The sequence below is a fragment of the Streptomyces sp. NPDC001851 genome (assembly GCF_040297165.1).
Classification (GTDB): Bacteria; Actinomycetota; Actinomycetes; order Streptomycetales; family Streptomycetaceae; genus Streptomyces.
In genome coordinates, this window is record NZ_JBEOYR010000002.1 from 225,176 (window position 1) to 280,146 (window position 54,971).

At 72.9% G+C, this 54,971-nt stretch carries 54 protein-coding genes and 1 riboswitch (2 of these 55 running past the window's edge); of the genes, 31 read left to right on the forward strand and 23 right to left on the reverse strand.

From position 1 onward, the window contains the following. The 3 genes from ABT171_RS04020 to ABT171_RS04030 all read right to left on the reverse strand — a co-directional run. On the reverse strand, window positions 1-2,170 hold the 5' portion of the coding sequence (locus tag ABT171_RS04020; protein WP_351239536.1) for a sacsin N-terminal ATP-binding-like domain-containing protein. The gene continues 983 nt to the left of window position 1, outside the view; the window shows 2,170 of its 3,153 coding nt (coding positions 1-2,170); the start codon lies at window positions 2,168-2,170; its stop codon lies off the left edge, out of view. Between the two features lie 94 nt (window positions 2,171-2,264). Continuing rightward, on the reverse strand, window positions 2,265-3,266 hold the full coding sequence (locus tag ABT171_RS04025; RefSeq protein ID WP_351239538.1) for an esterase/lipase family protein: 1,002 nt from the start codon (window positions 3,264-3,266) through the stop codon (window positions 2,265-2,267). 169 nt (window positions 3,267-3,435) lie between these two features. Next, entirely contained in the window at window positions 3,436-4,362 is a 927-nt protein-coding gene (locus tag ABT171_RS04030; RefSeq protein WP_351239540.1) for a DUF3027 domain-containing protein, read from the reverse strand. A gap of 341 nt (window positions 4,363-4,703) precedes the next feature. Here ABT171_RS04030 and ABT171_RS04035 point away from each other — a divergent pair, with 341 nt between their 5' ends. From ABT171_RS04035 to ABT171_RS04050, 4 genes are all read left to right on the forward strand, one after another. Then, window positions 4,704-6,110, forward strand: a complete 1,407-nt coding sequence (locus ABT171_RS04035; protein WP_351239542.1) for an MFS transporter — start codon at window positions 4,704-4,706, stop codon at window positions 6,108-6,110. 133 nt (window positions 6,111-6,243) lie between these two features. Continuing rightward, window positions 6,244-6,741, forward strand: a complete 498-nt coding sequence (locus tag ABT171_RS04040; protein WP_351239544.1) for a DUF2771 domain-containing protein — start codon at window positions 6,244-6,246, stop codon at window positions 6,739-6,741. Beyond that, on the forward strand, window positions 6,714-7,460 hold the full coding sequence (locus ABT171_RS04045; protein WP_351239546.1) for a futalosine hydrolase: 747 nt from the start codon (window positions 6,714-6,716) through the stop codon (window positions 7,458-7,460). The genes ABT171_RS04040 and ABT171_RS04045 overlap by 28 nt, the downstream gene beginning before the upstream one ends. Next, window positions 7,450-8,301 carry a 1,4-dihydroxy-6-naphtoate synthase gene (locus ABT171_RS04050; protein WP_351239548.1) on the forward strand — a complete coding sequence of 284 codons (852 nt, stop codon included), beginning with the start codon at window positions 7,450-7,452 and terminating at the stop codon, window positions 8,299-8,301. The genes ABT171_RS04045 and ABT171_RS04050 overlap by 11 nt, the downstream gene beginning before the upstream one ends. Before the next feature lie 7 nt (window positions 8,302-8,308). Here ABT171_RS04050 and ABT171_RS04055 read toward each other — a convergent pair whose 3' ends face one another. Beyond that, window positions 8,309-8,692 carry a cold-shock protein gene (locus ABT171_RS04055; protein ID WP_351239550.1) on the reverse strand — a complete coding sequence of 128 codons (384 nt, stop codon included), beginning with the start codon at window positions 8,690-8,692 and terminating at the stop codon, window positions 8,309-8,311. Between the two features lie 175 nt (window positions 8,693-8,867). Between ABT171_RS04055 and ABT171_RS04060 the strand changes: the two genes are divergently transcribed. Continuing rightward, window positions 8,868-9,137, forward strand: a complete 270-nt coding sequence (locus tag ABT171_RS04060) for a hypothetical protein (RefSeq protein WP_351239552.1) — start codon at window positions 8,868-8,870, stop codon at window positions 9,135-9,137. On the opposite strand, the gene ABT171_RS04065 is transcribed toward ABT171_RS04060, so the two are convergent. Together ABT171_RS04065 and ABT171_RS04070 are read right to left on the reverse strand one after the other, a co-directional pair. Continuing rightward, window positions 9,095-9,730 (reverse strand): HAD family hydrolase, encoded by a 636-nt coding sequence (locus ABT171_RS04065; protein ID WP_351239554.1) that lies wholly within the window; start codon window positions 9,728-9,730, stop codon window positions 9,095-9,097. The genes ABT171_RS04060 and ABT171_RS04065 overlap by 43 nt on opposite strands. 232 nt (window positions 9,731-9,962) lie before the next feature. After that, window positions 9,963-11,042: a hypothetical protein gene (locus ABT171_RS04070; RefSeq protein ID WP_351239556.1), complete on the reverse strand. Its 1,080-nt coding sequence runs from the start codon at window positions 11,040-11,042 to the stop codon at window positions 9,963-9,965. A gap of 123 nt (window positions 11,043-11,165) precedes the next feature. Between ABT171_RS04070 and ABT171_RS04075 the strand changes: the two genes are divergently transcribed. Together ABT171_RS04075 and ABT171_RS04080 are read left to right on the forward strand one after the other, a co-directional pair. Next, window positions 11,166-13,865, forward strand: coding sequence for a helicase-associated domain-containing protein (locus tag ABT171_RS04075; protein ID WP_351239558.1), 2,700 nt, complete (start codon window positions 11,166-11,168; stop codon window positions 13,863-13,865). Window positions 13,866-13,927: 62 nt separating this feature from the next. Then, window positions 13,928-15,580: a DNA repair helicase XPB gene (locus ABT171_RS04080; protein ID WP_351239560.1), complete on the forward strand. Its 1,653-nt coding sequence runs from the start codon at window positions 13,928-13,930 to the stop codon at window positions 15,578-15,580. On the opposite strand, the gene ABT171_RS04085 is transcribed toward ABT171_RS04080, so the two are convergent. Further along, complete coding sequence (locus tag ABT171_RS04085) at window positions 15,529-15,858, reverse strand: hypothetical protein (RefSeq protein WP_351239562.1); 330 nt, start codon at window positions 15,856-15,858, stop codon at window positions 15,529-15,531. The two genes, ABT171_RS04080 and ABT171_RS04085, sit on opposite strands and share 52 nt — an antisense overlap. A gap of 93 nt (window positions 15,859-15,951) precedes the next feature. After that, window positions 15,952-16,134 carry a hypothetical protein gene (locus tag ABT171_RS04090; RefSeq protein ID WP_351239564.1) on the reverse strand — a complete coding sequence of 61 codons (183 nt, stop codon included), beginning with the start codon at window positions 16,132-16,134 and terminating at the stop codon, window positions 15,952-15,954. A gap of 437 nt (window positions 16,135-16,571) precedes the next feature. Here ABT171_RS04090 and ABT171_RS04095 point away from each other — a divergent pair, with 437 nt between their 5' ends. The 7 genes from ABT171_RS04095 (at window position 16,572) to ABT171_RS04125 (ending at window position 23,981) form a co-directional block, all read left to right on the forward strand. After that, window positions 16,572-16,682, forward strand: coding sequence for a keywimysin-related RiPP (locus ABT171_RS04095; RefSeq protein ID WP_184966700.1), 111 nt, complete (start codon window positions 16,572-16,574; stop codon window positions 16,680-16,682). A 35-nt stretch (window positions 16,683-16,717) separates the two neighbouring features. Beyond that, entirely contained in the window at window positions 16,718-18,565 is a 1,848-nt protein-coding gene (locus tag ABT171_RS04100) for a lasso peptide isopeptide bond-forming cyclase (RefSeq protein WP_351239566.1), read from the forward strand. Between the two features lie 23 nt (window positions 18,566-18,588). Then, a complete protein-coding gene (locus ABT171_RS04105) occupies window positions 18,589-18,843 on the forward strand; it encodes a lasso peptide biosynthesis PqqD family chaperone (RefSeq protein ID WP_351239568.1) in 255 nt (84 codons plus the stop codon). After that, entirely contained in the window at window positions 18,840-19,265 is a 426-nt protein-coding gene (locus tag ABT171_RS04110) for a lasso peptide biosynthesis B2 protein (RefSeq protein WP_351239570.1), read from the forward strand. The genes ABT171_RS04105 and ABT171_RS04110 overlap by 4 nt, the downstream gene beginning before the upstream one ends. Next, window positions 19,262-21,109: an ABC transporter ATP-binding protein gene (locus tag ABT171_RS04115; protein ID WP_351239572.1), complete on the forward strand. Its 1,848-nt coding sequence runs from the start codon at window positions 19,262-19,264 to the stop codon at window positions 21,107-21,109. The genes ABT171_RS04110 and ABT171_RS04115 overlap by 4 nt, the downstream gene beginning before the upstream one ends. Before the next feature lie 141 nt (window positions 21,110-21,250). Further along, window positions 21,251-23,302: a HelD family protein gene (locus ABT171_RS04120; RefSeq protein WP_351239574.1), complete on the forward strand. Its 2,052-nt coding sequence runs from the start codon at window positions 21,251-21,253 to the stop codon at window positions 23,300-23,302. A gap of 49 nt (window positions 23,303-23,351) precedes the next feature. Next, the gene (locus ABT171_RS04125; protein WP_351239576.1) at window positions 23,352-23,981 is read left to right on the forward strand and encodes a hypothetical protein; all 630 of its coding nucleotides are present in this window, start codon (window positions 23,352-23,354) and stop codon (window positions 23,979-23,981) included. A 13-nt stretch (window positions 23,982-23,994) separates the two neighbouring features. On the opposite strand, the gene ABT171_RS04130 is transcribed toward ABT171_RS04125, so the two are convergent. Then, window positions 23,995-24,696, reverse strand: coding sequence for a copper homeostasis protein CutC (locus ABT171_RS04130; RefSeq protein WP_351239578.1), 702 nt, complete (start codon window positions 24,694-24,696; stop codon window positions 23,995-23,997). A 184-nt stretch (window positions 24,697-24,880) separates the two neighbouring features. On the opposite strand from ABT171_RS04130, the gene ABT171_RS04135 reads away from it, so the two are divergent. Next, window positions 24,881-25,525, forward strand: a complete 645-nt coding sequence (locus tag ABT171_RS04135) for an HD domain-containing protein (protein ID WP_351239580.1) — start codon at window positions 24,881-24,883, stop codon at window positions 25,523-25,525. 27 nt (window positions 25,526-25,552) lie between these two features. After that, window positions 25,553-26,620 (forward strand): GNAT family N-acetyltransferase, encoded by a 1,068-nt coding sequence (locus ABT171_RS04140; RefSeq protein WP_351239582.1) that lies wholly within the window; start codon window positions 25,553-25,555, stop codon window positions 26,618-26,620. Here ABT171_RS04140 and ABT171_RS04145 read toward each other — a convergent pair. Together ABT171_RS04145 and ABT171_RS04150 are read right to left on the reverse strand one after the other, a co-directional pair. Then, complete coding sequence (locus tag ABT171_RS04145) at window positions 26,602-26,880, reverse strand: DUF4031 domain-containing protein (protein WP_351239584.1); 279 nt, start codon at window positions 26,878-26,880, stop codon at window positions 26,602-26,604. The two genes, ABT171_RS04140 and ABT171_RS04145, sit on opposite strands and share 19 nt — an antisense overlap. Further along, window positions 26,877-27,260 carry a DUF8819 family protein gene (locus ABT171_RS04150; RefSeq protein WP_351239586.1) on the reverse strand — a complete coding sequence of 128 codons (384 nt, stop codon included), beginning with the start codon at window positions 27,258-27,260 and terminating at the stop codon, window positions 26,877-26,879. The genes ABT171_RS04145 and ABT171_RS04150 overlap by 4 nt, the downstream gene beginning before the upstream one ends. Window positions 27,261-27,316: 56 nt before the next feature. Between ABT171_RS04150 and ABT171_RS04155 the strand changes: the two genes are divergently transcribed. The 4 genes from ABT171_RS04155 (at window position 27,317) to ABT171_RS04170 (ending at window position 31,269) form a co-directional block, all read left to right on the forward strand. Next, window positions 27,317-28,222 carry a MurR/RpiR family transcriptional regulator gene (locus ABT171_RS04155; protein ID WP_351239588.1) on the forward strand — a complete coding sequence of 302 codons (906 nt, stop codon included), beginning with the start codon at window positions 27,317-27,319 and terminating at the stop codon, window positions 28,220-28,222. A 71-nt stretch (window positions 28,223-28,293) separates the two neighbouring features. Then, window positions 28,294-29,217, forward strand: coding sequence for an N-acetylmuramic acid 6-phosphate etherase (gene murQ / locus ABT171_RS04160; protein ID WP_351239590.1), 924 nt, complete (start codon window positions 28,294-28,296; stop codon window positions 29,215-29,217). A gap of 16 nt (window positions 29,218-29,233) precedes the next feature. Next, a complete protein-coding gene (locus ABT171_RS04165; protein ID WP_351239592.1) occupies window positions 29,234-30,622 on the forward strand; it encodes a PTS transporter subunit EIIC in 1,389 nt (462 codons plus the stop codon). 77 nt (window positions 30,623-30,699) lie between these two features. Then, window positions 30,700-31,269 carry a hypothetical protein gene (locus ABT171_RS04170; RefSeq protein ID WP_351239594.1) on the forward strand — a complete coding sequence of 190 codons (570 nt, stop codon included), beginning with the start codon at window positions 30,700-30,702 and terminating at the stop codon, window positions 31,267-31,269. 10 nt (window positions 31,270-31,279) lie between these two features. Here ABT171_RS04170 and ABT171_RS04175 read toward each other — a convergent pair whose 3' ends face one another. The 3 genes from ABT171_RS04175 to ABT171_RS04185 all read right to left on the reverse strand — a co-directional run bounded on the left by ABT171_RS04175 (window position 31,280) and on the right by ABT171_RS04185 (window position 34,563). Beyond that, window positions 31,280-32,809, reverse strand: a complete 1,530-nt coding sequence (locus ABT171_RS04175; protein WP_351239596.1) for a carboxylesterase/lipase family protein — start codon at window positions 32,807-32,809, stop codon at window positions 31,280-31,282. A gap of 94 nt (window positions 32,810-32,903) precedes the next feature. Continuing rightward, a complete protein-coding gene (locus ABT171_RS04180; RefSeq protein ID WP_351239598.1) occupies window positions 32,904-34,028 on the reverse strand; it encodes an NADH:flavin oxidoreductase in 1,125 nt (374 codons plus the stop codon). A 115-nt stretch (window positions 34,029-34,143) separates the two neighbouring features. Continuing rightward, the gene (locus ABT171_RS04185) at window positions 34,144-34,563 is read right to left on the reverse strand and encodes a hypothetical protein (RefSeq protein WP_351239600.1); all 420 of its coding nucleotides are present in this window, start codon (window positions 34,561-34,563) and stop codon (window positions 34,144-34,146) included. A 115-nt stretch (window positions 34,564-34,678) separates the two neighbouring features. Between ABT171_RS04185 and ABT171_RS04190 the strand changes: the two genes are divergently transcribed. From ABT171_RS04190 to ABT171_RS04210, 5 genes are all read left to right on the forward strand, one after another. Further along, the gene (locus ABT171_RS04190) at window positions 34,679-35,518 is read left to right on the forward strand and encodes a helix-turn-helix domain-containing protein (RefSeq protein ID WP_351239602.1); all 840 of its coding nucleotides are present in this window, start codon (window positions 34,679-34,681) and stop codon (window positions 35,516-35,518) included. Further along, complete coding sequence (locus tag ABT171_RS04195; RefSeq protein WP_351239604.1) at window positions 35,502-35,702, forward strand: DUF397 domain-containing protein; 201 nt, start codon at window positions 35,502-35,504, stop codon at window positions 35,700-35,702. Before ABT171_RS04190 ends, ABT171_RS04195 begins: the two co-directional genes overlap by 17 nt. A gap of 247 nt (window positions 35,703-35,949) precedes the next feature. Beyond that, window positions 35,950-36,780: a hypothetical protein gene (locus tag ABT171_RS04200; protein ID WP_351239918.1), complete on the forward strand. Its 831-nt coding sequence runs from the start codon at window positions 35,950-35,952 to the stop codon at window positions 36,778-36,780. Continuing rightward, complete coding sequence (locus ABT171_RS04205) at window positions 36,777-37,421, forward strand: Uma2 family endonuclease (protein WP_351239606.1); 645 nt, start codon at window positions 36,777-36,779, stop codon at window positions 37,419-37,421. Before ABT171_RS04200 ends, ABT171_RS04205 begins: the two co-directional genes overlap by 4 nt. A gap of 86 nt (window positions 37,422-37,507) precedes the next feature. After that, window positions 37,508-38,863 (forward strand): MFS transporter, encoded by a 1,356-nt coding sequence (locus ABT171_RS04210; RefSeq protein WP_351239608.1) that lies wholly within the window; start codon window positions 37,508-37,510, stop codon window positions 38,861-38,863. A 38-nt stretch (window positions 38,864-38,901) separates the two neighbouring features. Here ABT171_RS04210 and groL read toward each other — a convergent pair whose 3' ends face one another. From groL to thrC, 4 genes are all read right to left on the reverse strand, one after another. Next, window positions 38,902-40,524: a chaperonin GroEL gene (gene groL / locus ABT171_RS04215; RefSeq protein WP_351239610.1), complete on the reverse strand. Its 1,623-nt coding sequence runs from the start codon at window positions 40,522-40,524 to the stop codon at window positions 38,902-38,904. Between the two features lie 286 nt (window positions 40,525-40,810). Next, window positions 40,811-41,014 (reverse strand): cold-shock protein, encoded by a 204-nt coding sequence (locus ABT171_RS04220; RefSeq protein WP_004929928.1) that lies wholly within the window; start codon window positions 41,012-41,014, stop codon window positions 40,811-40,813. 432 nt (window positions 41,015-41,446) lie between these two features. After that, a complete protein-coding gene (locus ABT171_RS04225; RefSeq protein ID WP_351239612.1) occupies window positions 41,447-41,722 on the reverse strand; it encodes a MoaD/ThiS family protein in 276 nt (91 codons plus the stop codon). Continuing rightward, complete coding sequence (gene thrC, locus ABT171_RS04230) at window positions 41,719-43,002, reverse strand: threonine synthase (RefSeq protein ID WP_351239614.1); 1,284 nt, start codon at window positions 43,000-43,002, stop codon at window positions 41,719-41,721. The genes ABT171_RS04225 and thrC overlap by 4 nt, the downstream gene beginning before the upstream one ends. 17 nt (window positions 43,003-43,019) lie before the next feature. Then, window positions 43,020-43,167, reverse strand: a riboswitch (SAM riboswitch). 130 nt (window positions 43,168-43,297) lie between these two features. On the opposite strand from thrC, the gene ABT171_RS04235 reads away from it, so the two are divergent. Together ABT171_RS04235 and ABT171_RS04240 are read left to right on the forward strand one after the other, a co-directional pair. Continuing rightward, window positions 43,298-44,242 (forward strand): glucosyl-3-phosphoglycerate synthase, encoded by a 945-nt coding sequence (locus tag ABT171_RS04235; protein WP_351239616.1) that lies wholly within the window; start codon window positions 43,298-43,300, stop codon window positions 44,240-44,242. Window positions 44,243-44,316: 74 nt separating this feature from the next. Beyond that, complete coding sequence (locus tag ABT171_RS04240; protein ID WP_351239618.1) at window positions 44,317-45,756, forward strand: alpha,alpha-trehalose-phosphate synthase (UDP-forming); 1,440 nt, start codon at window positions 44,317-44,319, stop codon at window positions 45,754-45,756. Here the strand turns inward: ABT171_RS04240 and otsB are convergent. From otsB to ABT171_RS04255, 3 genes are all read right to left on the reverse strand, one after another. Then, window positions 45,744-46,577: a trehalose-phosphatase gene (gene otsB, locus ABT171_RS04245; RefSeq protein WP_351239620.1), complete on the reverse strand. Its 834-nt coding sequence runs from the start codon at window positions 46,575-46,577 to the stop codon at window positions 45,744-45,746. The genes ABT171_RS04240 and otsB overlap by 13 nt on opposite strands. A gap of 70 nt (window positions 46,578-46,647) precedes the next feature. Next, window positions 46,648-46,872, reverse strand: coding sequence for a DUF3263 domain-containing protein (locus ABT171_RS04250; protein ID WP_351239622.1), 225 nt, complete (start codon window positions 46,870-46,872; stop codon window positions 46,648-46,650). Window positions 46,873-46,907: 35 nt separating this feature from the next. Beyond that, complete coding sequence (locus ABT171_RS04255; protein ID WP_351239624.1) at window positions 46,908-48,143, reverse strand: extracellular solute-binding protein; 1,236 nt, start codon at window positions 48,141-48,143, stop codon at window positions 46,908-46,910. Between the two features lie 159 nt (window positions 48,144-48,302). Between ABT171_RS04255 and ABT171_RS04260 the strand changes: the two genes are divergently transcribed. From ABT171_RS04260 to ABT171_RS04270, 3 genes are all read left to right on the forward strand, one after another. After that, a complete protein-coding gene (locus ABT171_RS04260) occupies window positions 48,303-49,256 on the forward strand; it encodes an ROK family protein (protein ID WP_351239920.1) in 954 nt (317 codons plus the stop codon). Next, window positions 49,256-50,401: an N-acetylglucosamine-6-phosphate deacetylase gene (nagA, locus tag ABT171_RS04265; protein WP_351239626.1), complete on the forward strand. Its 1,146-nt coding sequence runs from the start codon at window positions 49,256-49,258 to the stop codon at window positions 50,399-50,401. Before ABT171_RS04260 ends, nagA begins: the two co-directional genes overlap by 1 nt. Window positions 50,402-50,520: 119 nt before the next feature. Next, window positions 50,521-51,450: a 1-phosphofructokinase family hexose kinase gene (locus ABT171_RS04270; protein WP_351239628.1), complete on the forward strand. Its 930-nt coding sequence runs from the start codon at window positions 50,521-50,523 to the stop codon at window positions 51,448-51,450. A 33-nt stretch (window positions 51,451-51,483) separates the two neighbouring features. Here the strand turns inward: ABT171_RS04270 and ABT171_RS04275 are convergent, their stop codons facing one another. Both ABT171_RS04275 and cdgB read right to left on the reverse strand, forming a co-directional pair. Further along, window positions 51,484-52,413, reverse strand: a complete 930-nt coding sequence (locus tag ABT171_RS04275; RefSeq protein WP_351239630.1) for a carbohydrate-binding protein — start codon at window positions 52,411-52,413, stop codon at window positions 51,484-51,486. Window positions 52,414-52,531: 118 nt separating this feature from the next. Then, on the reverse strand, window positions 52,532-54,193 hold the full coding sequence (gene cdgB, locus ABT171_RS04280; RefSeq protein WP_351239632.1) for a diguanylate cyclase CdgB: 1,662 nt from the start codon (window positions 54,191-54,193) through the stop codon (window positions 52,532-52,534). A gap of 382 nt (window positions 54,194-54,575) precedes the next feature. On the opposite strand from cdgB, the gene ABT171_RS04285 reads away from it, so the two are divergent. Next, on the forward strand, window positions 54,576-54,971 hold the 5' portion of the coding sequence (locus tag ABT171_RS04285; RefSeq protein ID WP_503073730.1) for a flavin reductase family protein. The gene runs 96 nt beyond the window's last position; 396 of the gene's 492 nt are visible here — the first part of the coding sequence; its start codon is at window positions 54,576-54,578; its stop codon lies off the right edge, out of view.

Here is a 54,971-nt window from a genome sequence, read left to right on the forward strand (position 1 = left end):
CGCACCACACGTCCACGGCGTCCAGCAGCCCGGCGTCGTCGGGCTCGGCGAAGTCGCTTTCCCGGGGCTCAAGTTCGTCCGGGTCGAGGACGACGTCGGCGGCGCGGACCAGCGCGAAGTTCGCGAGCACCCCACAGGCGGCCAGCGGCTGCTCGCCCCACTTCCGCGCCAGGTCGTGGTCCACGGCGGCCAGTTCGCCCTCGCGGATCACCCGGGCGAACGGGCTGCCGGGGAGGACCAGTTCACCGGCGGGGGCGAGCTCCCCGTCCTCGTCGGGCAGGGCCAGCGCACCCAGCCAGGGCTCGTCCCCGGGCTCCAGGCCCGCCTCGCGCACCAGCCCGAGCACGGTGTCGGCCAGTTCCTCGGCATCGGGAGCGTCCTCCTCCCAGCCCCCGATCCCGCCCTCGTCGTCCAGCGAGGCGGCGACGGCGGCCCGCACCTGCGGGGTGGTGAGCACCGCGCGCGGAGTGGCGGGCAGCGCGCCCAGCTTCTCCAGCAGCGGGTGCACCGCGTCCTCGTGGGCGACCTTCAGCCCGAGCCGCCCGAGGACGTCCGCGTCGATCCGGGCGCCGTCCGGGGTGGGCAGCAGCACCTGCCGGGGCCCGATCGTCGTCCTGCCGTCGGCGAGCGGCACGGGCAGCCCGGACAGCCGGTCGGGGTCGACCCCGGCGAGGCTGTCGTAGAGCCGCCACCACCAGTCGGGGTCCTTCTCCAGCCCGGCGAGCCGGTCGACGGCGTCGGCGAGCGGCAGCCGGGCGACGCCCAGGGTGCGCAGCTCGGCCCGCCGCTCAAGACCGGCGGGCAGCAGGGTGGGCAGCACCTCGGCGAGCACCCGCACGGTGTCCGCCCCGCCGCCTTCGACGAGCTCCGCGTCGCGGGGCCGCAGCGCCTCCGGAAGCTCGTCGCCCTCCTCCTTCGGCCGCGCGGCGGGCGGGAGGAAGGCGGTGCGCGGCAGCCGTTCCAGGACGGCCTGGCGGAGCGCCCCGTCCAGCGCGCCCTTGCCGAGCGGTCCGGGTACGAGGTCGATGATCCCGTCCGTCACCGGCCGCCAGGCGGCGAGCAGTTCGGCGTAGACGTCGGCCGCGCGCTGCACCAGGAAGTCGGTGAGCGGGCCGGGGGCGGTGTGCCGGCGGGTGGTGTCGAGGGGGAAGGAGGCGATGAGGAGGGCGGGGACGCCGAGGGGTTCGTCGCTGGGCGTGGGCGCGTGCACGACGGCGGTCGTCCGGGGATGCACCGGGCGCCCGGCCTCGTCCTCGGGCACGGCCCAGGTCACCGACCAGTGGGGCCGCAGCCGCTCCTCCACGGGCCGGTCGGCGAGCAGGTCGGGGGTGAGCGGCCCGTGGGCGGCGGCGGTGCGCCACCGCGTGGTGCCCTGCCGCGAGTCCTCCACGACGGTGACGGCGCCCTCGGTACGACGCCTCAGCGTGCGCTGCTGATCGCCGTTGACCTCGATCACCACCTCCGCCAGCCCCGGCAGGGCGAGGAGCAGGGCGTCGTCGACGGCGTTCAGCAGCCGCTCGGCGAGATCGGCGGCGGCCGCGTCCCGCAGCGGCAGGATCACGGCGGTGTCGTACGGCTCCGGGGCCGTGCCCTCGGCGGCGAAGGGCAGCCGGAGCAGCGGTACGTGTCCGTCACGGCGCCGGACTTCGTCGCCGAGCCCCGGACTGTGCCGCGCGATGTCACCGGCCAGCTCGCGCGCCTCGGCCAGGGACCAGCGGACCCCGCCGTGCCGTCCGACGATCGCCGGCTCGTCGGTCACCGACAGCACGGCGGCGAACCCGACCCCGAACCGGCCCACGGCACCGTGGGTGGCATCGGCGTCCCGCTTCGCCGAGGCGCGCAGGGTGGACAGCGACTCGACACCGGCCGCGTCCAGCGGGGCACCGGTGTTGGCGGCGACGAGGACCCCGTCCCGGAGCGTGAGCCGCAGCCGGCCGGGAGCGCCCGCCCGGGCGGCGGCGTCGGCGGCGTTCTGTGCCAGCTCGGTCACGAGGCGGTCCCGGTAGCCGCCCAGGACCAGGTCCTCCTCGGCGTTGGCGTCCTCGCGGAACCGGGCGGGGCTGGTGGCCCAGGCGTCGAGAACACCACGGCGCAGCCGGGCCGTCCCGAACGGATCGGCCCCCTCGGCCGCCGGCCGCACGTACTTGCTGCTCACGTTCACTCTCCTCATCGGCTGAGGAGAAGGTACAGCGCGGCGGACCGTTCGGCGTCCGGCGGCGTAGCCCCCGGCCGCCCGGTGCCGGGCGGCCGGGCGTGGGGCCCGGTCAGCCGCCGAGGACCGGGAGGGACAGGCCGCAGCCGATGGGCTGGGCGTGCGCGGGGTCCAGCGCGTTGCGGACGAGTTGCGCGGCGTTGGAGTCGTACGCGATCGAGACGTGCTCGGAGAGGTCCCGGGGGCAGATGTCCTGGATCGTGATGTTCTTGACGGTCGCGCCCGGTCCCGCGGTCAGGAACTGCTGGGTGTACGGGGTGACGACCTCGTCGAGCCTGGTGGCGATGACGGTGTAGGCGACCCCTGGCTGGGTGTCCCCGCCCCGGTCCAGCTCCGTGTTCACCTCGGAGCCGGCCATCTGGTCCGCGTACGCCTGCCCGACGACGGCGGACACGGTCGGGTTGAGCCCCAGCCTGGTGGTCAGGGTGCCGAGGCCGGAGGCGGTCGTGCCGTGGTTGGACGGCGCCAGGCCGATGAGGCTGTGCACCTTGTTCCGCTGCGGGTGCGCGGGATCCGTGCCGCCGTCGAACCGCAGGTACCAGCGGGGCGTCACACCGCCGCCCTGGGAGTGTCCGACCAGGTCGACCTGGTGGGCCCCGGTGGCCTTCAGTACGCGGTCGACGTAGTCGGCGATCTGCCGGGCGGAGTCCGGGATGTGTGCGGTGGCCTTGACCGGAGAGCCGGGCGCCGCACCGTAGTTGGGCGCGAAGACGCAGTAGCCCAGCTGCTTCAGGTACGGGGACATCAGGCCCCAGTCGTCATAGGCGTTCGCGAAGGTGCCGTGCAGCAGGACGACCGGACGCGGATGCTCGGGCGAGGGCTTGCAGTTCCAGTCGTCGGCACCGGCGGGCGGCGCGTCCGGGTGGACGATGCCCCCGGCCAGCGCCGCGGGGGCCGCGAGGATCTTCCCCCGCGGTACCGGGGGCGCGGGCACGCCCGCCGCGACCGCCGTCCCCTGTCCGACGCCCAGCGCGAGGGCGAGCCCCGCACAGACCGCGGCCCACCTGCCGCGCCGCCGGTTCGACCGCTTCTGGGACACACTCCGACCCGCCATCGGACCACTCCTCGCCTCGGTGCCGGCCCAGCGCCGACGCGGCGATGATCAAGGAGCGGATTCCGTGCGGGAGCGAACAACGGCGCGGAGCGCCTCCTATGGAGGACCTTTTTTCACCCGTTCGGCCCGTTACCTTTCACGGGCCGGGCCACCGTAGTGGTGCTCCGGGCTACGAGTGGCCCAGTTCCGCCGTCTCCTCGTCGCCCGTCTCCGGGACCGAGCCCGAGTCGCGGGCGGGGCGCAGCGGGAAGGGGTCGACCCGCGTCTCGTCGATGACCGGCGGGGCGGGCTGCGGGGGCTTGGGCATGACGGCGGCCTCCGAGTGGCCGCCGCAGCCGTAGGCGAGGGAGACCACGCGGCCGTCGGCGGGGGAGAACTCGTTGGCGCAGACGCCGAAGGCCTGGCCGAGGGAGCCGCCGATGGGGGTCAGGAAGCCGCAGCTCACACAGGTGGCCGGGGCGGCCTGGGCCATCGCGGTCTTCGGGCCGTACGACTCCTCCCAGCGGTCGGCCGCGACGTGCAGGCCGTAGCGCGAGAGGACTCGGGCGCGGCGCATGCCCAGTTCCTCGGCCACCGCGGCGATGGAGCCCCGGGTGGGCGTCGTCGGCTGGACGGCGGGGGCGCCCGGTGTGACGTCGGCGTCCTCGGCCTCCGCCAGCTCCGCCATCTCCTCGGACACCACCGCGCTCGGCAGCGGCTCGTCCTCCCCCGTGTAACCCGGTTCCAGCCGCAGGTCGTCCTGGTCGGTGGGGAGCAGGTCGCCGGGGCCGAGATCGCCGGGGCGCAGCCGCTCGCTCCACGGGACCCACTCGGGGGCGAGCAGGGCGTCGGGGCCGGGGAGGAGGACCACCTCGTCGAGCGTGACGACCTTGGCGCGGGAGGCGCGGGCCACGGTCACGGCCCAGCGCCAGCCGCGGTAACCCAGCTCCTTGCACTCGAAGAAGTGCGTGACCACGCGGTCGCCCTCGGACACCAGGCCGGCGTGCTCGCCGACCACGCCGGGGGCGGCGGCCTCCTCGGCGGCACCGCGGGCGAGGTCGACGGCCTCGGCGCACAAGCGGTCGGGGGTGCGGCTTCGCGTGGTCGCTGCGCTCACAGGTATCGCTTCTCTCCTACGCCGTCTCGTCGAGTGCGGCTGCCTGAAGGCGGGCCTGCCGACGGAGCGGACCGGGGGACCGCATCGACGTCTGCATCCGCGCGCTCGGGCGCACCTCTGCCATCCATTCTGCGTTATGGCTGAGATACGCACGCTACACCGAACAGGATCGGTCGCCGCCACGCGGCAGGATTTCCCGACCCGGCCACCCCCTGCCACCCCTGCCGCCCCCGCCGTCCCGGCCGCCCCCTCGTGCCGTGCACCCGGAAGTCGCCGGATCAGCGGCCGGGTTGGCCGCCGTGCGCGCCGTACCGCACTATCCGCCGCCTTCTCGGGGCACTATGAAGCACGTGGCGACCGCGGACAGGCGTGGTGTTCGGGGTGGCGGCGCGAGCCGGGTCGGTGGCGCCGTCCGCTCCGTCGGGCGTGCCCTGCACTCCCCGGTCACCGGTGCCGCGCGGGGCATCCGCAGGGCCACGCACGCCCACGGCGCCGGAGAGTCGGGGCTGGGCAAGCTGATCGAGCTGCACGCGGTGAACGGCGCCGGGGACGTCATGGTCACCGTGGCGCTCGCCTCCACCGTGTTCTTCTCGGTGCCGACCGCCGAGGCGCGGGGACGGGTCGCGCTGTACCTCGCCATCACGATGGCGCCCTTCACCGTCCTCGCCCCGGTCATCGGACCCCTCCTCGACCGGCTGCCGCACGGGCGGCGCGCGGCGATGGCCGGGGCGATGCTGGCCCGTGCGCTGCTCGCGCTGGTCATCTCGGGGGCGGTGGCGAGCGGGAGCCTGGAGCTGTATCCCGCGGCGCTGGGTGTGCTGGTCGCGTCGAAGGCGTACGGCGTGGTGCGCAGTGCGGTCGTACCGCGGCTGCTGCCGCCCCGGTTCTCGCTGGTGAAGGCCAATTCGCGGGTCACCCTCGCCGGGCTGCTGGCCACCGGGGTCGCCGCCCCGGTCGCGGCGGGGCTGCACCGGGCCGGGGATCCCTGGCCGCTCTACGGCGCCTTCGTGATCTTCGTCGGGGGAACGTTCCTGTCGTTCTCGCTGCCGCCCGCGGTCGACTCAGCCAAGGGCGAGGACGTGGCCCTGCTCGCCGCCGACGAGCAGCATCTGCACGGGCCGCAGCGCAGGAAGGAGCAGGTGAAACGGCCGGGACTGCGCACCGTGGGCCCCGCCGTCACGCATGCGCTCGGCGCCAACGCGGCCCTGCGCTGCCTGTCCGGCTTCCTGATCTTCTTTCTGGCCTTCCTGCTGCGCGAGCATCCGCTGACCGGTGAGAGCGCGGCGGTCTCGCTGGGGATCGTCGGAGTGGCCGCCGGTGCCGGCAACGCGCTGGGCACGGCCGTCGGGGCCTGGCTGAAGTCACGTGCGCCGGAGGTCATCATCGTGGCCGTGGTCGCGGTGGTGCTGGGCACGGCGACCCTGGCCGGCCTGTTCTTCGGGGCGTTCCCGGTGGCCTGCCTCGCCGCCGTCGCCGGGTTCGCCCAGGCGCTGGCCAAGCTGGCCCTGGACGCGCTGATCCAGCGGGACGTGCCGGAGCTGGTGCGCACCTCGGCGTTCGCCCGCTCGGAGACGCTGCTGCAGATGGCGTGGGTGTTCGGCGGCGCCGTCGGTATCGTGCTGCCGCTCAACGGGACCGTCGGCCTGCTGATCGGCGCGGTGTTCGTCGCCGTCGGCTGGCTGACCACGCTGAAGGGGCTGCTCGCCTCGGCCCGGCACGGCGGCCGCCCCCACCCCCGCGTGACCTGACCTCCCCCGACCCGCCTTCCCGGCATAACGAACCGGACACGATGTACGGGCCGCAGGACCGGCTGGCGTAACGAACCGGGCACGCCGCACCCCGCGTGGGCGGAGGGCTCTGGGCGCCCGATAGCCTTCGGTCATGACCACGCTGCCCCGCGGCGAAGCCGCTGATGTACAACGCGCTGGGCGACGCCGCCGCGCCGTCGCCGTTGCCGGCGCCGTATCCGCCGGACTGCTGGCCCTGTCAGCCTGCGAGAAGCCGTCCCCCGTCTCGACGGTCACCGTCGGCAAGGACTCGGTGAACTCCGAGGCCACCTGCTACAACGACGGCAAGGCGCTGGACACCAAGTCGCTGGCGCGGTGCATCAAGAACGTCGAGAACGCCGAGTCGATCAAGGTCGACCAGGACGAGACCGTCCGCTTCGGCGTCGACCCGAAGATCGCGGACGCCGGCTGGGTCATCCTGGTCAACGGCCAGCAGTTCACCGACGTCAGCAAGAAGACGTACCGCACCATTCCGGGCAGCGCGTTCTTCAACCAGCAGTACGGCACCCAGGGCGACACCAACACGGTCACGATCCGGATGGGCGAGAAGGCCAACCTGGGCATGTGGTCGTTCAAGCTGAAGAAGGCCTGATCACGGCTTCCGTACGGGTCCTCGTGGCCACCGCGGTCCCCATCGAGCGGGACGCGGTGGCACAGGCGTTTCCCGGGGCCGTGACCGAGGTGCGGCTTCCGGGTGCGCTGCTGTGCCGTACCGCCGCCGGCTGGGATCTGCTCGCCGCCGGGGTCGGTCCGGCCCTCGCCGCCGCGTCCACCGCCGCCGCCCTGACCGCCGCCGCCCTCGCCGGCGCCCCGTACGGCCTGGTCGTCTCGGCCGGGATCGGCGGCGGCTTCGCGCCCGGGGCGCCCGTCGGCTCGCTCGTCGTCGCCGACGCGATCACCGTGGCCGACCTGGGAGCCGAGACCGCCGACGGCTTCCTTCCGGTCACCGAGCTGGGCTTCGGGACCGTCACCCACCGCCCGCCGCCCTCCGCCGTCCGCGCGGTGTCCGAGGCGACCGGCGCCCGCACCGGCACCGTCCTCACCGTCTCCACCGTCACCGGCACCGCCGCCCGCGCCGCCGCTCTGCGCGCCCGGCACCCCGACGCGCTCGCCGAGGGCATGGAGGGCTTCGGGGTCGCGGAGGCGGCCGCCGCGCACGGGGTGCCGGTGCTGGAACTGCGCGCGGTCTCCAACCCGGTCGGCCCGCGCGACCGCGCCGCCTGGCGCATCGGCGACGCCCTCACCGCCCTCACCGAGGCGTTCGGGAAGTCGGCGCCCGCACTGGAGAGTTGGAACCCGCATGACCCCTGAGCCCTTGCAGATCGCCTACTCGCCCTGCCCCAACGACACCTTCGTCTTCGACGCCCTCGCCCACGGCCGCGTCCCCGGCGCCCCCGCGCTGGAGGTGACCTTCGCCGACATCGACCTCACCAACGGCATGGCCGAGCGCGGTGAGTTCGACGTACTCAAGGTGTCGTACGCCGTCCTGCCGTACGTCCTCGGCGACTACGCGCTGCTGCCGTGCGGCGGTGCGCTGGGGCGGGGCTGCGGGCCGCTGGTGCTCACCCGGGAGCCGGAGCTCGATCTGACGGGCCGTACGGTCGCGGTGCCCAGCGAGAAGTCGACCGCCTATCTCCTCTTCCGGCTCTGGGCGGCGGACACGCTGCCCGGCGGAGGGGTCGGCGAGATCGTCGTCATGCCGTTCCACGAGATCATGCCGGCCGTGCGGGACGGCAAGGTGGACGCCGGTCTGGTCATCCACGAGGCCCGGTTCACCTACCAGAACTACGGGCTGCACAAGCTCGCCGACATGGGCGAGCACTGGGAACACACCACCGGCCTGCCGATCCCGCTGGGCGCGATCATCGCGAAGCGCTCGCTGGGCGCGGAGGCGCTGACCCGGCTCGCCGACTCCGTCCGCACCTCGGTACGGGCCGCCTGGGACGACCCCGAGGCGTCCCGGCCGTACGTCATGGCGCACGCCCAGGAGATGGACCCGGCCGTGGCGGACCAGCACATCGGGCTGTACGTGAACGAGTTCACCGCCGACCTCGGCGAGGACGGCTACGCCGCGATCCGCGGCCTGCTCACACGTGCGGCGGCCGAGGGGCTGGTGCCGCCCCTCGGCCCGGATGCGCTCGCTTTTCCCTGACGGGTGGCTATACGTCCAGCTGGTCGGCGACCGCCCGCAGCAGGCCGGCGATCTTCTTGCCGGACGCCTTGTCCGGATAGCGGCCCTTCTCCAGCATCGGCGTGATGTTTTCCAGCAAAGTCGTCAAATCCTGCACGATCGAGGCCAGCTCGTCGGGCTTCTTGCGCTGGGCGGCGGCGACCGACGGCGTCGGATCCAGCACGGTCACCGACAGCGCCTGGTCACCGCGCTGACCGGCGACGACGCCGAACTCCACGCGCTGTCCCGGCTTGAGTGCATCGACTCCGGCGGGGAGAACCGAGGAATGGACGAAGACGTCACCGCCGTCGTCGCGGGAGAGAAAGCCGAAGCCCTTCTCGCTGTTGAACCATTTGACACGCCCGGTCGGCACCGTCTGTCCTCGTCCTCGTACTCGTTGGGAAAACTGCGGCTACTGCTGCGAAACTCGCTCTTGATAGCAGTAGAGCGGGTCGACCTCGACCCGCCGCTACCAAGGCTAATGGTCTCGGGGCGGGTGACAAGACGTCCCCCGGTTGTTCTCTCGCGCTGGGAACTACCCTGGTCCGGTGCGTGACAAAACCCAAACGAATTCCGCCGCACCCGGTGACGGGCTGATCCGCGCCGGGGCGATCGTCTTCTTCATCGGGGCCGTGGCCACTCTGGTCACGGTGGCACCGCTGTTCCTGGGCGCGAAGCCTTTCCCCACCTACATGTTCGGTCTGAGCATGCTCATGGCGGTCGGTTTCCTCGTCGCCGGTGCCGGCGTCCTGCGGTCGGTGGCCGCCGCCCGCCGTCAGGCGCGCGGCGCCTCCCCCTCCGCATCCGCGCCGCGGTAGCCGGTCAGCCACGCCGGGAACCCGGACAGGTCGTCGAGGACGACGTCCGCCCCGGCGGCGAGCAGCTCGTCGGCGGAACAGGGACCGGTCGCCACGGCGACCGACACCGCCCCCGCCATACGGGCCCCGCGCACGTCTCCGACATGGTCGCCGACGTACACGCCCGCGCCGTACTCGCGCAGCGCCTGCGCCTTCTGCTCGGCCCACAGGTCGCCCACGACCACGTCCGCCTCGATGCCGAGGTGGGACAGGTGCAGTTTGGCGTTGGGCTCGTACTTCGCCGTGACCACGAGTGTCCGGCCACCGGCCGCGCGCACCTGCTCCATGGCCTCCGCCGCGCCCCGCATGGCGGGCGTCGAGGCGATGGCTATCGACGGGTACATCTCCCGGTACAGGTCGGCCATGGCGCTGAGCTGCTCCTCGGGGAACCAGTTGACCAGCTCCTCCACGAGCGGCGGACCGAGCCGGGTCACCGCCAGATCGGCGTCGATGTACGTCCCGGTCCGCTCCGCCAGCGCCAGGTAGCACGCGCGGATGCCCGGCCGGGAGTCGATGAGGGTCATGTCGAGGTCGAAGCCGACGGTGAAGGTCATATGCGGCATTGTGTCAGCGCCGCCGGAGCGCCCCGCCTCGCCGGGTGGGGGTGCGGGTACTGGGGGACTCACGCCGGGTGGCGGTGCCGGGGTACTCACGCCGGGTGCCGGTCCTGGGACGCTCACGCCGGGTGCCGGTACTGGGGTACCAGCAGCCCGGCACGGGTTCGGGGGCACCCACAGCCCGGCACGGGTTCGGGACCACTCACAGCCCGGCGCGGGTTCGGGGGTGCTAGCGCCGGGTGCGTTGGGAGCGCCAGACCAGGTACAGCGCCGACGCCACCGCGGCGCCCCTCACCACCCACGGCCACGTCCCGGCGATCGCCTCGTTCATATGGCCCCGCGCGATCGGCTCGCCCCAGCGCCCGCTGTCCCTCCCCCACAGCCACACCAGCCCCGCCGTGACCGCCGCACCCGGCAGCACCATCACGGCCCACTTGGACTCCGCGGGGGTCAGCCGCCGGGAGCCGTAGGCGATCGCCCAGCCCAGGATCAGGGCGAACCAGTTCCCGAGCACCGCCCCGGCGACCAGCGCGGCGGCGGCCAGCAGCAGGAGGGGGTTGGTCCAGCCGGCCGCGGGACGCGGGAGCAGGCGGCGGCGCGGGGCGGGCCCGGTCCCGGTGGCCTCCGGTGCCGGGGCCACCGTGTCCGGGGCCACCGGCACCGCCGTCCCCTCCGTCGGCTCCGGTGGCCGTTTGAGCAGCTCCGGGATCTCCACACCGCCGACGAACCCCGGCACGGAGTCGGTCTCGGCGGCCGGCCCGCCGCCACTCACCCGCCACCAGTCGGGCCGCAGGGCGCTGTCCCCGAGTTCGTGCGCGGGGGCCAGGTGCGGCGGTGAGGGCACATGGCTCGGGGCGGACGGCCCGGACTCGGCCGGGCGCGGCCCGGGGACGACCCGGCGCAGCCCCCTGCGCCGTTCCCCGCGCGGTTCGCGACGCTGTTCCCGCCGCGTCCGGCCCCCGCCCCGGTCCCCGTCCGCCGGCTCGGGCTGTACGGGCACGGTGCCGGGCTGCTGCGCGACCCGCCCGGCACCGAAACCACCGGACCCGCTCGACCCACCGGACGTACCCGCCGTACCGGCCGTGCCGCCCGCCGCCTCGACGACCTCGTCCGGGGTGCCCAGGCCGTCCAGGATGCGGCGGACCGCGGCGGGGCTGTCGACGGTCGCTCTGGCCCGGTGCCGGTCGATCTCGTTGCGCAGCTCCGACACGAGCCGCATCCGCGTGCCCGACGGCAGCTGCCGCTGCTGAGCGATGTCTCCGACACGGCTCAGGTACTCGTAGACGACCTGGTCGCTCTCGATCCCCAACGGAACCCCTCCGGGGTGACGGTGATGAGACCCCGTGAGGACGGTAGCGCAGAGCCGCTTCGCCGAGCCCGCCGCCGGACCGGGGGAGCCCCCTGGACACCGGCAGCCGCTACCGTGGGTCAGATGAGCCAAGCGGCCCACCCAGCCCCTCGTTCCCTCGCGGAGGCGCTCCGCGCGCGGGACGACGTCTCCCTGGCCGCGCTGTTGCGCAGCCGCCCCGACCTCATCACGCCCGTCCCGACCGACCTCACCCAGCTGGCCACCCGCGCCGGTACCCGCGCGTCGGTGCTGCGGGCGCTGGAGCGGCTGGACCGGTTCGCGCTGCAGACGGCGGAGGCACTGGCCGTGGCCCCGGACCCGGCGTCGTACGACACGCTGCTCGGGCTGATGGCGGGGTACGGCGCGGACGACACGGTCGCCGCCGCGCTGCCGCACGCCCTCGCCACCCTGCGCGAGCAGGCGCTGGTGTGGGGCGACGACGAGCGGCTGCGGCTGGTGCGGACCGCCCGGGAGCTGCTCGCGCCCTCCCCGCAGCACCCCTCCCCGACCGGGCTCGGGCCCACCGTGCAGGAAGCGGCCGCGGGCATGTCGCCGGGCCGGATCCAGGAGATCGTCACGACGGCCGGGCTGCCTTCGACGCACGACTCGGTGTCCGCCGTGGCCGCGCTCACCAGGCTGTTCGGCGACCGGAAGAAGATGGCCGGGCTGCTCGCCGGTGCCCCGGAGGCGGCCCGCGAGGTGCTGTCACGGCTGGTGTGGGGACCTCCGTACGGGCAGGTGACCGCGGATCCGGCCGCGCATCTGCGCTGGCTGCTGGACCGGGGCCTGCTGCTGCCGTCCGCGCCGGGCACGGTCGTCCTGCCGCGCGAGGTGGCCCTGCATCTGCGGGAGGGCCGCGCCCACCGCGTGCCCGAGCCGCTGCCGCCCGCCGTGGAGCCGGCCGCGACCCACGGTCCGCAGGTGGTGGACGCGACGGCGGCCGGGCAGGCGTACACCGCTCTGGCCACCGTCGAGGAGCTGCTGAAGGACTGGGACGAGGGCGGGCCGGCCGTGCTGCGGGCCGGCGGTCTGAGCGTGCGTGATCTGAAGCGGACCGCCGTCGCCCTGGACGTGTCCGAGCCGGTCGCCGCGTTCTGGGTGGAGCTGGCGTACGCGGCCGGTCTGATCGCCTCCGACGGCGAGGCCGACGAGCGGTACGCGGCCACACCCGCCTACGACGAGTGGCTGGAGCGGCCCGCCGCCGAGCGCTGGGCCCGTCTCGCCGAGGCCTGGCTGGCGGCCACCCGGACGCCGGGGCTGGTCGGCGGGCGGGACGCGAAGGACCGCACACTCGCCGCGCTCGGGCCGGGTCTGGACCGCTCGGCCGCGCCCGAGGTACGGCACCGGGTGCTGGCCCTGCTGGCCGGTCTGCCGGCGGGCGCGGCCCCGGACCCCGAGTCGGTGCTGGCCCGGCTGCGCTGGGAACGGCCGCTGCGCGGACCCCAGCGTCCGGACGGTGAGGAGGACCTGCGCTCCCGGCTGGCCCGCTGGACCCTGTCCGAGGCCGAACTGCTGGGCGTCACCGGGCGCGGCGCCCTGTCGGCACACGGCCGCGCGCTGCTGGGCGCCCCGGCGACGACGGGCTCGCGTGCCGCCCCGGGCGGCCCGAGCACCGGCTCCGCGGCCACCGGTCCGTCCTCCGGCACCGCCGTGCCGCCCGACGCCTCCGGCGCCTCCGGCTCCCCCGCCGCGACGGCCGCCCGCGCGTCCGCCCGCTCGACCAGGCCGCCCACGCCGGCCGGGTCCGCCGAGCCCGCCGGGCCCGGTGACAAGCTGCCCGTCCACCACCACCACCGGCCGACGGGCGCCGCCGCCCCGCTCGGCCCCGCCGAGCAGGCCGTGGCGACGGCCGCCGCCGCCCGCCTCCTCGCGCCGCTCCTCCCCGAACCGCTGGACCATGTGCTGCTCCAGGCCGACCTGACGGCGGTGGCGCCCGGGCCGCTGCAGCGCCCGCTCGCCGACCTGCTGGACGTGCTCGCGGACGTCGAGTCGAAGGGCGGGGCGACCGTGTACCGGTTCAGCCCGGCCTCGGTACGGCGTGCCCTGGACGCCGGCCGTACCGCCGCCGATCTGCACGCCTTCCTCGCCGAGCACTCCCGCACCCCGGTCCCGCAGCCGCTCGCCTATCTGATCGACGACGTGGCCCGCAAACACGGCCACCTGCGGGTCGGCGCGGCCTCGGCGTACGTACGCTGCGACGACGACACGCTGCTGAACGAGATCCTGGCCGACCGGCGCGCCGCGGCCCTGCGGCTGCGCCGCCTCGCCCCGACCGTGCTGGCCGCCCAGTCCGATCCGGCGACGCTGCTGGAGGGCCTGCGCGCGATGGGCTACGCCCCGGCCGCGGAGTCCGCCGAGGGTGACGTCCTGATCGCCCGCGCGCACGCCCACCGCACTCCGCCGCGCACCGCGCCCGAGCCGGTCCCGGACGGGCCGCCGCCGCCCGACACCACGCTCCTCGCGGCGGCGATCCGCGCGATCCGGGCGGGCGATCTGGCCGCCACCACCCCGCGCAAGCCCACCGGAGCGGCAGCCCCGCTCGCGGGCGGCGAACTGCCCCGTACGTCCTCCGCCGAGACCCTCGCCACCATGCAGGCCGCCGTCCTGACCGGCGGCTCCGTCTGGATCGGCTACGTCAACGCCGAGGGCGCCGCCAGCCAGCGCGTCATCGCCCCGGTCCGCGTGGAGGGCGGCTTCGTGACGGCGTACGACCACACGGCGGACGAGGTGCGCACCTATCCGCTGCACCGGATCACGGGGGTGGCGGAGCTCGCGGAGGACTGACCCTGATCACCGGCCCATAGGGCACACTGGACGTTTGGCCGTAGGGAAAGGGTGTACCGAGCGTGAATGGTCCACTGATCGTCCAGTCCGACAAGACCCTGCTCCTGGAAGTCGACCACGAGCGGGCCGACGACTGCCGTCGGGCCATCGCGCCGTTCGCCGAGCTGGAGCGGGCGCCCGAGCACATCCACACCTATCGGGTCACCCCGCTCGGGCTGTGGAACGCGCGCGCCGCCGGGCATGACGCCGAGCAGGTCGTGGACGCGCTGGTGCAGTACAGCCGGTATCCGGTGCCGCACGCGCTGCTCGTGGACATCGCCGAGACGATGGACCGCTACGGGCGGCTCACGCTCAGCAAGCACCCCGCGCACGGGCTGGTGCTGACCACCACCGACCGGCCGGTGCTGGAGGAGGTGCTGAAGTCCAAGCGGATCGCCCCGCTGGTCGGGGCGCGGATCGACCCGGACAGCGTCGTCGTGCACCCCTCCGAACGCGGGCAGATCAAGCAGGTGCTGCTGAAGCTGGGCTGGCCGGCCGAGGACCTCGCCGGGTACGTCGACGGTGAGGCGCATCCGATCGAGCTGCTGGAGGACGGCTGGGCGCTGCGGCCGTACCAGAAGCAGGCCGTGGAGAACTTCTGGCACGGCGGCAGCGGAGTGGTGGTGCTGCCCTGCGGCGCCGGGAAGACGCTGGTCGGGGCCGGGTCCATGGCGCAGGCCAAGTCGACCACGCTCATCCTCGTCACGAACACCGTCTCCGCCCGGCAGTGGAAGCACGAGCTGGTGAAGCGGACCTCGCTGACCGAGGACGAGATCGGTGAGTACAGCGGGACACGCAAGGAGATCCGCCCGGTCACCATCGCCACCTACCAGGTGCTGACGACCAAGCGGAAGGGTGTCTATCCGCACCTGGAGCTGTTCGACTCCCGGGACTGGGGGCTGATCGTCTACGACGAGGTGCATCTGCTGCCGGCTCCTGTCTTCAAGTTCACCGCCGATCTGCAGGCGCGGCGGCGGCTGGGTCTGACGGCCACCCTCGTGCGCGAGGACGGCCGCGAGTCGGATGTGTTCTCGCTGATCGGGCCGAAGCGGTTCGACGCGCCCTGGAAGGAGATCGAGGCGCAGGGGTACATCGCACCGGCCGACTGCGTCGAGGTCCGGGTGAACCTGACGGACTCCGAGCGGCTGGCGTACGCGACGGCCGAGACGGAGGAGAAGTACCGCTTCTGTGCCACCACCGACACCAAGCGGAAGGTGACGGAGGCGATCGTCCGCCGGTTCGCCGGCCAGCAGATCCTGGTCATCGGCCAGTACATCGACCAACTGGACGAGCTGGGCGAGCACTTGAACGCGCCCGTCATCAAGGGCGAGACCTCCAACGCCCAGCGCGAGAAGCTCTTCGACGCCTTCCGCGAGGGCGAGATCAGCGTGCTGGTCGTCTCCAAGGTCGCCAACTTCTCCATCGACCTGCCCGAGGCGACGGTCGCCATCCAGGTCTCCGGCACCTTCGGCTCCCGCCAGGAGGAGGCCCAGCGGCTCGGCCGGGTGCTCCGCCCGAAGGCCGACGGCCACCAGGCGCACTTCTACTCGGTCGTCGCCCGGGACACCATCGACCAGGACTTCGCCGCCCACCGCCAGCGCTTCCTGGCCGAACAGGGCTACGCCTACCGGATCATGGACGCGGACGAGATCCTGGCCGAGGGCAGCACCGGCTGAGCCGCCCGCAGCGCCGCCGCCGCGATCAGCGCCGACCCGAGCAGCAGGGCGGTCGTGGTGCAGAGCGGGGATGCGGAGAGCCGTCGGCCGGCCAGGCGGGCCGAGAGGGCGGCCAAGGCCTCGGGCAGGAGCGCGTCGCCTGCGGGGAAGGCCGTCTTCAGAGCCGGGACGGGCAGCCAGGTGGCCGGGGCGGAGAGGAGCGCCGCGAAGGGCGGGTGGGTCGCGGGGAGCCGCCACCGGGTGACGGTGAAGCCGTGCAGATCGGTGTCGTGGACCACGGCCGCGTCCTCGGCCCGTTAGACGAGCAGGTCGGCCAGGGGTGCGTGCTGCACGACGCACCGGGCGATGAACAGGGTCAGGGAGACGGGCGGTTACTTGCGGCGTATGCCCGCTTCCTCGCCGTACTCGCCGAGGATGACCACGCCGAACGCGGCCTCGGCGAACACCTTGAGGGCGCGCAGGGCGTTGCCGAGCGGGTGGTGGTGCGGGCCGTCCACGGCTGTGGCGCCGGCCGGCGGGCGGACAGGGGCTGGATGGATGGTTGCTGCGCTCATGCCTTCATGGTCGCTCTCGCACGGCCCGACCGGCATCGGTCCACAGAGCCAATCTTCCCGTTCTTCGCGTACCCCCGCGGGTGGAGCGCTCCCCCTACGCCGGTCGGCCTCGCCCCCTAGGGGTCCCCATTCCGATTCACGGCCCGGACCCGGAGTGCGCCCGCGCGAACCCCTCCGGCGCCCGTTCCGGTCCGGGCCTCCGGGCCGCGCTCCGGCCCACGTGAAAACGTTCCTCCGGCACTCGCCGGCGGCACCTGCCGCGCAGGGGCGGGTGCCGGCCGCGGACCCGTTCAGCACTCGAACACACCCTGAATGGACAGAATATTCAGACAATCCGACTCTTCTCCTTCATCTTGTCGGACCGCCCCGCTCCCCGGCTAGCTGGTGGCAGGCCGCCCTCGGGGGGCGGAAAGACAACCCGTAAGGAGAAACAGGTCATGAAGAAGGCCTATGAAGCACCGACCCTCGTCCGACTCGGTTCCTTCCGCAAGGAGACCGGACTCCTGCAGCGCTCGGGCAACGACCGGCTCATCCTGAGCAAGAACTGAACAGGTCGACGAGCGAAGGTCTCTGACCTGACGTCATGACTGATCTGCACGCATGTGCGGGGACGGGCCACGGCGACGCGCACTTCGCGGTCTTCGCAGACCGCGCGGACGCGGCCGCCGCGGCCCGCTCCTTCGCCCGCCCCGGCACCCGCAGCCTCGATCACGCCTCCGGCCGGCCCTGGCTCGTGGGTCACTGGAGCGACCAGGAGATCGTCAGCGCCCGTGTCGGCCCCGCCGCCCTCGCCCTCGTCGGCTGCGTCCCCGCCGACCAAGCGGAACTGGAGCGGGTCGCCGGCTCCCTGCGCGACCTCGCCGCACTCGACGCGTGGGCCCGTTCGCTGCCCGGGAGCTGCCACCTCGTCGCCGCCCTCGACGGACGGATCCGGGTGCAGGGCACCGCCTCCGGTCTCCGTCTGGTCTTCCACGCCCCGGTGCACGGCACCCGGGTGGCCGCGACCCGGGCGGACGTCCTGGCCGCCGCGCTCGGCGTGGAACCGGCGCCGGAACGCCTGGCCGTACGGCTGCTGTGGCCCGTACCGCACCCCCTGCTCGACGAACCGCTGTGGCCCGAGGTCACCGCCGTCGCGCCGGACGAGGCGCTGGTCCTCGCGCCGGACGGACACGGCGCACGCCACACCCGCTGGTGGACACCCCCGGAACCGGTCGTCCCGCTCAGCACGGGCGCCCCCCTGGTCCGCGAGGCCCTCGCCGAGGCCGTGGACGCCCGCACCCGGCACGGCGGCACGGTCAGCTGCGACCTGTCCGGCGGCCTGGACTCCACCTCCGTCTGCTTCCTCGCCGACCGCTCACCGGCCCGCGTCGTCGCCTCCACGTGGCCGGGCCGCGACCCCGCCGACACCGACCTGCACTGGGCGAAGCGGGCCGCCGCCGCCCTGCCGGACGTCGAGCACGTCATCTGGGACGCCGAGGCCTCCCCCCTCGTCTACGACGGGCTGCTCGCCATCGACGACGTCCTGGACGAGCCCACCATCGGCGTCATGGACCGCGCGCGCGTCCTGCACCATCTGCCGGCCATGGCCGAACGGGGCAGCCGGGTGCACCTGACGGGCATCGGCGGCGACCACGTGGCCTGGTGCTCCGAGGCGTACTACCACCGGCTGGCGCGCCGCCGCCCGCTGTTCGCGCTGCGGCAGCTGCGCGGCTTCAAGGCGCTGTGGCAGTGGCCGCTCGGCCCCCTGCTGGGCGCCCTGGCCGACTCCCGGTCCTACGGCACCTGGCTGGCGGACGCGGAGCACCGGCTGCGCGCCCCGCTGCCCCCGACGGTCACCACCAGCCTCGGCTGGGGCATGAGCCCGCGCCTGTTCGAGTGGGCGACCCCCGAGGCGGAGCACCTGGCCCGTACGGCGCTGCGCACGGCCGCCCGGCAGACCGGGCCCCTGCACCCCGACCGGGGACTCCACGCCGACCTGGAACAGATCCGCAACTGCACCCGCATCATCCGGCAGTGGGACCACATGGCGGCCCGCTGCGGACTGCCCATGGCCTCGCCGTTCCTCGACGACCGGGTCATCGAGGCCGCCCTCGCCGTCCGCCCCGACGAACGCGTCTCGCCCTGGCGGTACAAGCCGCTCCTGACCACGGCCATGCGCGGCATCGTGCCCGAGGAGTGCCTGCGCCGCACCAACAAGGCCACCGCCGCGAGGGACGCGGCCGACGGGCTGCGCGAGCACCGCGCCGAACTGAAGGCGCTGTGGGACGACTCCCGCCTGGAACGGCTCGGGCTGGTGGACGGCGAGATGCTGCGCCGCCTGGCCGAGCGCCCCGCCACCCGGCACCTGCGGGAGGCCGTCCTGTACTCGACCATCTCGGTCGAGGTGTGGCTGCGGGCGCTCGACCGGGCGCGGCACGACGTACCGAAGTGACCGACAGACAAAGGAGAGCCGTCATGGCATTGCGGTTCGGTGCCGACATCAGCACCGCGAAGACCGACTACGGCACCGTCCTCCTCGATCAGCGCTCCGGCGTGTACTGGGAGCTGAACCCGACCGCGACCCTGGTGGTCCACACGCTCATGGCGGGCGGTGACGAGGCGGCTGCGGCGGAGGCGGTCACGAAGGCGTTCGACGTCGACCCCGACCGCGCGCGGGCCGACGTCACCGCCCTGGTGGAACAGCTGCGCGCCGACGGCCTGGCCGAATGACCACGCCCAGTGCCCTGGAGCGGCCGTACGGGGTTCCCCTCGGGCGTCGGCTCGCCGCCCGCGCGGTGCTGGTACCGGCCGTCGTCCTCTCGCTGCTGCCACCGCGCCGCATCCGCGCGGTCCTCGGCCTGCTGCGCCGCGGCGCCGCCCCCGCGACCGCGGCCCAGGCTCTGCGGGCCCGCGACGCCCTGTGTGCCGTGAGCCTGCGCTGCGCCGGGCCCAAGGGCTGTCTGCCCCGCTCCCTCGGGGCCGCCCTGCTGTGCCGTCTCGGCGGCACCTGGCCGACCTGGTGCACGGGCGTCCGTGTCGTACCGCCGTTCACCGCGCACGCCTGGATCGAGGCGGAGGGCCTGCTGGTCGGCGAGGACTCACCCGACGGCTACTTCGCCCGGCTGATGGCCATCGGGCCGGTACGGCGATGACGGCGGCGATGACGGCCGGTGAGCGGGACGCCCGCGGCGAGGAGGACACCGACCGGTCCACGCGTGCCGCGGTCCTCGCCGTCTACCGGCTCACCGCCCGCCACCGCGGTGCGATCGCCCTGGCCACCACGCTGACCCTCGTCGCGTCCGCGCTGGGGCTCGCCCAGCCGCTGCTGGCCAAGCGGGTGGTGGACGCGAGCGGCGGCCAGCAGCCCCTCTGGCCGCCGCTGCTGCTGCTCACCGCCCTGTTCGCCGCCGAGGCCGCCACCGGTTCCGCGGGCCGGTTCCTGCTGGAGCGGACGGGCGAAGGCGTCGTACGGACACTGCGCCACACCCTGGTGGGCCGGCTGCTGCGCCTGGAGATGCGGGAGTACGACGCACAGCGCTGCGGCGACCTGATCGCACGGGTGACCGCCGACACCACCCTGCTGCGCGAGGTGGTCGCCCAGGCGCTGGTGGACCTGGTCACCGGGGCCGTGGTCGCCGTCGGCGCGCTGGCCCTGATGGCGTGGCTGGATCCGCTGCTGCTGGTGCTCGTCACGGCGACGGTGGCGACCGCGGCGGCCGTGGTCGCCCTGCTGCTCCGGGGCATCCGCGCCGCTTCGGAGCACATGCAGTCGTCCGTCGGCGCCCTCGCCGCCGACCTGGAACGCGCCCTGGGTGCGCTGTCCATGGTCCGGGTGTACCGCGCGGAGCAGCGGGAGGCGGCCCGCATCGGCGCCCGCGTCGACGACGCCTGCGCCGCCGGGGTGCGGACCGCGAAGTACGCCGCGGTCATGAGCTCGGCCGTCGAACTCGCCGTCCAGGGCTCCTTCCTCCTGGTCCTCGTCGTGGGAGGCCTGCGCACCCGCGGCCACGGTCACTCCGTGGGCGACCTGGTCGCGTTCCTGCTGTACGCCTCCTACCTCGTCGTCCCCCTGTCCTCGGTGTTCCGCGCGGCCGGTCTGATCCAGCGGGGCATGGGGGCCCACCTGCGGATCGAGCAGACCCTGAACCTGCCGGTCGAGCCCACCGGCCCGGCGGCCCCGCCCGTCCGGCAGGCGTCCGGGCACGTACCGGAGGGGGGACCGGCGCGGGTACCGGCCCTGGCACTGGAGGACGTCCACTTCGCCTACCGGCCCGGGCGGCCGGTGCTGCGCGGGGTCTCCTTCACGGTGCCGCAGCGCCGGCAGGTCGCTCTGGTCGGGCTCTCCGGGGCGGGGAAGAGCACCGTGTTCGCCCTGATCGCCCGGTTCTACGAACCCGACGCGGGCCGGCTCCGCTTCCACGGGTGCCCCGCCGCGGAACTCGGCCGTGACGCCAGCCGGGCCGGACTCGCGATCGTGGACCAGAGCAGCCATGTCGTGCGCGGCACGCTCCGCGACAACATCGTCTACGGCCGCCCGGACGCCACCGAGGAGGAGGTGCGCCGAGCACTCGCACTGGCCCGCCTCGATCAGGTGGCCGAGCGGCTGCCCGGCGGACTGCACGGCGCCGTCGGGGAACACGGCGCCACCCTGTCGGGCGGCGAGCGCCAGCGCGTCGCCCTGGCCCGCGCCCTGCTCACCCGCCCGACGCTGCTGCTCCTCGACGAACCCACCTCCCACCTCGACGCCCTCAACGAGGCCGCGCTCACCGCGGCGCTGAAGGACATCACCCGGGAGTGCGCGGTCCTCGTCATCGCGCACCGGCTCTCCACCGTCCAGCACGCGGACCGGATCGTCGTCCTGGACGGGGGCCGGGTCACCGCCTGCGGACGCCATGAGGAACTGCTCACCAGCAGTCCGGTGTACCGGCGGCTGGCGGCGGCGCAGATGGTCCGGCCGGCGGGTGCGGCCGGGAACAATTCACTGGCCCGTCCCTGAGGTCTCCTCTAAAATCTCCGCTCTTGCCCGCCTCCCTCGCACGGAGTGCCGCCGCCCGGACGGAAACCGGACGGTCCGAAGTCGGAAGACGACAGTCACGCAAGACGGAGATTCCCCAGACGGAGATTCGGAGGCACCCCCTTGTCCGCGCCCGCCCATGACCCGCTCGACGACCCCCTCGCCCGGGAACGCTCGCACCTCGCCGCGTCCCGTTCCGCCCTGCGTGCCATGCGCGAGGACGTCGAGGCGCTGGACATCCGCGACGTCACCGCGAACTGGGTCAACGCCGAAGTGCTGTCCCGCCAGATCGACGAGCGGATCAAGGCGCTGGCCGACCTCAGCGACACCCCGCTGTTCTTCGGCCGGCTGGACTACCTGCACGCGCCCGGCGCCGACCAGGCCGAGGGAGCGGACGGAGAACGCTTCTACATCGGGCGGCGGCACGTCCACGACGCCGACGGCGATCCCATGGTCATCGACTGGCGGGCCCCGGTCTCGCAGCCGTTCTACCGGGCGTCCAGGAAGGACCCGATGGACGTCGGGCTGCGCCGCCGCTTCGGCTACACCGGCGGCGACCTCACGGCGTACGAGGACGAGCACCTGTCCGACCCGGAGGAGACCGCGAAGACCAGCAAGCTGCTCCAGCAGGAGATCGAACGGCCCCGCGTCGGCCCCATGCGGGACATCGTCGCCACCATCCAGCCCGAGCAGGACGAGATCGTCCGCTCCGGGCTGTCCGGCACGGTCTGCGTCCAGGGCGGCCCCGGCACCGGAAAGACCGCCGTCGGCCTGCACCGGGTCGCCTACCTCCTCTACGCCCACCGGGAGCGGCTGGCCCGCACCGGCACGCTGGTCATCGGGCCGAACAGGTCCTTCCTCCACTACATCGAGCAAGTCCTCCCCGCACTGGGTGAGTTGTCCGTCCAGCAGGCGACCGTCGACGATCTGGTCGCGCACGTCGAGGTGCGCGGCACGGACGAGGCGGCCGCGGCCCTGGTGAAGGGCGACGCCCGGATGGCCGAGGTGCTCCGCCGGGCCCTGTACTCCCACGTGACCCTGCCGACGGAACCGGTCGTCGTGGTGCGCGGCTCGCGGCGCTGGCGGGTGCCGGCCTACGAACTGGAGGACATCGTCCGGGAGTTGCTGCAGCGGGACATCCGGTACGGGGCCGCCCGCGAGGCGTTGCCGCAGCGGATCGCGCACACGGTGCTGGTGCAGATGGAGCGGGCCGGGGAGGCGCCGGACGACCGGGTGCAGGACGCCGTCGCCCGCAACAGCGCGGTGAAGGCGGCCGTGAAGGAGATCTGGCCGGCCGTGGACCCGGCGAAGCTGGTCCTGCGGCTGCTGACCGACGCGGACTTCCTCGCCGAGCACGCGGCCGGGATCCTGGACGAGGACGAGCAGAAGACGATCCTGTGGGCCAGGCCGGTGCGCAGCGTGAAGTCGGCGAAGTGGGCGCCGGCGGACGCGGTGCTGATCGACGAGGCGGCGGACCTGATCCAGCGCACGCACTCGCTCGGCCACGTGGTCCTCGACGAGGCGCAGGACCTCTCCCCCATGCAGTACCGGGCCGTCGGCCGCCGCTGCACCACGGGCAGCGCGACGGTGCTGGGCGACCTGGCGCAGGGTACGACTCCCTGGGCGACCCGCAGCTGGGACGAAGCCCTCGCCCACCTCGGCAAGACGGAGGGCGTCATCGAGGAGCTGACGGCGGGCTTCCGCGTCCCCACGGACGTCATCGCCTACGCCTCGCGCCTCCTCCCGCACATCGCCCCGGGCCTCACCCCGGTCGCCTCGGTCCGCGAGAACCCGGGCTTCTTCGAGGTCCGCAAGGCGTCGGGGGACGCCGAAGTCGTCGAAGCCTGCGAGGAGTTGCTGCGCAACGAGGGCTCGACGGGCCTGATCGCCGCCGACGCCCGGATCCCGGCGCTGGCCGAGGCGCTGACGGCGGCGGGGATCCCGTACCTCGCCCCGGGCGAGGAGACCACCCGCGAAACCCGCCTCACCCTGGTCCCGGCCTCCCTCGCCAAGGGCCTGGAGTACGACTACGTGGTCCTGGACGAGCCCCAGGCGGTGGTGGACGGGGAGCCGGACGAACGCACCGGCCTGCGCCGCCTGTACGTGGCGCTGACGCGTGCGGTGTCGGGTCTGATCGTGACGCACTCGGCCCCGGTGCCTCCCCAGTTGGCCTGACGGCTAGGGTGCTCTGCGGCTCCGTCACGTCCCCACGGAAAGGCCTCCGTTGAGCACTCCGCCGCCTCCGCACCCCGCGTACCAGCACAACCCGTACCAGCAGAACCCCTACCAGCAGAACCCCGGCCCCTACCAGCAGGCCCCGGTGGGCTATCCGCAGCCCTCCGGGCCGTACGAGCAGGCGCCGGGCGGCTACGGGCAGGCGCCGGGCGGCTATGGGCAGGCCGGGTACCAGCAGGCCCCCGGCGCCCACCCGTCGGCCCCCGGCGCGTACCCGCCCGCTCCCGGTGTCGGGTGCGAGGTGTGCGGTGCGTCGCCCGCGGCACCGGTGACGGTCCGCGGCCACCAGGGCATGCTGGTGATCATGCGGCAGCTGCACCGTCGCGGCACCTTCTGCCACACCTGCGGTCTCGCCGTCTTCCGCAAGATGCAGTCGGACACCATGGCGCAGGGCTGGTGGGGTCCGATGTCGATGTTCATCACGCCCGTCACCCTGCTGATCAACCTCTTCGCCCTGGCCAGGATCCGCAAGCTCCCCGCACCGGTCGCCCCTCAGGGCCCCGGGCTGGACCCGGGCCGCCCGGTGTTCGCACGCCCGATGGGGATGGTGGGCCTCGTCCCGCTCCTCGGCTTCGCATCGCTGGTACTGCTCATCCTCGTCGGGCTGGCGGCCGGCTGATACCAGGACCCGGTCAGGCGGCGTCCTCCCCGTCCAGCGCCCTCCGCCAGTCGGCCACGGCCCCGGCCGAGACCGGCCCCGCCCACCCGGAGGGCCGCGCCGCCCCACCGATGTGGAAGGCGTGGACACCGGCGCCCCGCAGCCGCGGCACGTGCTCCAGGCGCAGGCCGCCGCCCACCAGGAGCTGCTGCTCGTACCCCGGCTCGCCCCGCCGCTCCGCCTCCGCGAGCAGCGTCGGCAGGCCGGCGTCCACACCCGTGGCGGCGCCCGCGGTGAGGTAGGTGTCGAGGCCGGGCAGACCGGCGAGCCGTCTGCGGAGGGCGTTGCGGTCGGCGGCGCGGTCGATCGCCCGGTGGAAGGTCCACGCGCAGCCGTCCAGCGCGTGGACCACACGCTCCACCGCCGCCAGGTCGACCGCGCCGTCCGCGTCGAGGAAGCCGAGGACGAACTGGTCGGCGCCGGCCTCGCGCAGGTCGCCGGCCACCCGGACCAGATGGTCCACGTCACCGGCCGCGAACCCGTCCGCGAGGCGGAGCATCACGCGCAGGTCGATATCGACGGCGGCCCGGATCCCGGCGACCGTGGCGGGCGCGGGGCTGAGCCCGTCGGCCGCCATGTCGGTGACCAGCTCCAGGCGGTCCGCGCCTCCGGCCTGGGCGGCGACCGCGTCCTCGACGTCGAGCGCGATCACCTCCAGGACTGCACGCTTGCTCATGGCACCCCATTCGTCCGTCGGCCACTACAGGTCTAGTCCAATTCCAAGACTACGCCTGTACAGGGGCGCCCTTCACCCGAAGATGTTGAGCTCCCTCCCGCGCGCCCGCCAGCTCCGCCCGACGCCGCCGCACCGAGCCGCAGCGGCTCGTCCCGGCCCCCCGCGGCGCGGAAGAATGGGCGGCATGGCCGACCTCGACGCCCTGCGTCTGCGTTTCACCCGCGCGCTGGAAGCAGCCCGTGCCCCCGGCGGCGGCCCCGATCCGGCGCCGTACGCCGACAGCCTGATCGCCCGCTGGCAGGAACCGCAGCGCAGGTACCACACGGTGGACCACCTCACCGCGGTCCTCGACCACATCGACGCCCTGGAGAAACACGCCGCCGACCCGGACGTCGTACGCCTGGCCGCCTGGTTCCACGACGCCGTCTACCTCCCCGAGCGGTCCGAGAACGAGGAGCGGTCCGCGCGGCTGGCCGAGCGCGCCCTGCCGGAGGCCGGCGTTCCGGAGGCGAAGACCGCCGAGGTGGCCCGGCTGGTCCGGCTCACCGTCACGCACGACCCGGCCGACGACGACCGCGACGGCCAGGTGCTGTGCGACGCCGACCTCGCGATCCTGGCCGCGCCCCCGTCGGCGTACGCCGCCTACACCGCCGGGATTCGCGAGGAGTACCACTTCGTGCCGAACGACGCCTTCAGGGACGGGCGTTCGGCGGTTCTGCGGCAACTCCTTGAGCTGCCCCGGCTGTTCCGCACGCCGTACGGGCAGGAGCACTGGGAGGCCACCGCCCGCTACAACCTCTCCGGCGAGCTGGAAATGCTGTCGCCCTGAGGGACGGCGCCCCCTAGGGTTCGCCCCATGCGACCGATAAGCGGGGATGATCTGATCGAGGCCGTGGCAGGCTGCACGGCGATGCTGCGCGCGGCGGTGGACCGGGACTGGGCTGCCGTGCGGGCCGGGCGGCTGGAGTGGGACTGCCATGCCACCGCGGTCCATGTCGCCGACGATCTGATCGCCTACGCCGCCAACCTGGCCGGGCGCTCGCAGGACGCCTACGTCCCGTTCGAGCTGACCCTGGACGAGGGCACCGGCAACGCGGGCCTGCTGCACGTCATCGAGACGACCGGCGCGCTGCTCGCCGCCGCCGTCCGCACCGCCCCGCCCGGTGTCCGCGGCTTCCACCCCTATCCCTTCCGCAGCGCCGACGCCGAGGGCTTCGCGGCGATGGGTGTCGCCGAGGTGCTGCTGCACGCGCACGACATGGCCGAGGGGCTGGGGCTCCCGTACGAGCCGCCCGCCGAGCTCGTCGCCTCCCTCCTGGCCTGCCTCTTCCCGCACGTCCAGCCCGGCCCCGCGCCCTGGCCGACCCTGCTGTGGGCCACCGGCCGCGGCGAGCTGCCCGGCCGCGCCCCGGTCACCGAGTGGCGCTGGCGCAACAACCTCGTCATCCCGGCCGAGCGCCTCACCCTCACCGGCCTGCGCCCGGCCGCCGCCCACGATCTGCGCCTGGGCGGCGACGGCGGCTTCGAGTGGGTCGAGGGCGGGCCGTACGAGGGCACGCGCGACGCCGCCGGGATGCTGCTGAAGGCCTACGAGGCGGGGGTGCACCGGCCGGAGTTCGGGGTCTTCGTGCTGGTCCGGCACGAGGACGGCCGCGCGATCGGCGGCATGGGCTTCCACGGCGTCCCGGACGAGGACGGCCGGGCGGAGATCGGCTACGACCTCGCCGAGGGCGCCCGCGGCCAGGGGTACGCGACGGAGGCGCTGCGGGCGCTGGCGGACTGGGCGCTGGCCCGGGAGGACGTCGGCTGCCTCTTCGCCACCGTCGAGCGGGACAACACCGCCTCGCAGGCCGTGGTCCGCCGGGCCGGGTTCACGCAGGTCAGCGACGAGGGGGCCGAGTTCGCCTACGAACTGCGCCGCTGAGCGAACCCCTTGCGCCGGCGCAGGCCCGAGTCCGTCAGCAGCCGCACCACCTCGCGGCTGCTGACCTCCACCGCTCCGGCGGCCACCGCGTCGCCGTACCGGTGCGACGGCAGGTCGTAGTGATCGCGCTCGAAGGCCCGCCGGGGCACGCCCAACCGCTCGGCGAACGCGTGCAGTTCGTCGTACGACACATCGCTGACCAGGTGCGACCACATGCGGCCGTGTCCGGGCCAGGCGGGCGGGTCGATGTACAGCGTCACGACGAGGTCATTCCGCCGGTGGCCGTGCCCAGGGAGCCCACGGCCGCGACCTTCACGCCCGCCTTGGCGCACACCCAGTGCGGGTCGGGGCCCAGTTCGGGCTCCACGTCCAGCGCGTGCGGATCGCCGGAACCGCACACCGGGCACAGCGGCCAGCGGCCGTACCGCTCCAGCAGCGCGTCCTGGACGTCCTGGGCGACCAGCCCGGCCACGTAGGCGGCGCCGTCCGGCCACTGCTCGACCCACCAGCGCCGTTCCGCGACGGAGTCCTCGACCAGCGACACCACGTCCGCCTCCGCCACCTGGCCCGCGACGAGGTCGGCCAGCACGAGGGCGCGCGCGGCGTGCAGGGCCTGCTCAAGAGGACTGATGGGTTCCATGGAACTCATTGTGCGCACTCTTGACCGCGCCGCCGAACCGAAAATACCTTTCATCCGTGACCCAGGACGTGAAGGAAACTTTCGGCAGTCCGGGCGGATCCCTCGCCGCCAAGGTGCGCACCCTCGGCCCTTCCATGACCCGGTCGATGCAGCGCGTGGCGGAGGCCGTCGCGAGCGACCCGGCCGGCTGCGCCGCCCTCACGGTCACCGGCCTCGCCGAGCTCACCGGCACCAGCGAGGCCACCGTCGTGCGCACCGCGCGCCTGCTCGGCTACCCCGGCTACCGCGATCTGCGCCTGGCCCTCGCCGGGCTCGCCGCCCAGCAGCAGTCGGGGCGCGCGCCCGCGATCACGACCGACATCGCGGTGGACGACCCCATCGCCGACGTCGTCGCCAAGCTCGCCTACGAGGAGCAGCAGACCCTCGCCGACACGGCCGCCGGCCTCGACACCGCCCAGCTGGGCGCCGCCGTCGGCGCGCTGGCCGGCGCACGGCGCACCGATGTGTACGGCATCGGGGCGTCCGGGCTCGTCGCCCAGGACCTCACCCAGAAGCTGCTCCGCATAGGCCTCATAGCCCACGCCCACGGCGATCCGCACCTCGCGGTGACCAACGCGGTGCAGCTCCGCTCGGGCGACGTGGCGATCGCGATCACCCACTCCGGCTCGACGGGGGACGTCATCGAGCCGCTGCGGGTCGCCTTCGAGCACGGGGCCACCACCGTGGCCATCACCGGCCGGCCCGACTCGCCGGTCACCCAGTACGCCGACCACGTACTGACCACGTCCACCTCACGGGAGAGCGAGCTGCGACCGGCCGCGATGTCCTCGCGGACGAGCCAACTGCTCGTGGTGGACTGTCTGTTCGTGGGAGTGGCCCAGCGCACCTACGAGACGGCGGCGCCCGCGCTGGCCGCGTCGTACGAGGCACTGGCTCATCGGCATCGCACCCGCCCCAGGTGATCCACCTCCGCATCGCCTCGGGTGGGCGACAGCACGCACCACGGCACCCAGACCTGAGAGAGCCACCCCCCATGACCTCCTCTGACCTGCGTCGTCAGCTGGCTTCCCTGACCACCGAAGCCTTCCGGCCGGAGCTGGCCGACATCGATCGTCTGCCCACCCTCGACATCGCCCGCCTGATGAACGGCGAGGACGCGGGCGTGCCCGCCGCCGTCGCCGTCCAGCTTCCCCGGATCGCCGCCGCCATCGACGCCCTCGCGGAACGGATGGCGCGCGGCGGGCGGCTCGTCTACGCCGGCGCGGGCACCGCCGGCCGGCTCGGGGTGCTGGACGCCTCCGAGTGCCCGCCCACCTTCAACACCGATCCCGCCCAGGTCGTCGGCCTGATCGCGGGCGGGCCCGAGGCGATGGTCAGCTCCGTCGAGGGCGCGGAGGACTCGCGCGAGCTGGCCCGCCAGGACCTGGACGCGCTGAAGCTCACCCCGGACGACACGGTCGTCGGTGTCTCCGCCTCCGGCCGCACCCCCTACGCGATCGGCGCCGTCGAGCACGCCCGTGCCCTGGGCGCGCTGACCATCGGCCTGGCCTGCAACGAGCACAGCGCGCTCGCGGCGGCGGCCGAGCACGGCATCGAGGTGGTGGTCGGCCCCGAGCTGGTCACCGGCTCGACCCGGCTGAAGGCCGGCACGGCCCAGAAGCTCGTCCTCAACATGCTGTCGACGATCACGATGATCCGGCTCGGCAAGACCTACGGGAACCTGATGGTCGACGTCCGCGCGTCGAACGACAAACTCCGGGCCCGTTCCCGCCGGATCGTGTCCCTGGCCACGGGCGCGCCGGACGACGAGATCGAGCGGGCCCTCACCGAGTCCGGCGGCGAGGTGAAGAACGCGATCCTGGCACTGCTCGCCGGTGTCGACGGCCCGACGGCCGCCCGCCTTCTGGAGGAGTCCGGCGGCCATCTGCGTGCCGCGCTGGCGCACACGGCCCGCTGACCCGCACGCTCGGGGCGTGCGCAACGACCCCGCCTCCACCGCGACCGCCCTCCTGACCCGGGTCGGCGGCCCGGCCAACGTCATCTCCGTGGCCCACTGCATGACCCGCCTGCGGCTGACCCTCGCCGACCCGGCGGCGGCGAACGAGGCGGAGCTGCGCGCCCTGCCCGGTGTCCTCGGGGTGGTGTCCGACGGCCCCACCTGCCAGCTCGTGCTGGGCCCCGGGGTGGTCGACGAGGTCACGGCGGAGGTGGCGGCCCGGGTCGCCGCCGGGCGACCGGAGGAGGACGCCCCCGGGGCACGGTTGAAGGAGGAGCTGCGGCGGCGGAACGCCACCCCGTTCAAGACCGCCCTGCGCCGCGTCGCGAACGTCTTCGTGCCGCTCATCCCGGCCCTGATCGGCTGCGGTGTCCTCGCCGGACTCAACGGTCTGCTGGTCAACGCCGGCTGGCTGCCCGGCCTGACCCCCGCCCTGGCGGCCGTCGCATCCGCCTTCCTGGCGCTGATCGCGGTGTTCGTCGGCCACCACACGGCCAGGGAGTTCGGCGGCACCCCCGTGCTCGGCGCCGCGGTCGCCGCCGTCGTCGTGTATCCGGGTGTGGCGAAGGTGACGGCGTTCGGGACACACCTGGCGCCCGGGCAGGGCGGGGTGCTCGGCGCGCTCGTGGCGGCGCTGCTGGCGACGCGGGTGGAGAAGTGGTGCCGGGGCAGGGTCCCCGGAGCCCTGGACGTCCTGCTCACCCCCACGGTCACCGTGCTCGTCCCCGGACTGGTGACGCTGTACGGGCTGATGTACGCGGCCGGCGCGGTGGCGTCGGCCATCGGCACGGCGGCGAACTGGCTCCTCGCGACCGCCGGAGCCGCGGCCGGACTCGTCCTGGGCGGCCTGTTCCTGCCGCTGGTGATGCTGGGCCTGCACCAGGCCCTCATCCCCATCCACACCACCCTCATCGAACAGCAGGGCTACACCGTGCTGCTCCCCCTGCTGGCCATGGCGGGCGCGGGTCAGGTGGGCGCGGCGCTCGCGGTGTACATCCGCCTGCGCCACGACGTCTCCCTGCGGACGACGATCCGCTCGGCGCTCCCGGCCGGGCTGCTGGGCGTCGGCGAGCCCCTGATCTACGGCGTCTCGCTCCCCCTCGGCCGGCCGTTCCTGACGGCCTGCGCGGGCGGCGCGGCGGGCGGGGCGTTCGTCGGCTTCTTCGCGATGCTCGGCACCCGGGTGGGAGCGACGGCGATCGGACCGTCGGGCTGGGCCCTGTTCCCGCTGCTGACGGGAAACCGGGGCCCGGCGGTCGCGGCGGCGATCTACGCCGGCGGGCTCCTGACCGGATACGCGGTCGGTTTCGCGGCGACGTACCTCTTCGGTTTCCCGCGCCGCCGCCGGGCGACCACTCCCGCGTGAGGCGATACCGTCGAGCTGACGCCGCCGGCCGGCATCACCCTGGACACGGAGAAACCGAAGGACTACGCGGACCGATCATGAACCACGCCCAGCTCGCCGCTCTCGGACGGGCCCTCCGGTTGCTCGGGGAGCACGGGGAGGCGGTGACCGCCGACACGCCGGACGCCCGGCTGCACGAGATCAAGGCCGATCTGCGCAGGGCGCTCGATCTGCTGGACGAGAGTGTCGCCTCCAGCGCACCGAGCACCCGGTGCGCCGAGCATCCGCAAGGGCCCGTCGACGAGAGCGCTCCCGATCTGTGTCTGCTCTGTGAGACCCGGCGGCGCGCAGCTCGGCGGTCGGAGTTCCAGGGCCGGCCCGGTCCGGCGCAGCCGGTGCCCACCGCGCCCTCCCGGTACGGCGTGCGCGCCGACCGGCCCCAGCCGCAGCAGCGCTGGCTGCCGGAGGCGTGGAACGGGCAGGAGTGGCAGCTGTGCGGGACACCGCGCAGGGACCGGCGCGAGGCCGAGGCGTATCTCGCCGCCCAGCGGCGCGGATCGCGGCCCGCGATGGCCTACCGGCTCGTGCACGAGTTCACCGACTACGAGGTGCTGCGGGTGTGGGGCACACCCGTGCACATCGACATCGAGCCCATGGGCAACCTGTAGGCGTCAGGCGTCAGGCCAGCAGGGGCAACGGCGGGAAGTCATACCCCTCCCATATGGTCCGGCTCCGCTCCTCCGGGTACGGCGCCACCGTCGGTTCCGCGTCCAGGATCTGCACCAGGCGGGACTGCGGGTCGTGGACCGGCCAGCCGGGGTCTCCCGTCCGCGCGAACCTCGTCCAGGCACCTCTCATGAACGCGGACAGCCGCTCCGCCTCGGGTGTGGGCTTCCCGCCGGGGAAGAAGAGGCCGCCGATGTCCGCGCCGTACGTGCCGAAGAGGAGCGGGATGTCCAGGGCGTGGCAGGCGCCCAGCAGGCTGCCGCTGCGGGGGGCCGGCCAGGTCAGTTCGTAGACGTGGGCGCGGCCGCCGCCGGCGTGCTGAGCCTCCGCGAGGCGCAGGCTCGGTAGCGCGAACAGCCAGTCGGTCTGGACCCGTTCGAAGAGCTGCTCGGCGGAGGCGTCGGGGTAGGCCGCCCGGTAGGCCGCCGCGCCGCTCTCGCCACCCGGTGCGTACAGCCGCAGGGTCGCCGCCGCCACGTCGTCGGTGATCTTGCCGGCCAGGTCCGCCGTGACCAGGAACAGGCGGTACTCGTCGCGGTTGTGACCGACCAGCAGCTCCACCTCCCTCGCCGCGCCCGACGCGAGGGCCTGCCAGGGGGTCGTCGGCAGTACGTCGCCGTCGACCACCGGGGCGAACGGCACGGTCGTCGGGGCCGCCTGGCCCCAGCGGTCGGTGCGCTGGGGCATCTTGGCGCCCAGTGCCGCGCCCGCCTCGGCGAGGCGGTGCGGGTCGGTCGCGGCCAGGTCGGCGGCCGTGGGCCCGCATCCCGCCTCGGCGGCCAGGGCCACCGCCATGTCGCGGGCGAGGTCGGCGGAGAAGAACGTGCCGGGCACGCTCTGGGCCACCGCACGGCGGAACAGGCCCCGTGTTCCGGGCATCGCGAGCAGCGAGGCGATGGATCCCGCGCCCGCCGACTCGCCGAAGACCGTCACCCGGCCGGGATCACCGCCGAACGCGGTGATGTTCTCCTGCACCCATTCCAGGGCCGCCACCTGGTCCAGCAGGCCGCGGTTGGCGGGTGCGCCGTCCCAGAGGGCGAAACCCTCCATGCCCAGGCGGTAGTTGAGGGTGACGACCACGACGTCGCCTTCGCGGGCCAGGTGCTGCGCGTCGTAGCCGGGCTGGCCGGAGTGGCCCATCTTGAACGCGCCGCCGTGGATCCACACCATCACCGGGCGGGCGGCGGACGGGTCCGGGTCCGGGGTCCAGACGTTGACCGTGAGCCATCCCTCGTCCTGCGCGGCGGGGAGCCGGGCCGTGCGGCCGAGGATGCCGGGCTCCTGCGGGGGCGGCGGGCCGAACGCGTACGCCTGGCGGGTGCCGTCCCAGGGGCGGGGCGGGCGCGGGGCCTGGAAGCGGGCCGCACCGACGGGCGGTTCGGCGAAGGGGATGCCCCGGAACACCGACAGGCCCTGCTCACGCAGCCCGCGCACCGCGCCGTGGGCGGTGCGCACCACGGGGCCGGAATCGCTCTTCGTCATCGCTCGCTCCCCTGACTTCAGCCTCACTGCTCATCAGGGGAACGCACGACGACGAACACAAGTGCCCGTCAGAAAGCATCAGGACGAGTGAGTTTCAGCTGAGCGTCTTCAGTGAAGCCGCGTCGTACGGCTTCAGCTCGTCGAAGCGGTCGGAGAGCACCTTGGCCGCCCACTCCGGGTCCTGGAGCAGCGCGCGGCCCACGGCGACCATGTCGAACTCGTCCGCCTCCATGCGGTCCAGGAGGTTGTCGATGCCCTTGACCTCGGAGCCCTGGCCCTGGAAGGCGTTGATGAAGTCACCGTCGAGGCCGACCGAGCCGACGGAGATGACCTGCTTGCCGGTGAGCTTCTTCGTCCAGCCGGCCAGGTTGAGGTCGGAACCGTCGAACTCCGGCAGCCAGTACCGGCGGGTGGAGGCGTGGAAGACGTCGACGCCGGCCGCGGCGAGCGGGGTCAGGATGGCCTCCAGCTCCTCGGGGGTCTCGGCGAGCCGGGCGGTGTAGTCCTGCTGCTTCCACTGCGAGTAGCGGAAGAGGACCGGGAAGTCGGCGGAGACCGCCTCGCGGACCGCGGCCACGATCTCCGCGGAGAACTTCGTACGGGCCACCGGGTCGCCGCCGTAGGCGTCCGTGCGCCGGTTGGTGCCCTCCCACAGGAACTGGTCGAGGAGGTAGCCGTGCGCGCCGTGGATCTCCACGCCGTCGAAGCCGATGCGCTCGGCGTCGGCGGCGGCCTCGGCGAACGCGCCGATCACGTCGTCCAGGTCCTTCTGGGTCATCGCCTTGCCCGTGGGCTCGGCACCCGCGGTGACCAGGCCGGAGGGGCCGACGGCCGGGGCGTCCGGGAAGGGGGCGTCGCCCTGCTTGCGGACCATGCCGATGTGCCACAGCTGCGGCACGATGGTGCCGCCCGCCGCGTGCACGTCCTCGGCGACCTTCGCCCAGCCCGCGAGCTGCTCCTCGCCGTGGAACCGGGGCACGCGGTCGCTCTGCCCGGCCGACTCGTGGCCGACGTACGTCCCCTCGGTGACGATCAGCCCGACACCGGCGGCGGCACGGCGGGAGTAGTAGGAGCGCACGTCGTCGCCGGGGATGCCGCCCGGCGAGAACATGCGGGTCATCGGCGCCATCACGATCCGGTTCGGAACGGTGAGACCGTTCAGCGCGATCGGGCGGGACAGTATCTGGGCCGCGCGGGAGGCGGGGGTCGTGACGGTCACGTGAGGGGCTCCTCGTGAAACGCAGGGTCAACCGGTCGGTATGTGAGCACGCATTGTTGCAGCCTCTTAAGTAATCGCCTAGGTGCTGCCTCACATTCCGCCCCGGCCGAGCCCTTCACGTGACACCCCTCACACTGTTCCGGTTCAGCCGCCGGACCCGCTCCCGCAGCACCTCTCCCGGCGGCGCCGGCTCGACCGACTCCGGCGGACAGTCCCACTCCCGCCCACCCCCGACGGGCCTCAGCTGCACACGACCACCCACCCGCCCCATCACCTCGCCGAGCCGCCCGCTGCGCGCGTCGACGGCGTACTCCGGCACACGGCTCAGCGCGGCCGCCAGCCGGGAGGCCGCACCGAGATTGCAGCGGCCCAGGTCGACCAGGGCGTACGGGTCCTCGTCCGAGGTGCTCAGCGGGTCGACCCGGAGCGACGGCAGGACGACGCCGACTCCGCGCAGGGCCGTGCGCAGCCGTTCGACGGCTTCCTCGGCGGTCCGGGCGGGCCGCTCGTCGGCGTTCGCTTCCTTCGCTTCCATTGCGCCAATTCCTCCACGCTGAGTGTTCCCGTTCACCACACAGCGTGGCCGCCGGCGTCCTAGCCTGGCCAGACACGGCGTCCCAACAGCACCGTTTGTAGGACGAGGAGTTGCCATGCCGGGACCGAAGGACCTCGACCCGTCGTCATCACCGCGCGCGCTGCTGGGCGCCGAGTTACGGCACGCCCGCGAGCGGATGGGGCTGAGCCAGGAGCAGTTGGGGCAGCGGCTGTTCGTGAGCGGGTCGTTCATCGGGCAGCTGGAGGCGGGGACACGGCGGATGCAGCCGGAGTTCGCGCGGATGCTGGACGACGCACTGGAGACGAACGGCTTCTTCCAGCGGAACTGCGGGGCGGCGGCCAAGTCGAAGTTCGAGGAGCACTTCGAGGGGGTGGCGGAGGCCGAGGCTCAAGCCACGGCGATCAGGGAGTACACGCCGCTCCTGATCCCCGGGCTGCTGCAGACGCGCGCGTACGCCCAGGCCGTGAACCGCGCGCACGATCCGATGGCTCCGGAGGAGACCATCGACGAGTGGACGGAAGGCCGGATGGAGCGGATCCGCCTACTCGACCATCCAACAAAGCCGTTGTTGTGGGCGGTGCTTGACGAGGCGGCGTTGCGCCGGGAGACGGGAGGCCGAGCGGTGATGGCGGAGGCCCTGCGGCACGTCGCCGGACTGGCCTGCCGGAACCGGGTCATCGTGCAGGTGCTGCCGTTCAGCGCGGGTGCGCACGCGGCGATGCAGGGCGACCTGAAGCTGATGGAGTTCGCGGACGCCCCGCCATTGGTCTACTACGAGGGGGTGCGCACCGGGCGGGTGGAGGACGACCCTGCCACCGTCGCCCACCTCCGATTCAGGTACGACCTCCTCGTGGCCTCCGCGCTGTCGCGGGACAAGTCCCTGGCCCTCATCGAGGCGCTGGCGGAGGATTACGCCCATGAGGAACACCCCTGACCACGACCTGAGCACGGCCGTCTGGATCAAGTCGAGCTACAGCGGCGGTGGCAACAACTGCCTGGAAGTCGTCACCGATCACCCCACCCACATCCCCGTCCGCGACTCCAAGACCCCCCAAGGCCCGAAGCTCGCGTTCCGGCCGGAGGCATGGTCGGCGTTCGTCGCGAACCTCAAGCCTTGAGCTCCGAGCCCTCTTTGCAAGGAACGGGTGGTGGGCCTCAACCCACCCTCCCACCCGGCGAGTTGACTTGACGCATTCGACTTGCGACGCACGGTGACGATCCTCTAGCGTCCCGCATAACGAACAGCCCCCGTCAGGTGCTACCAACACCTGCGGGGGCTTAACCGCCGAGATCGGAAAGAGCGATCCCGTGGCTGACGCCAAGCTTAGTCCTGCCCTCCTGCCCGCGCACGCATCCCCACACCCGATGGCCAACCCGGGCTACGGCAAACGCTCCGCACCGGGCCAACGCCCCCGCACCCACCACGCCTTCACGCACCTCGCACCCCGCGAAGCAGCCATCGCCGACTACCTCGACCGCCTCCCCGAAGGCGCCGACATCTCGGTGAAGACGCTGGCCAAGCAGCTCCCCTACGGCCAGTGCGCCCTCCGTACTGCCCTCAACCGCATCCAGGCGGCGGGGCACTTGCGGCGAGGAAGGGAGCGGCTGGAAACGGAAGACGGCGGCTCGCGCTGGATCACCCGATCGTGGTGGTCCCGTACCGCACGCGACGACGCCTGGTGGGCGGCGTTCACGCGCGGCGACGTACCGGAGGATGCGCCCCCGCCCGAACGGCCCGGCCCCACCCGTTCCCGCGCGCACATCCTCCTCGCCGCCCTCGGCCGCACGGCCCCCGTCCTGTCCCTCTCCGCCGCCGACTGCGCCGCGCTCGCCCCGCTGCTGACCGAGTGGTTCGCACGGGGGGCCACCGACGAGGCAGTGCTCCGCGCCCTGACCGACGGCCTGCCGTCACCGGTCCACCACCCGGCCGCGCTGGTCCGCCGGCGCCTCGTCGACAAGCTCCCGCCGGAACCGGTCCGGGAGAGGCCCCGCCCACCTCGCCGGGTCCTGGAGTGCGCGGAGTGCGGGGTGCCGGGGCGGCCGGACGCACTGCCGGGGGGCGTGTGCGGCGGTTGCCGGGGCGAACGCGCCCCCGCGCACCCTCGTACGCCCCTGCCCGCCCCCGCGGTCCACGCACGCGCGGGCGAGATCAGGGCTGCGATGTCCCTACGACGACGAGAGAGGACACCGAGATGATGCCCATCGAGGACTTCGAGGAGCTGGCCGAAGCCGCCCCTGATGCCGTTCGCCTCGAATTCGTCAACGGCCGCGTCCGCACCAAGGAACCACTCAGCATTGAGGACTTCGAGGAACTGGAGCGCCGGGCGCCGGAGACCGTCCGGCTTGAGTACCTGAACGGGAAACTGGAGGTCAAAGCCCCCCAGGACGGCAACCACTCCTGCATTCACGCGTGGCTGACGCGCCAGCTCCTCCTCCAGTGTCCCGGCCACGGCCTCTACCCCTTCTCCGGCGTCAAGACACAGACCGACCGCAATGGACGGGCCCGCACGGACGGGGCCTACGCGCGGCGCGGTCACTTCAAGGGGCACGGCGAATGGTCCGACCCCGACGGCATCCTCATGGTCCTGGAGATCACTGTCCGCGACCTGGGCACCAACCAGCGCGACCGCATCGACAAACCGATCGGTTACGCCGGGGCGGAGATCCCCGTCTACCTCCTCATCGATCGCGACAACAACACCGTCGTCGTCCACAGCGAGCCGAAAGACGGCCGTTACCGGCAGATCGTCTCTCACCCTTGGGGTTCCCCAGTGGACATCCCCGCCCCCGTCGGCATCACCCTCGACACCACCGAGCTGAAGGACTACGCCGACTGACCCTTCCCACTCCCCCTCCCCCGTTCTGTCGATATCAAGTATCTTGACATCGAGATTACTTGGACGGTGAGAAACGGGGGCTGGCCATGCGACGGGCCGGAGACGGCAAGAGCGGCGGAGACGGGCTGATAGCGCAGCTACGGCAGCCGCCGGGCGGGCGGGACGCGCGGACCATGCTGATCGCGCAGTGCGTGGACCGGACCGGGACCGGCGTGTGGGCTGCGGCCTCCGTCCTCTACTTCACCTTCGTGAGCGGGCTGGACGCGCGCCAGCTCGGTCTGCTGCTGGGGGTGGGCGCGGTCGCGGGGATCGCCGGATCACCCCTCGCCGGGCGAGCCGCCGAACGGCTTCCCGTACGGACGCTGCTGATCGGCTGTCACCTGCTGCGCCTGGTGACGATGCTCCTGCTGCTGGTCGCCGACGACCTCGCCACCCTGCTGCCGGTGGTCGCCCTCACCAGCCTGGGCGAGCGCGCGGCCAAGACGCTGGAGATGCTCTTCGCCACCCGGGTCGCGGGTGAGCGGCGGACCATCTACCAGGCGCTGTTCCGCAGCGTGGCCAACGCCGGTTACGCCGTCGGCGCGGGCATCGCCGCGCTCGGCCTCGCCGTGGGCACCCCGAACGCCTACCGCGCGCTGATCCTGGCCAACGCGCTCTCCTACGTCGTGGCCGCCGCACTGGTCTGGCAGACCCGGGAGCCGGCCGGACACGGCCTGATCGTGGCACACAGCGACACCAGCGACAACAGCGCCTCCGAGGCGCCAGCGCCCTCCACGCCCACCCCCTGGCGCGACCCCGGCTACCTGCTCTTCGTCCTGCTCGACATCCCGATGAACCTGGACGACGCGATTCTCAACGTCGGGCTGCCGCTGTGGCTGGTGCACCACACCAGCGCGCCGCACGCGGTCGTCCCCGCCTTCCTCGTGGTCAACACCGTGCTGGTGGTGGTCCTGCAACTCCGGGTCTCGGCCTGGGCCGAAGGCCCGCGCAGGGCGGCCGCGGCAGTGGGCTGGTACGGGATGACGCTGCTCGCCGGCTGCCTCCTGCTGGCGACCGCCACCGGCGGCGCGGCGTGGTCGGCCTCCCTCGCCATGCTCACGGCGGCGCTGCTGGTCACCCTGGCCGAACTGCTGCGCTCGGTGAGCTCCTGGGAGCTGGCGGTCGTGCTGGCGCCGCCGCGTGCCCGGGCTTCCTATCTGGGCGTGGCCGGGATGGCGCAGTCGGTGCAGAAGTCGGTGGGTCCCCTGCTGCTGACCGGCGCGGTGATGACGGCCGGTCCGGCGGGCTGGCTGGCGCTCGGCGCGGCCGTCACCGGGCTGAGCGTGGTGCAGCGGCAGGCCAGCCTGCGGCGGCTGACGGCTCTCACCGCGCCCGCGAGCGGCTCCCGGACACGCCGGAGGGCGGCACTCCCCGCCACTGACAGGGAGTGCCGCCCTCGGTAAGGACGTTGATCAACCAGGGGTCGAGACCCCGAGGTGGATCAGAAGTCCATGTCACCGCCCGGCATGCCGCCACCGGCCGGCGCGGCGGCCTTCTCCGGCTTGTCGGCGATGACGGCCTCGGTGGTGAGGAACAGCGCGGCGATGGAGGCGGCGTTCTGCAGCGCGGAACGGGTCACCTTCGCCGGGTCGATGATGCCCTCGGCGACCAGGTCGACGTACTCGCCGGTCGCGGCGTTCAGGCCGTGGCCCGGGGTCAGGTTGCGCACCTTCTCCACCACGACACCGCCTTCGAGGCCGGCGTTGACGGCGATCTGCTTCAGCGGGGCCTCCAGCGCGATGCGCACGGCGTTGGCGCCGGTCGCCTCGTCACCGTCGAGCTCCAGCTTCTCGAAGACCTGGGAGGCCTGCAGCAGGGCCACGCCACCACCGGCGACGATGCCCTCCTCGACGGCCGCCTTGGCGTTGCGGACGGCGTCCTCGATGCGGTGCTTGCGCTCCTTGAGCTCCACCTCGGTGGCGGCACCGGCCTTGATGACCGCGACACCGCCGGCGAGCTTCGCCAGGCGCTCCTGCAGCTTCTCGCGGTCGTAGTCGGAGTCGCTGTTCTCGATCTCGGCGCGGATCTGGTTCACCCGGCCGTTGACCTGGTCCGAGGAACCGGCACCGTCGACGATGGTGGTCTCGTCCTTGGTGATGACGACCTTGCGGGCGCGGCCCAGGAGGTCCAGGGTCGCGTTCTCCAGCTTGAGGCCGACCTCCTCGGAGATGACCTCGCCGCCCGTGAGGATGGCGATGTCGCCGAGCATGGCCTTGCGGCGGTCGCCGAAGCCCGGGGCCTTGACGGCGACGGACTTGAAGGTGCCGCGGATCTTGTTGACGACCAGGGTCGACAGGGCCTCGCCCTCGACGTCCTCGGCGATGATCAGCAGCGGCTTGCCCGACTGCATGACCTTCTCCAGCAGCGGGAGCAGGTCCTTGACCGAGGAGATCTTGGAGTTGGCGATGAGGATGTACGGGTCCTCGAGGACCGCCTCCATGCGCTCCATGTCGGTCGCGAAGTAGGCGGAGATGTAGCCCTTGTCGAAGCGCATGCCCTCGGTGAGCTCAAGCTCCAGGCCGAAGGTGTTGCTCTCCTCGACGGTGATGACGCCTTCCTTGCCGACCTTGTCCATGGCCTCGGCGATCAGCTCGCCGATCTGGGTGTCGGCGGCGGAGATGGACGCGGTGGAGGCGATCTGCTCCTTGGTCTCGACGTCCTTCGCCTGCTCCAGCAGGGCGGCGGAGACGGCCTCGACGGCCTTCTCGATACCGCGCTTCAGGGCCATCGGGTTGGCGCCGGCGGCGACGTTGCGCAGACCCTCCTTGACCAGGGCCTGGGCGAGGACGGTCGCGGTGGTCGTACCGTCACCGGCGACGTCGTCCGTCTTCTTGGCGACTTCCTTGACCAGCTCGGCGCCGATCTTCTCGTACGGGTCCTCGAGCTCGATCTCCTTGGCGATGGAGACACCATCGTTGGTGATCGTGGGGGCGCCCCACTTCTTCTCGAGGACGACGTTGCGGCCCTTGGGGCCGAGCGTCACCTTGACGGCGTCCGCGAGCTGGTTCATGCCGCGCTCGAGGCCGCGCCGCGCCTCCTCGTCGAACGCGATGATCTTGGCCATGTGAAGTGGTCCCTCCAGGACTGGGGGTGATTCCTTCGGACCGCGCCCGCGCCCGCGACGGACGGCTCGCCGGCCTCGTGGTTCCTTGCCCCACTTGGCCCGCGGGCCTCACCGACCCGGTCCTTCACTGTCACTCTCACCTTCAGAGTGCTAACGCAATGATTAGCACTCGCCCTGGTCGAGTGCAAGCGGCTCAGCCGGATCAGCCTGGGGCGAACAGGGCACCCCGGACACGCCGAAGGGCCCGCACCCTGTGCGAGGTGCGGGCCCTTCGTGCGAAAAATGTTCAGGCGCTGAGGCGAACCATGTCGGCCTGCGGGCCCTTCTGGCCCTGCGAGATCTCGAACTCCACCCGCTGGCCCTCTTCCAGGGTGCGGTAGCCGTCCATCTGAATGGCGCTGTAGTGGACGAAGACGTCCGCACCACCGTCGACCGCGATGAAGCCGTACCCCTTCTCCGCGTTGAACCACTTGACGGTGCCCTGAGCCATGCCTAACTCCCCTATTACTGGCCCTTGCACAGATCCGCACTTCGCGGACCCGGGTCAGACCTCACCCCCCAATCGGTCGGGGGCGTGCGCCGGAACGCGTCGACCGCGGCTGAATGTATCTGTCCAACTGCCGTCTGCAACAGGTCAAACGGACGAGAATTCTGGACGCGAACGGTCCGAAAAGTGGTGAGAATTCACCCGACTTCGGGGCAAGTCGGACCCCGCAAACGTTACAAAAGCCGCATAAAACCCCCGCATTTTGGCTGCTTCCTGCGGGGTGTGCGGCATGAAATCCAGGGCTTGCGACCCGGAGGTCGTGGCCAGGTTCCCCAACTGTACCGCGCTCAATCACGCAGAATTGCCCCCTCCGCTTCTCTCACGGAGGAGGCAATTCCATGAACAATGGGTAACTGAAGTTACCGAAGGTAACGATCAGCCGCCGGCGACCGCCGGAATGATGGAGACACCGGCGCCGTCCGGCGTGGCGGTCTCCAGGCCCTGCTCGAAGCGGACGTCGTCGTCATTGACGTAGACGTTCACGAACCGGCGCAGCCTGCCCTGGTCGTCCAGGACGCGGGCGGCGATCCCGGTGTGGTTCTTCTCCAGGTCCTCGATGACCTCGGCGAGGGTCGCGCCGTCGGCACTGACCTCGGCCCGGCCGCCGGTGTAGGTGCGCAGGATGGTGGGGATGCGAACGGTCACGCTCATGCGAGGCCAGCCTCTCGGAAGGAGTCCAGGGTCGGGCGGATGGTGGCGGTGAGGCCCGTGCCGGCCACCGCGTCGAGGGTCTTCAGGCCGTCGCCGGTGTTGAGGACCACCGTGGTCTTCGCCGGGTCCAGGACGCCGTCCTTGAGCAGCTTGCGGGTGACACCGACGGTCACGCCGCCCGCCGTCTCCGCGAAGATGCCCTCGGTGCGGGCCAGCAGCTTGATCGCGTCGACGACCTCCTCGTCCGTGACGTCCTCGACGGCACCGCCGGTGCGCCGGGCGATGTCCAGGACGTAGGGGCCGTCGGCCGGGTTGCCGATGGCGAGGGACTTGGCGATGGTGTCCGGCTTCTGCGGCCGTACGACGTCGTGGCCGGCCTTGAACGCGGTCGACACCGGCGAGCAGCCCTCGGCCTGCGCACCGAAGATCTTGTACGGCTTGTCCTCGACCAGGCCGAGCTTGATCAGCTCCTGCAGACCCTTGTCGATCTTCGTGAGCTGGGAGCCGGAGGCGATCGGGACCACGATCTGGTCGGGCAGCCGCCAGCCGAGCTGCTCGCAGATCTCGTACGCGAGGGTCTTGGAGCCCTCCGCGTAGTACGGCCGCAGGTTGACGTTGACGAAGCCCCAGCCCTCGCCGGCCGGGTCGCCGATCAGCTCGGAGCAGAAGCGGTTCACGTCGTCGTAGTTGCCCTCGATGCCGACCAGCTCGCCGCCGTAGACCGCGGCCATGACGACCTTGCCCTGCTCCAGGCCGTGCGGGATGAACACGCAGGAGCGGAAGCCGGCGCGGGCCGCGGCGGCGCCGACGGCACCGGCCAGGTTGCCCGTGGAGGAGCAGGACAGGGTGGTGAAGCCGAAGGCGCGGGCGGCCTCCAGGGCCTGGGCGACCACGCGGTCCTTGAAGGAGTGCGTCGGGTTGCCGGAGTCGTCCTTGACGAACAGGCCGCCGGTGACGCCGAGTTCGGCGGCGAGGTTGTCGGCCTTGACGAGCTTGGTCCAGCCCGGGTTCAGGTTCGGCTTGTCGGCCACGTCGGCCGGGACGGGCAGCAGCGGTGCGTACCGCCAGATGTTCGCGGGGCCGGCCTCGATGCGGCGGCGCAGCTCTTCGGTGTCGTAGCCGGAGAAGTCGTAGGCGATCTCCAGCGGGCCGAAACACTCCTCGCAGGCGAACACCGGGCCGAGCGGGACGCGGTGTCCGCACTCGCGGCAGCTCAGGGCCGCGGCGGGGCCGAGGTCGACGGTGGAACTGCTGGTGGTGGCAACTGTCTGCACAGCCATGGAGGCGAGGCCCTTTCTCCTCATCTTCCTCACGACGCATCTCGCCGCGAGACGGATTTGGCACCTTCCCTAGCCGGGAGCCTCGCCACATCAATGCGACAAGAACCGACTGGAGGGTTGCCGGGGCTTCATCGGGCCGTGTCCCTCTGCCCCTCTGGATGAGCGGTATGCAGTTGTCAGCGCGCGGTCGATCCCCGACATGCGATGGTCACCGGCGTTGTTCAAGACTGTAACCGAAGGCCAGGACAGTTGAGATAGTCGTCCGAACCGCGAGACACGTGAGGAGCCGCTGACCGTGCTGGAAGAAGTCGAGCGCTGGCTGGCCACCCGCTCCTGGTCCGTGACCGATCGCCCGCTGCACAAGATCCTGGCGGCCAAGCAGCGCACGGGCCAGTCGGTCTCCGTCGTGCTGCCCGCGCTCAACGAGGAGGAGACGGTCGGCGACATCGTCGCGGTCATCCGTCACGACCTCGTGGAGCAGGTGCCGCTCGTCGACGAGATCGTCGTCGTCGACTCCGGCTCCACCGACCGCACCGCCGGGGTCGCGGCCGCCGCGGGCGCCCGGGTCGTTCACCGCGACGAGGTCCTGCCCCGCATCCCCGCCGTCCCCGGAAAGGGTGAAGTGCTCTGGCGCTCCCTCCTGGTGACCAGCGGGGACATCCTCTGTTTCATCGACGCCGACCTGCGGGAGTTCTCCTCCGACTTCGTCTCCGGAATCGTCGGCCCGCTGCTCACCGAGCCGGACGTGGACCTGGTCAAGGCGATGTACGACCGTCCGCTCGCCGGGACGTCCGGGCAGGGCGGCCGGGTCACCGAGCTGATGGCCCGCCCGCTGCTGAACATGCACTGGCCCCAGCTGGCCGGGTTCGTGCAGCCGCTCGGCGGGGAGTACGCGGCCCGCCGCTCGCTGCTGGAGCAGCTGCCGTTCCCCGTCGGCTACGGCGTGGAGCTGGGCATGCTGGTCGACGCCCTGCACCTGGTCGGACTCGACGCGCTGGCGCAGGTGGACGTGGGCGTGCGCAAGCACCGGCACCAGGACGGACAGGCGCTCGGCCGGATGGCGGCGGCGATCTACCGCACCGCCCAGCTCCGGCTGGCCCGCGGCCATCTGGTCAGGCCGTCGCTGACCCAGTTCGAGCGGGGCGAGGACGGCTTCGAGCCGCGCACCTACTCGGTGGACACCGAGGAGCGGCCGCCGATGGCGGAGATCGCGGAGTACGCCGAACGCAAGGTGGCGTGAACCCGTCGTATACGGCGGTGTGCCGGGCGTAGCCGTACGTTTGAGCGTTTCCGGGCCGGGCTAGGTTGAGGACCATGGCTGCCACGCAGGGTGCTGAGGTACTGGTCGCGTCCAATCGCGGCCCGGTTTCGTACACGGTGGACCCCGGCGAGGGGGCCGGCTCGCTGCGCGCCAGGCGGGGCGGCGGCGGGCTGGTCTCGGGGCTGTCGGCCATCGGCTCGGACGCGGACTCCGTGTGGGTGTGCGCCGCGCTCGGCGACGGCGACCGGGAGGCCGTACGGCGTGCGGAGGGCGGGCTGCTGCCGGCCGGGGACACCGGCGGGCAGCGCGTGCGGATGCTCGACATCGACGCGGCCGTGCACGCGGACGCCTACAACGGCATCGCCAACTCGGTGCTCTGGTTCGTCCACCACATGCTGTACCAGACCCCGCTGGAGCCGGTCTTCGACGCGGAGTTCCGGCGGCAGTGGGCGTCGTACGAGGCGTACAACCGGGCGTTCGCCGAGGCGCTGGCCCAGGAGGCGGCCGAGGGTGCGGCGGTGCTGGTGCAGGACTACCACCTGTGCCTGGTGCCCGGGATGCTCCGTGAACTCCGCCCCGACCTGCGGATCGGCCACTTCTCGCACACGCCGTGGGCGCCGCCGGAGTACTTCGCGCTGCTCCCGGACGACATCCGGGAGCAGTTGCTCGCGGGGATGCTCGGGGCGGACCGGGTGGCGTTCCTGACGCACCGCTGGGCGGACGCGTTCCGGGCCTGCGCGCAGGCGGTCCCGGCGTCCGGGGCCCTCGCGGACACGCGGATCGGGGTGCACGGGCTGGGCGCGGACGGGGACTTCCTGCGCGGGCGCGCGCACCAGCCGGACGTCGAGGAGCGGATGGCGGCGCTGCGGGCGGAGATCGGCGAGGGCCGCAGGACCGTCGTCCGGGTCGACCGCACCGAGCTGTCGAAGAACATCGTGCGGGGTCTGCTGGCGTACCGGCAGCTGCTGGAGGACCACCCCGAATGGCGTGAGCGGGTGGTGCACCTGGCGTTCGCGTATCCGTCGCGGCAGGACCTCGCCGTGTACCGGGACTACACCGCCGCGGTGCGGCGGGTGGCCGAGGAGATCAACGCGGCCTACGGCACACCGGGCTGGACCCCGGTCGTGCTGCACGTCAAGGACGACTTCGCGCGCTCCCTGGCCGCCTACCGGCTCGCCGACGTGGCCCTGGTCAACCCGATCCGGGACGGTATGAACCTGGTCGCCAAGGAGATCCCGGTCGTCTCCGACCGCGGCTGTGCGCTGGTGCTGTCCCGGGAGGCCGGCGCGTACGAGGAACTGCGCGCCGACGCGTTCGCGGTGAACCCCTACGACGTGCTGCAGACCGCGCGGGTCCTGCACGAGGCGCTGTCCCTGCCGGACGGGGAGCGGGCGGAGCGGTCGAAGCGGCTGGCCGCCGCCGCCACCGCGCTGCCGCCCGCCCAGTGGTTCCTCCAGCAGCTGCGGGCGCTCCAGGAGCCTCAGTCCAGCTGAGCCGCCAGGGTCCGCAGCAGGCGGACGACGCCGGCCGGGCCGTCCACGACCAGGTCCGCCCGCTCCGCCAGTTCCGTGACCTCCGTGCTGCCGCTGCAGACCAGGAGGCCGGGGATGCCGTCGGAGCGGAGTTCCTCGACGGCCGCGAAGGCGGGCAGGTCGCCGAGGTCGTCGCCGGCGTAGAGGACCGACTCGGCGCCGGTCCTGCGGACGTACGCGCCGAGCGCGACACCCTTGTCCATGCCCGGCGGGCGCAGTTCCAGGACCATCCGGCCGGGTTCGACGATCAGGCCGTGCCGGGTGGCGAGGTCGGTGAGGGGGCCGCGCAGGGCCTCGAACGCGGCCTGCGGATCGTCGGCGCGGCGGGTGTGCACCGCGACCGCCCGGCCCTTCTCCTCGATCCATGTGCCGTGCCAGGCTCCGTTGCGGTCCAGCACGCCCGGCAGTTCGGCGCGGGCCGCCGCGACCCCGGGGTGCGGGGCCGGGGCGGTGACGGTGCCGGTGACCGCGTCCCAGCGTTCGGCGCCGTAGTGGCCGAGGACGGTCAGGTGCGCCAGGCCGGGGACGCCGGCGAAGCCGCCGTAGCGGACCGCGACCCCGGCCGGGCGGCCGGTGATCACGGCGATGGCGGCCACCTTCGGGGCGAGCGCGGCGAGGGCCGGTACCGCCTCGGGGTGGGCGCGGGCCTGTTCGGGGTCGGCGACGATGGGGGCGAGGGTGCCGTCGAAGTCGAGACCGACGATGGCTGCGGCGGGCTTCGCCAGGAAGGCGGCCAGTCCGTCCCGGCCGGCCGGAGTGGCTGGGGTCGGCAGAGGGTCCATACAGCGACACTATCCAGCGAGGGTCGGCCTCACACGGGGGCTCCGGCCCTGGACCGGGTCTCGCTCGGCTTCAGCGCTCCGCGCGGCGCGCTTCCCTCACCCGGCGCAGGCGGTTCACCGTCACCGGGTCGTGGGCGAGCGCCCGCTCGTCGTCCAGCAGCGCGTTCAGCAGCTGGTAGTAGCGGACCGGGGACAGGCCCAGTTCCTCGCGTATCGCCCGCTCCTTCGCGCCGGGGCCGGGAAAGCCGCGGCGCTCCAGCGCGAGGATGGCCTGTTCGCGGGTGCCGAGTTCCATGCCCGCCACCGTAGCGCCGGGCACGGACAACCGGCTCAGCCCGCGTCGCCGCTGTCGGCCGCGGTCGCCGTCGCCTGGATGCGGGACAGGACGGCGGAGGGGCTGCCGCCGGGGGCGACGGCCTGGCCGATGTTCTGCTTCACGGCCGCGCTGACCGCCGCCCAGGAGGTCTTGCCGACGGGGTACAGCTCGGAGGTGGGCAGCTGTTCGAGGAAGGGGTGCAGGGCCTGGTCGGCCGGGGAGTCCGACTCGCTCATGGTGTTGGAGGCCGAGCCGGTGACGGGGAGCAGGCCGTAGTCGCGGGAGAACGCGAGGACGTTCTTCTCGCTGTAGACGAAGTTGAGGAAGTCGCCTATCTGCTCGGCGTGCCCGTTCTGCTTGAAGGCCATCATCCAGTCGGTGACGCCCATCGAGGCCCTGGCCTTGCCGGTGCGGCCCGGCATCGGCACCATGCCGAACTTCACGCCCTTCTTCTGGGCCTGCTGGATCAGTGTGGGGTGGCCGTTGAGCATGCCGACCTGGCCGTCGGCGAAGGCGGCGAAGGCGTCCGCGCGGTTGAGCTTGCCGGGCGCGACGGGACCGGTCAGGCCCTTGCCGACCAGGTCGTCCTTGAGCCAGGTGAAGGTGTTGACGTTCGGCGCGGAGTCGATGGTGTAGGTGCCGATGTCGTCGGTGTAGCCGGTGCCGCCGTTGCCCCCGCTGAGCAGCCACTGCATGGTCTCGGCCTGGGCCTCCTCGGGGCCGAGCGGCAGCGCGACGGGGTACTTGACGCCCTTGGCCTTGAGCGCCCTGGCATCCGCGGCCAGCTCGTCCCAGGTGGTGGGCGGGGTGATGCCGGCCTTGGTGAACAGGGTCTTGTTGTAGAAGAGCACGCGCGTGGAGGCGGCGAAGGGGATGCCGTACTGCGTGTGGTTCCACTGGCCGGCGTCGGAGAGCTGGGAGAGGAAGTCCGCCTGGGTGCGGATGGAGAGCAGCTCGGAGGCCGGGTAGAGCTTGCCGGCGGCCGCGTAGTCGGCGTAGGCGCCGATCTGGGCCAGGTCGGGGGCGTGGCCCGCGGCGACCATGTCCTTGACCTTGGCGTCGACGTCGGTCCAGGAGTACACGCTGACCTCGACCTTCACGCCGGGGTGCTTGGACTGGTACTCCTTGACCAGGGTGTCCCAGTACTTCTTGGAGCTGTTGGCGGCGGAGTCGCCGTAGTCGGCGGCGACCAGTCTCAGGGTGACGTCGGAGGAGCCCGTGCTCCCGCAGCCGCTGAGAACTGAAGTCATGACCAGTGCGGACACCACCGCGATCGTTCCTGCCGTACGCCGACGCACCGTCAAGCCCCAACCCTGCTGTCTGATCGTTCAAGAAATGGACACATAAGGTCTACACCACGCGAGTGGACTAGACCTCTTGCGGGTGCGAGGTTCACACTGGGCTCCGTGGTGAGACATGTCATCGCCCTGGACGTGGGCGGTACCGGGATGAAGGCCGCCCTCGTCGGCGACGACGGCGAGCTGCTCCACCGCGCCCGGCGCGCCACCGGACGCGAACGCGGACCGGACGCGGTGGTCGCGGCGATCCTCGACTTCGCCGCCGAGCTGCACGCGTACGGCGTGGAGCGCTGCGGCGAGGCCGCCGCCGCTGCCGGCATCGCGGTCCCCGGCATCGTCGACGAGGAGCGGGGCATCGCCGCGTACGCGGCCAACCTCGGCTGGCGGGACGTACCCCTGCGCACCCTGCTCACCCAGCGGCTCGGCATCCCCGTCGCCCTCGGTCACGACGTGCGCACCGGCGGCCTCGCCGAGGGCCGGATCGGCGCGGGCCGGGGCGCCGACCGGTTCCTGTTCGTGCCGCTCGGCACCGGGATCGCGGGCGCCATCGGCATCGACGGCCGGGTCGAGGCGGGCGCGCACGGCTTCGCCGGCGAGATCGGGCACGTGGTCGTACGGCCCGGCGGGACTTCCTGCCCCTGCGGGCAGCGCGGCTGCCTGGAGCGGTACGCCTCCGCGTCCGCCGTCAGCGAGGCCTGGGCGGCGGCCTGCGGCGACCCGGACGCGGACGCCGCCGACTGCGCCAAGGCCGTCGCGTCCGGTGACCCGGACGCCGTCCGGGTCTGGCAGGAGGCGGTCGACGCGCTCGCCGACGGCCTGGTCACCGCGCTCACCCTGCTGGACCCGCGCACGCTGATCATCGGTGGCGGTCTCGCCGAGGCGGGGGAAGTGTTGTTCCAGCCGCTGCGGGACGCCGTCCGGCGGCGGGTCACCTTCCAGAAGCTCCCGGCGATCGTGCCCGCGGCCCTGGGTGACACCGCGGGCTGCCTGGGCGCGGGGCTGCTCGCGCAGGACTTGCTCGCCACCGACCTCGATCCCACCGACCCTTCGGAGGTAACCGCCTGATGGCTCGCAGCTTGGTTCTCGCAGGTGCTCGGGTGGTGCTGCCCGGCGGGGTGGTGGACGACGGGCGCGTCTCCGTGCAGGGCACGCAGATCACGGCAGCCGCTCCCGAGAACGCCGAGGTCATCGACGTGACCGGCCACTGGCTGGTCCCCGGCTTCGTCGACCTCCACAACCACGGCGGCGGCGGGGCTTCCTTCTCCGGTACGGCCGATGACGTACTGCGAGCCGTCCGTACGCACCGTCTGCACGGCACCACCACCCTCGTCGCCTCGACCGTCACCGACGAGATGGACCTGCTGGTGACGCAGGCCGGGCTGCTCAGCGAGCTGGCCGAGCAGGGCGACATCGCCGGTATCCACTTCGAGGGGCCGTTCATCTCTCCCTGCCGCAAGGGCGCGCACTCCGAGGTACTGCTGCGCGATCCGGACCCGGCCGAGGTGCGCAAGCTGATCGACGCGGCGCGCGGCAGGGCGACGATGGTCACCCTCGCCACCGAGCTGCCGGGCGGCATCGACTCCGTACGGCTGCTCGCCGAACACGGCGTGATCGCGGCGATCGGCCACACGGACGCGACGTACGAGCAGACGGTCGAGGCCATCGACGCGGGCGCCACGGTCGCCACCCACCTCTTCAACGCGATGCCCCCGCTGGGCCATCGCGCGCCCGGCCCGATCGCCGCCCTGCTGGAGGACGAGCGGGTCACGGTCGAGCTGATCAACGACGGCGTGCACCTCCACCCCGCCGCGCTGGAGCTGGCCTTCCACCGCGCGGGCGCCTCCCGCGTCGCCTTCATCACGGACGCGATGGACGCGGCCGGCAGCGGCGACGGCCGCTACCTGCTCGGCCCGCTGGAGGTCGAGGTCAGCGAGGGCGTGGCCCGGCTGGTGGAGGGCGGCTCGATCGCGGGCTCGACGCTGACCCTGGACCGGGCGTTCAAGCGGGCGGTGACCGTCGACAAGCTGCCGGTCGAGGACGCCGTACGGGCCCTGTCGGCCACCCCGGCCCGCCTGCTCGGCCTCGCCGACCGCATCGGCTCCCTGGAGCCGGGCAAGGACGCGGACCTGGTCCTGCTGGACGCGGACTTCGACGTGCAGGGCGTGATGCGGCGGGGCGAGTGGGTGGTGGTCCCTCCCCAACTGGCCTGATCTGCCCGTCTTTTCCCTCCACGGCGGCCGACTCATGACTGGGCCGGCCGCCGTCTCTTTGGCATGATCGGGCCGCGGAAACGGAATGACAGGCCAGACGGACAGGGAGGTCGGCCCGGGTGATCCTCACGGTCACGCTGAACACCGCTCTCGACCTCACCTACCGCGTGCGGTCGCTACGGCCGCACACCTCGCACCGGGTCTCGGAAGTCATCGAGCGGCCGGGCGGCAAGGGCGTGAACGTGGCCCGCGTGCTGGCCGCCCTCGGCCACGAGGTGACGGTCACGGGCTTCGCGGGCGGCGGGACGGGGCAGGCGGTACGCGACGGGCTGACGGCTGTGCCCCGGCTGACGGACGCGCTGGTCCCGGTCGCCGGTGCGACCCGGCGCACGATCGCGATCGCGGACGAGCTCTCGGGCGACACCACCCAGCTGAACGAGCCGGGCCCGCACATCGCGCCGGCCGAGTGGGGCGCGTTCCTCGACCGCTACGAGGAACTGCTGTCCGGCGCCTCGGCGGTGGCCCTGTGCGGCAGCCTGCCGCCGGGCGTCCCCGTCGGCGCCTACGCGAACCTCGTCCGGTCGGCGCGTTCCGCGGGCGTCCCGGTCCTCCTCGACACGAGCGGCGAACCCCTGCGCCGTGGCGTGGCGGCCCGCCCCGACCTCATCAAGCCCAACGCCGACGAACTGGCCGAACTCACCGGCTCCCACGAGCCGCTGCGCGCCACCCAGGACGCCCGCCGCCGCGGCGCCCACACGGTCATCGCCTCCCTCGGCGCCCAGGGCCTCCTGGCCGTCACCCCCGAGGGCCGCTGGCGCGCCACCCCACCGGCCCGCATCCCCGGCAACCCGACGGGCGCGGGCGACTCGGCGGTGGCGGGCCTGCTGTCGGGCCTCGTGGAACAACTCCCCTGGCCGGACCGCCTGACCCGCGCGGTCGCGCTGTCCGCGGCGACGGTACGGGCCCCGGCCGCCGGCGAGTTCGATCCGGCGGTGTACGAGGGGCTGCGGGGGCGGGTGACGGTGACGGGGGTGGCCGGCGCGGCGTAATTCCCGTGCGCCTGTAGAGGTATTGACCCTGACTCAGCCGCTGGAGTTGACCCAGCCGTTGACCAGCCACATCTGGTCGATGAGGGCGTCACACTGGTTGCCCTGCTCGCACGAGAGCTTGATGGTGTTCGTGCCCTTGTTGAGCTGGATCCAGTTGTAGGTCTTCGTCCAGCCCTTCTCGTAGTCGCCCCCGGCGGCGTGGGCCCAGTTCTTCAGGTCGACGGGCCTCTCGGAAGCCGTACCGTTGACCGTGAGGGTGGCAGTGGCGTCCTTGCCGGGGACGCTGTAACCGACGTACACGCTGTACTTGCCGGAGCTGGGGATGCCGTTGATGGTCCAGGTGACCGAGGCTCCGACCTGGTTGAAGCCCGTTACGTAGCTGCCGCCCTTGGCCTGCGCGCCCTTGACGTTTGACGCCGTCGTCACGCCGGGCCCGAGCTGCAGCGCGCTCGCGTCCGTCTTCGGCAGCTCACCCGGCGCCGTGGAAGCGCTGCTCGACGGGCTGGGCGAGTGGCTCTGGGACTGGGTCGGGGGCGTGTTCGCCTGGTTGTCCGTCTTCTTGTCGTCCTGGCCGTCGAGCATCGCCACGCCGATGCCGACCACGACCGCCGCGACCACCGCGATCGCGCCGATCAGCAGGCCCTTGGTGTTGGGGCCGCGGCGGGCGGGCGCGGGCGGGGCCGGGGGGCGGGACGAGGGCGGGGCGCCGCCGGGGAGGGTTTCCGGGGCCTGGTAGTGGGCGTTCGGCTGGCCGTGGGCGGCCTGTTGCGGCACCTGGCCGTAGGCGGGCGGCTGCTGCTGGCCGTACTGGCGCTCGCCGACCGTACGCACCCTGCTGACCGAGTTCGGGTAGCCGTAACCGCCGGACGGCGGCTGGGCTCCTCTGGCCTGGCCGTCGGCGTACAGGTAGCCGAACGGGTCGTCGTCCTCGGGCGTGCTCGGGCCGTTTTCGCCGGGCGTCATCCCTTGGTCTCCTCAGCGGGTGCGGGCGGATGCGGTACGGGGTATGGAACAGGGAGCCTACCCGCTCCGGCTGGCCCAAACGGGTGACTCGAATCGCATCAGGTCGCTGACCTGGGGATCATCCGGCGCGTCGGTGTTGTTTGGGACGAGATCGTTTCTCTACGTACATACGCTCGTCGGCTGACTTCAGCACTTCGTCCGCCGTCATGCCGCAGTGCGCCCACCCGATGCCGAAGCTCGCGCCCACCCGGACGGCCCGGCCCTCGGCCCGGATCGGCTGGATGATCTCGTTGCGCAGCCGTACGGCGAGGTCCTGGGCGTCGGCCCGGCCGAGGCCGTCGGCGAGGATCACGAACTCGTCGCCGCCGAGGCGGGCCACCGTGTCGCCGTCCCGGACGCCCCGGGACAACCGCCTCGCCACCTCGATCAGCACCGCGTCGCCCGCGTTGTGCCCGAAGCGGTCGTTGATCGACTTGAAGCCGTCCAGGTCGCAGAAGAGGACCGCGAGGCCCTTGGTGCCGTCGTCGCGGCCGTCCTCGGGGGCGACCGTGTGGACGTGGTGGTCGAAGGTGTCGTACGCCTCCGCGCCCGGCCGGTAGTCGAAGCCGTGGGCCGCCGCGGGCGCGTCGAAGGCGGCCGGGTGGCCGTAGGCCGCGTCCAGGGACTCCAGGTCGCCGGTGTGGGCGGGGCGCCGGCAGAGGCGGGCGGAGAGGCGGGAGCGCAGTTCCGCGGAGTTCGGCAGGCCGGTGAGGGAGTCGTGGGAGGCGCGGTGGGCGAGCTGCAGTTCGCGACGTTTGCGCTCCTCTATGTCCTCGACGTGGGTGAGGAGGAAGCGGGGGCCGTCGGCGGCGTCGGCCACGACGCTGTTGCGCAGGGAGACCCAGACGTAGGTGCCGTCGCGGCGGCCCAGGCGGAGTTCCGCGCGGCCGCCCTCCGCCGAGGTGCGCAGCAGGGTGCCGATGTCCTCGGGGTGCACCAGGTCGGAGAAGGAGTAGCGGCGCATCGCGGAGGCGGGGCGGCCCAGGAGGCGGCACAGGGCGTCGTTGCTGCGCAGGATGCGGCCGTGCTGGTCGCCGCCCAGCTCGGCGATGGCCATGCCGGAGGGGGCGTACTCGAAGGCCTGCCGGAAGGATTCCTCACTGGCCCGCAGGGCCTGCTGCTCGCGCTCCAGACGGACCAGGGCGCGCTGCATGTTCGCACGTAGACGCGCGTTGCTGATCGCGATGGCGGCCTGGAAGGCGTACATCTGCAGGGCCTCGCGCCCCCAGGCGCCGGGGCGGCGGCCGTTGCGCGGCCGGTCCACGGAGATCACCCCGAGCAGCTCGCCGCGGGAGCCGCCCTGCACGCCCGGCGTGTACATGGGCGCGAAGAGGCGGTCGGCGGGGTGCCACTCGTCCTCGAAGCGGGGCGCCGGGCCGTCGGTGTACCACTGGGGGACGTCGTCGTCGTCGAGGACCCAGCCCTCGGTGTGCGGTATGAAGACCAGGTCGCCCCAGCGCTCGCCCATGTCCAGCCGCCGCTCCCAGGACTCACGGGAGCCGACCCGGCCGGTGATCAGAGCCTCGGCGGCGGCGTTGCCGGAGAACGCGGCGACGACGAGATCGCCGTCGGGGCGTACGAGGTTCACGCACGCCATCTCGTACCCGAGGGCGTGCACGGCGCCGTCGGAGACGGTCTGCAGGGTGTCCGCCAGGCTGCGTGCCGTGTTCATGTCGGCCATGACCTGGTGCAGCTGTCGCAGGGACGCAAGGCGGACATACGGCTCCGACTCGGTCTCCATGCTCGCCCTCCCCCCGAGACCTCGCAGCGAATCAAGGGTGCTCGTAAGCTTCCCCGCCACTGAATCACAGCGCGCTGCTCACTCGGTACACAGGGTCAACAATTCCTGCCTCTTGTGACTCAAGTCACAGAAGAACGTGAACAATTGAGTGGAGTTTCCGCGCTTTCCCCGTGTGTTTACCGAACGCAAGCTTTGCGGATCTGTTCACATGATGCACACGGCGGTCGTCCCTTGGTCCTAGGACCCGGCTCGGCCCGAGGCCCGATGTGGCCCGCGCGGGCCGGAGACTAGCGTTTCCGGCGTGCTGAAGACTCCCTCACCCACCGCCACCGCAGCCACCGGGCATGCTGAGGGGGTGAGCAACGACGAGTTCCGGGCCGCGATGTCCCGACTGGCCGCCGGGGTCGTCCTGGTGACCGCGCAGGAGCCGCCGCTGGACCCGGACGACCCGGGCGCGCCCGGCGTGGAGGACGTCGGCATGACCGCCACCGCCTTCCTGTCCGTCTCCCTCGACCCGCCGCTGGTCCTGGTCAGCCTGCGCGAGGGCTCCCGCATGGACGACCTGCTCGCCGAGCAGCCGCTGTGGGCGGTGTCGGTGCTCGCCGAGAGCCAGCGGCACATCGCGGGCCGCTTCGCCATGAAGGGCCGCATCAGCGACCGTCTGCTCTTCGAGGACATCGCCTATGTGCGCGGCGAGGCCACCGGCGCACCGCTGGTGGGCGGCGCGCTGGCCACGCTGGAGTGCCGCACCGAGCAGCGGGTGACGGCCGGCGACCAC

What these genes read in the sequence shown, in the direction of transcription:
- ABT171_RS04130 (WP_351239578.1), bottom strand. Translation starts at nt 24,696, where the DNA reads ATGAGCAAGCGTGCAGTCCTGGAGGTGATCGCGCTCGACGTCGAGGAC.
- ABT171_RS04195 (WP_351239604.1), top strand. Translation starts at nt 35,502, where the DNA reads ATGAGGAACACCCCTGACCACGACCTGAGCACGGCCGTCTGGATCAAG.
- ABT171_RS04065 (WP_351239554.1), bottom strand. Translation starts at nt 9,730, where the DNA reads ATGACCTTCACCGTCGGCTTCGACCTCGACATGACCCTCATCGACTCC.
- ABT171_RS04095 (WP_184966700.1), top strand. Translation starts at nt 16,572, where the DNA reads ATGAAGAAGGCCTATGAAGCACCGACCCTCGTCCGACTCGGTTCCTTC.
- ABT171_RS04135 (WP_351239580.1), top strand. Translation starts at nt 24,881, where the DNA reads ATGGCCGACCTCGACGCCCTGCGTCTGCGTTTCACCCGCGCGCTGGAA.
- ABT171_RS04250 (WP_351239622.1), bottom strand. Translation starts at nt 46,872, where the DNA reads ATGGAACTCGGCACCCGCGAACAGGCCATCCTCGCGCTGGAGCGCCGC.
- ABT171_RS04175 (WP_351239596.1), bottom strand. Translation starts at nt 32,809, where the DNA reads ATGACGAAGAGCGATTCCGGCCCCGTGGTGCGCACCGCCCACGGCGCG.
- ABT171_RS04255 (WP_351239624.1), bottom strand. Translation starts at nt 48,143, where the DNA reads ATGACTTCAGTTCTCAGCGGCTGCGGGAGCACGGGCTCCTCCGACGTC.
- ABT171_RS04100 (WP_351239566.1), top strand. Translation starts at nt 16,718, where the DNA reads ATGACTGATCTGCACGCATGTGCGGGGACGGGCCACGGCGACGCGCAC.
- cdgB (WP_351239632.1), bottom strand. Translation starts at nt 54,193, where the DNA reads ATGGAGACCGAGTCGGAGCCGTATGTCCGCCTTGCGTCCCTGCGACAG.
- ABT171_RS04220 (WP_004929928.1), bottom strand. Translation starts at nt 41,014, where the DNA reads ATGGCTCAGGGCACCGTCAAGTGGTTCAACGCGGAGAAGGGGTACGGC.
- ABT171_RS04210 (WP_351239608.1), top strand. Translation starts at nt 37,508, where the DNA reads ATGCGACGGGCCGGAGACGGCAAGAGCGGCGGAGACGGGCTGATAGCG.
- ABT171_RS04105 (WP_351239568.1), top strand. Translation starts at nt 18,589, where the DNA reads ATGGCATTGCGGTTCGGTGCCGACATCAGCACCGCGAAGACCGACTAC.
- ABT171_RS04185 (WP_351239600.1), bottom strand. Translation starts at nt 34,563, where the DNA reads ATGGAAGCGAAGGAAGCGAACGCCGACGAGCGGCCCGCCCGGACCGCC.
- ABT171_RS04110 (WP_351239570.1), top strand. Translation starts at nt 18,840, where the DNA reads ATGACCACGCCCAGTGCCCTGGAGCGGCCGTACGGGGTTCCCCTCGGG.
- ABT171_RS04115 (WP_351239572.1), top strand. Translation starts at nt 19,262, where the DNA reads ATGACGGCGGCGATGACGGCCGGTGAGCGGGACGCCCGCGGCGAGGAG.
- ABT171_RS04150 (WP_351239586.1), bottom strand. Translation starts at nt 27,260, where the DNA reads ATGGAACCCATCAGTCCTCTTGAGCAGGCCCTGCACGCCGCGCGCGCC.
- thrC (WP_351239614.1), bottom strand. Translation starts at nt 43,002, where the DNA reads ATGGCTGTGCAGACAGTTGCCACCACCAGCAGTTCCACCGTCGACCTC.
- ABT171_RS04040 (WP_351239544.1), top strand. Translation starts at nt 6,244, where the DNA reads ATGACCACGCTGCCCCGCGGCGAAGCCGCTGATGTACAACGCGCTGGG.
- ABT171_RS04205 (WP_351239606.1), top strand. Translation starts at nt 36,777, where the DNA reads ATGATGCCCATCGAGGACTTCGAGGAGCTGGCCGAAGCCGCCCCTGAT.
- ABT171_RS04200 (WP_351239918.1), top strand. Translation starts at nt 35,950, where the DNA reads ATGGCCAACCCGGGCTACGGCAAACGCTCCGCACCGGGCCAACGCCCC.
- ABT171_RS04275 (WP_351239630.1), bottom strand. Translation starts at nt 52,413, where the DNA reads ATGACGCCCGGCGAAAACGGCCCGAGCACGCCCGAGGACGACGACCCG.
- ABT171_RS04075 (WP_351239558.1), top strand. Translation starts at nt 11,166, where the DNA reads ATGAGCCAAGCGGCCCACCCAGCCCCTCGTTCCCTCGCGGAGGCGCTC.
- ABT171_RS04090 (WP_351239564.1), bottom strand. Translation starts at nt 16,134, where the DNA reads ATGAGCGCAGCAACCATCCATCCAGCCCCTGTCCGCCCGCCGGCCGGC.
- ABT171_RS04225 (WP_351239612.1), bottom strand. Translation starts at nt 41,722, where the DNA reads ATGAGCGTGACCGTTCGCATCCCCACCATCCTGCGCACCTACACCGGC.
- ABT171_RS04240 (WP_351239618.1), top strand. Translation starts at nt 44,317, where the DNA reads ATGGCTGCCACGCAGGGTGCTGAGGTACTGGTCGCGTCCAATCGCGGC.
- ABT171_RS04025 (WP_351239538.1), bottom strand. Translation starts at nt 3,266, where the DNA reads ATGGCGGGTCGGAGTGTGTCCCAGAAGCGGTCGAACCGGCGGCGCGGC.
- ABT171_RS04170 (WP_351239594.1), top strand. Translation starts at nt 30,700, where the DNA reads ATGAACCACGCCCAGCTCGCCGCTCTCGGACGGGCCCTCCGGTTGCTC.
- groL (WP_351239610.1), bottom strand. Translation starts at nt 40,524, where the DNA reads ATGGCCAAGATCATCGCGTTCGACGAGGAGGCGCGGCGCGGCCTCGAG.
- ABT171_RS04050 (WP_351239548.1), top strand. Translation starts at nt 7,450, where the DNA reads ATGACCCCTGAGCCCTTGCAGATCGCCTACTCGCCCTGCCCCAACGAC.
- otsB (WP_351239620.1), bottom strand. Translation starts at nt 46,577, where the DNA reads ATGGACCCTCTGCCGACCCCAGCCACTCCGGCCGGCCGGGACGGACTG.
- nagA (WP_351239626.1), top strand. Translation starts at nt 49,256, where the DNA reads ATGGCTCGCAGCTTGGTTCTCGCAGGTGCTCGGGTGGTGCTGCCCGGC.
- ABT171_RS04035 (WP_351239542.1), top strand. Translation starts at nt 4,704, where the DNA reads ATGAAGCACGTGGCGACCGCGGACAGGCGTGGTGTTCGGGGTGGCGGC.
- ABT171_RS04190 (WP_351239602.1), top strand. Translation starts at nt 34,679, where the DNA reads ATGCCGGGACCGAAGGACCTCGACCCGTCGTCATCACCGCGCGCGCTG.
- ABT171_RS04140 (WP_351239582.1), top strand. Translation starts at nt 25,553, where the DNA reads ATGCGACCGATAAGCGGGGATGATCTGATCGAGGCCGTGGCAGGCTGC.
- murQ (WP_351239590.1), top strand. Translation starts at nt 28,294, where the DNA reads ATGACCTCCTCTGACCTGCGTCGTCAGCTGGCTTCCCTGACCACCGAA.